Source organism: Methylomonas defluvii (assembly GCF_033949435.1).
Lineage (GTDB): Bacteria > Pseudomonadota > Gammaproteobacteria > Methylococcales > Methylomonadaceae > Methylomonas > Methylomonas defluvii.
On the sequence record NZ_JAXARY010000003.1, the window covers coordinates 173,014 to 230,684 of the forward strand.

Consider the following 57,671-nt stretch of genomic DNA (forward strand, 5'->3'; position numbering starts at 1 on the left):
AATCCGAGTCTTGTGTTCGTATGCTGCGCGACCGCGGCATCGATCAAATTTTTTTATTAGCGCCGAACACCAATGCTGAACGGATCCAGAAAATGGATGCGGTGGGCAGCGGTTACTTGTATTACGTGTCTCTGAAAGGCGTCACGGGTGCCGGCCACCTGGATACCGCCGATGTCGAAGAAAAGTTGCAACTCATTCGCCAGAATACTGAATTGCCGGTTGGGGTTGGGTTTGGTGTTAAAGATGCCGATACGGCGAAAACCATTGCCGCGATTGCCGACGGCGTCGTGGTGGGTAGCGCGCTGATCAGTAAAATAGAAGCGAATCTCGATGATCCTCAGCAAGCCAAGCATGAGATCATCACTTTATTGAAATCCATGCGCGCAGCCATGGATGTTTAAGCTTTCAAGCGGAGACTACACCGAATGAGTTGGTTTGAAAAACTGGTTCCCTCTGCCATCAGAACCGAATCCTCGCAGAAGAAAACCACCGTGCCGGAAGGCTTGTGGAATAAATGTCCGCGTTGCGATGCGATTTTGTTTAACGCCGAGCTGGAGAAAAACTTAAGCGTTTGCCCAAAATGCGATCACCATTTACGCATTTCGGCGCGTAAACGCCTGAATATGTTTTTGGATGAAGACGGCCGTCAAGAAATCGGTGCTGGATTAAAGCCCAGCGATCCTTTGAAATTTAAGGACAGCAAGCGCTATAAAGACCGGATTAGTCAGGCGCAAAAACAAAGCAACGAAAACGATGCGTTGGTGGTGATGAAGGGCACACTTAAAGGTGTCGGTATCGTTGCTGCGGCGTTTGATTTTGGTTTCATGGGCGGCTCGATGGGTTCGGTGGTTGGCGAGCGTTTTGTGCGTGGCGTCAACGAAAGTTTGCGACTGGGTGTGCCGTTCATCGTCTTTACTGCCAGCGGCGGTGCCAGAATGCAGGAGTCTTTGTTCTCGCTGTTTCAAATGACCAAAACCAGCGCGGCCCTAACCAAACTGGCCGAAGCCGGGATTCCGTATATTTCTTTCATGACCGACCCCACCATGGGCGGTGTTTCTGCTAGTCTGGCGATGTTGGGCGATATTAACGTCGCGGAACCAGATGCCTTGATCGGCTTTGCCGGCCCGCGAGTCATCGAGCAAACCGTGCGCGAGAAGCTGCCGGAAGGTTTCCAACGTAGCGAATTTCTGCAGGAACACGGGGCCATAGACATGATCGTTGATCGCCGCGAGATGCGCGATAAAATAGCCAGCATCCTGGCTATTATGTGCGCCGGTAGCAGCAGTGCCGACGTGGTCGGAGTGATTGCCACCAGCGAGCCATTAAGCAATCAGGGTGAGAGCGATAATCTGCAGTCTCAGGAATAAATACGGTCGAAATGACACGTTTTGATTCGCTGCAAGCCTGGTTGGATTGGCAGGAAAAACTACATCCTCGGCCTATCGATTTAGGGTTGGGAAGAGTTGCTGGCGTATATCGGCAGCTTAATCCCGAACAAAAAAAACCGCTAACCATCACCGTTGCCGGTACCAACGGCAAGGGTTCCTGCGTGGCGTTTCTGGAAGCGATCTATCGGGCCGCGGGCTACCGGGTTGGCGCTTACACATCGCCGCATATTTTGCGCTATAACGAACGTATTCGTATTGATGGTGTGCCGGTCGAGGATGCTTTGATTTGCGATGCTTTTACCCGCATTGATGGGGCGCGCGGCGAGACCAGTTTGAGCTATTTCGAGTTTGGCACGTTGGCAGCCTTGGGTATTTTCGCCGAGGCAGATCTGGATATTCAGTTACTGGAAGTCGGTTTAGGCGGCAGACTTGATGCGGTGAATATTATTGACCCCGATGCAGCGATTGTGACGACGATAGCACTTGATCATGTGGATTGGCTGGGGCATACCGAAGAAGCCATCGGTCGGGAAAAAGCCGGCATTTTTAGAGCCGGTGTGGCGGCTATAATCGGCGATGCGCAAGCGCCACGCTCAGTAGTCGAAGTAGCCGAGCAAGTCGGAGCCATTGCGCTGCAAATGGACAGCGAATTCAGTTATCAAAAACAGCGCGATAGCTGGGAATGGCGCTCTGCGGATAAGCAAATAGATCGCTTGCCGGCGCCGGCGTTTAAGGGCGAACACCAATATCGAAATGCTTCCGCGGCGATTATGGCTATAAACACCCTACAGCCTTTATTAGCGGTCAGTGACGATGCAATTCGGCAAGGCTTGGAAAGTGCCCGGCTAGCAGGACGTTTTCAGTTGATTGCCGGCGCGCCGCGCATTTTGCTTGACGTCGGGCACAACCCGCAGGCTGTGCAAACATTAATCAACTATTTGTCTGAATACTTCCCCGAGATCAGAATACATGCAGTTTTTGCGATGATGCGGGATAAAGATATTGCCGGCGTATTGAACATGATGCGCGACAGAGTGACCACGTGGTATTTAGCGCCACTTGCTAATCCTCGCGCTGCAACTCCGGATATGTTAGAAACCATCTTTCAGCAACAAGGCCTGGATAATGTCCGTAGCGGTTTTACCGATTTTACCGAGGCATTTCAAACCGCCCGGCAAAATACCGGACAGGACGACTTGCTTTTGATTTTTGGTTCTTTTTTTCTAGTATCCGAATATTTATCGAAATTTTCTTAGAGGTGATCAGAATGGATCAAGAGTTAAAGCAGCGATTGATTGGTGCGGCGGTCATTACCGCGTTGGCGGCGATTTTCGTGCCGATGTTATTTGACGACCCGATTGACGAAACCGGCAAAAGCATCAATGAATTGAAAATTCCCGAGCTGCCTGCCAAGGCTCAGGACGTGGAAATCATGCCTTTGCCGGAAAAAGTTGAAGAGGTAGCGGAAACTTTGCCGGCCGAGACTGCGCCCAAACAAACGATCAAAGTGCTGGAAGAAGGCGAATCCGAAGCCGAGTTGGAAGCGCCCAAGCCGCAAGTTAAATTGACCGCCAAAGAGACTGCGCCGGCGCCACGGAGTCTGCCGGCCGCCAAACCCGCTACACAGGCGGCAGCCGTCGCGCAAGTCGATGAGGAACCCGCTGAAGCGGAAGACGTGCCGCCGGCAGTCCTCACTAAACCGAGCAAATCGCCGGTGCCTGCTGTCCAGCCTTTACAAGCGGTGAGCCCAACGCCGAAAGTGCTTAAACCGGTTAACAAATTACCTGAACCTAAAACAGAGGTGGCGGCAATTCCGGCTCAGGCACCAGTGGCTACCGCGGCCGGCAAAGCACCGGCTGCCGCTGCCGAGGACAGCAATCGCTGGTATTTGCAGGTGGGTACGTTCAGTCAAAAACCCAACGCAGTCAGTTTGCAGGATAATCTCAAGCAACAAGGTTTCGCCGCATCGGTTAGAGAAGTCGTCAGCGATAAAGGTACTGTGTTTAAAGTACGCATAGGGCCTATCGTTGATAAAGCCAAGGCCCAGGCGGTGAAGGCCAAATTGGCGCAAATTAACGTCAACAGTTTTGTTTCGGCGGACGAATAGCCCTTTGCCAACGTCGTTTTGTTTGATTTAGCCGGCTAGACCATGTTGGATTTTGTACCCTGGGCCAAGTTGCTGTGGGTGGATTACGTCGTCATCTCCATTATCTTGATTTCGGCGATAATGGGCCTACTGCGCGGATTTGTTAAAGAAGCGTTTGCATTGGTGCTTTGGATAGTGGCGGTATGGGTGGCAACGCAGTACTGCCGCGATGTTTCGGTATTGTTGCAATCGACCATCAGCTATCCTTCGGCCAGAATCGCCGCCGCGTTCGCGTTGCTTTTTTTCGCCACCTTAATTTTGGGTAGTTTAATCAGTTTTTTGCTGAGTCAGCTTATCGAGAAGACCGGCTTGACCGGTAGTGATCGTCTGCTGGGTATGTTATTCGGTATTGCCCGGGGGGCGGTACTGGTTTCCTTGTTGGTGATGCTGGCCGGGCTAACGCCGTTGCCGGAAGATCCCTGGTGGAAACAATCCCTTCTCATTCCTCCGTTCCAAGCCTTGGCGATGTGGTTGAAAACCCACATGCCGACCGGTTTGGCGGATTACATCCATTATCGATAACTTGGGTCTGCTATGTGTGGTATTGCCGCTATTGTTTCCAATCAAAGTGTTAATCAGGATTTATACGACGCCCTGACGGTACTTCAGCACCGGGGTCAGGATGCCGCCGGTATTGTCACGTGCGACGGTAGCCGTTTGCATTTGCGCAAGGATAACGGTTTGGCGCGGGATGTATTTTCCAGTAAACAAATGATGAAGCTGAAAGGTAATATGGGCATTGCCCATGTGCGCTATCCGACCGCCGGTTGCACCAGTTCGGCGGAAGCTCAGCCATTTTACGTGAACTCGCCGTTTGGTTTGACCTTGGCGCACAATGGCAATCTGACCAATACCGAAGAACTGAAATACCAGGTGTTCATGGACGATCAACGCCACATCAACACTGATTCGGACTCGGAAGTATTGTTGAATGTATTTGCTCATGAATTAGCGCAATTCGGCAAGCTGAAATTGACCGTCGACGATGTGTTTCAAGCAGTCCGTGCGGTTCACAAACGTATTCGTGGCGCGTATGCGGTGGTGGTGATGATCGCCGGCTTTGGCGTATTGGGCTTCCGTGACCCACACGGTATTCGGCCCATCGTGTTCGGACAACGCAAAACAGAGGATGGCACCGACTACATGATCGCTTCGGAAAGCGTGGCGCTGGATGTGCTGGATTTTGAGTTAGTTCGCGACATCGAGCCGGGCGAGGCCGTGTTTATCGAAGCAGACGGTCAGTTACACACCCAGCAATGCACCGAACTAGTCGATCACTGCCCGTGCATCTTTGAATATGTCTATTTTGCCCGGCCGGATTCGATTATCGACAATATTTCGGTGTACAAAGCCAGAATGCGGATGGGTAGAAAACTGGCCGAAAAAATTCAACGGGAGTGGCCGGATCACGATATCGACGTGGTCATTCCGATTCCGGATACCAGCCGCACCGCCGCCTCGCAGATTGCCCACGACCTGGGTGTGAAGTTTCGCGAAGGCTTTATGAAAAACCGTTATATCGGCCGGACTTTCATCATGCCTGGCCAAAAAATGCGCAAAAAATCGGTCAAGCAAAAGCTCAATGCTATCTCGCTGGAATTTGACGGCAAGAATGTGTTGCTGGTGGACGATTCCATCGTTCGCGGTACTACCTCGGAACAGATTATCCAGATGGCCCGCGATGCCGGCGCCAATAAAGTGTATTTTGCCTCTGCGGCGCCGCCGGTACGTTATCCAAACGTCTATGGTATCGATATGCCGGCTGCGCATGAGCTAATTGCGCACGATCGCACCGAGGATGAGATTTGCCAAGCTTTGGGCGCGGATAAATTAATTTATCAAGATTTGGACGATTTGATTGAAGCAGTCGGTAGAGGTAATCCTGAGATCAAGCATTTCGATACTTCATGCTTCAGCCACGATTACATCACAGGCGATATCGACGATGCTTATCTGGCGCGCATCGAAGCCTTGCGCAACGACAATGCGCAGGAATTGCGCAACAGCAGCAGTTTTATCATAGAGATGCAGGTTGCTAAGTAACAGGACCCGAGATGAGCGAATTTGATTGGCAAGATTATGCCCCGGAAACCTTGGCCATCCGCACCGGGCACAAACGCACTCACGAAGACGAACATAGTATTCCGATTTTCGCTACCTCCAGCTATGTATTCAAATCGGCTGAGGAAGCTGCGCTGCGCTTTACCGGAAAGCAACCCGGCAATATCTACTCGCGGTTTACCAATCCGACCGTCAGAGCGTTTCAGGAGCGTTTAGCTTATTTGGAAAAGGGCGAGCGATGTCTGGCGTTTTCGTCAGGCATGGCGGCGATTATGGCCGTGGGCATGGCGTTGCTGAAAGCCGGTGACCATGTGGTCTGTTCGCGCAGTGTGTTCGGCAACACAGTGCTGACCTTTCAGAATTATTTCGGCAAGTTTGGCGTCGAGACCGATTTCGTCAGTCTGACCGATCCAACTGCTTGGGAAGCGGCGATTAAGCCTAATACCCGGTTTTTGTTTCTGGAAACGCCCTCCAATCCCTTAATCGAAATTGCCGATATTCGCGCGTTGGCGGACATTGCCCATCGGCATGGAGTGTTGTTGGTGGTTGATAACGTGTTTTGCACGCCGATCTTACAGCAACCGTTGACCTTGGGCGCGGATTTGGTGGTGCACTCCACGACTAAATACATCGATGGCCAAGGGCGTTGCGTCGGCGGCGCCGTTGTGGCTAACGAAGAGTTGATCGAAAAATACGTATATCCCTATCTGCGCACCGGCGGCGCGACGATGAGCCCGTTCAATGCCTGGGTGTTTTTGGGCGGACTGGAAACGCTGGCTTTGCGCATGAAAGCACACTGCGACAATGCTTTTGAACTGGCCAAATGGCTGGAGCAGCAACCGGCGGTTGCCAAAGTGCATTATCCGGGCTTGGCCTCGCATGCTCAGCATGATTTGGCCAAACGTCAGCAAAGTCATTTCGGCGGGGTGGTCAGTTTCGAATTGCGAGGTGGCAAGGATCACGCCTGGCGGCTGATCGATTCCACACGCATGTTGTCGATTACCGCGAATCTCGGTGATGTAAAAACTACCATCACCCATCCGGCGACCACTACGCATGGCCGCTTGACCCCGGAAGCGCGCGCCGAGGCTGGAATCAAAGACAGCTTGGTGAGAATTTCGGTGGGTTTGGAAAACATCGATGACATCAAGGCCGATTTGCTTAACGGACTGACAAGTTAATGATGGTGCGGGTCGGTAAAGCCTGCTGTCGCGCCACGCAAATCCAAAATTAAGCTATCTTTGACCGACGTTATAGAGAGATTGCGATCATGTTTCAGGATAGAAAAGAGTACCGAAAAAACTTTAACGCGGAAGGCCAACTGTTTGTGGGTGGCGAAACCTTGCAACTGAATTGCTACGATGTGTCGCTGAAAGGCGCGATGGTCGAAGTCAGTCCTGGCGATTTGCTCACCACTATCCAGGATTTCGAAGCGTTGCTGAACGAAGACCGGCAAGCTGAAATATTTGTCGCCGAATTAATGTTGGCCGGCGAGGTGGATATTGTTTGGGTTAAAAGGGAACGCAACCGCATCATGATGGGCCTGGAGTTTCGGGATGTCGTACATAACGCCCACAAACTTTGGCGCAAGCGGTGCGGTTACCGCAAACTCGAAGCGTTTAAAGCCGAATTGTTTATCGACAAGGAGCGCTTCAACGTGGAAGGTGTGAATCGTTCGGTACAGGGTATGTGCCTGAAATTAACCGGTCATCATTCCTGTATTAAGGTCAACGCTCCGGTTAAGTTGTTGGCTGCTGAACTGGGATTGAGCGCTTTGGGCAAAGTGGTTTGGGTAGAGAGCAACGAGCTGACCACTCGCCTTGGTCTGCAATTGGTCATCGTTAAATAAAGTCAGGTTAACCCTCTTGCGCCGGTTCATTCGCTCTGGGGAGTTTTGGGCCAGACGTTAACGTGCACAATACGAATATGTATATCGCAGTTGGACTCATTTAGTTAGAAACGAGTCCAAAAATTCATGTCAAAACCCGTGCTGACCTGCTTAAGCGTTTAATAGCGGATCCAGTTCGTGGCTCATATCCAGCGCATGCAAATCATCAAACCCCCCAATATGCCGCTCACCGATATAGATTTGCGGTACCGTGCGACGTTTGGTTTTTTCCATCATTTGCTGGCGTAGTCCTGGTTCGGCATCCACATTGATTTCCGTATAGCCGACGCCTTTGCGATCAAAAAGTTTTTTTGCCATGGTGCAATACGGGCAGAGCTTCGCGGTGTAAATGATAATTTCCGGCATGAGAAAAAAATTAATAAATGCTAATGAATGAAGGTATTCTAAAGCGACGGCTGCTTTTGCTCAATAGTCATGGCCTTGGCGAGTTCCTCGATTAATAAGCAGGACGCTGCGGGTAAGGTCGCGCCAAACGCCACAATCCCGTCAGCGTGACCAAGCATGCTGAATAATCCAGTTTGTTGCAGTCTACCTGAGGCAAATAACTCGGCAACGGAGTTGGCCATTTCCGGGGTGCCGTAGGGCACGTCTGCCGCAGTAAAAGCCAGATTCAGCCGGTCGGTCTGCAACCACAACTCCGGGCAGTGCACATGTATCACGGCACCAATCGCCGGGTGTTGACGATAAACGCTGGCGTGGGTGAGTGCTTCCGAGGACGGTTGAGATAAGCCGCGCGACTTGATGGTATTACGCTCCGGCGATGCGCTTTCGATTAGCGCATAGTGTTGCTTGTTAAGAACCGGCAAGTGTCCGGTTTGTGTGCCGGAGATCAAAAACGCCTGACCACCGGGAGCCAAGCGTCGACTGATATTGCCAAATCCCAGCCCAGCGTATTTTTCGGCGATTTGCCCAATCAGCCGCAAGCGATAAAACAGGCTGCGCCAGGCGTTGAGTTCGCTGATATCAATGTCTGCCGAGAACTCGCCATGCTGATGATCAAGGCGATATTTAATAACACCTTCCAGTTCGCTCAATCCGTTTTCCATTCTTATAATGTGTTTTAAGATTTATTTTTATCCAACCAACGCATGAAACCAAATTTTTTAAGACCCGGCTTTACCTTTTGTTTGCTGTTTTTGTTGATCAGTTTAAACCTTGCCCACGCCGCAAATCAAAACCCGGCCAACAAAACGCTGTCGCATACCGATATACAGCAACGTATTCAAGTCATCAAAGATAAGCAGAATCTGCCTGAAGAACAGAAAAACCGGATTTTGGCGGCGTATCACGAAAGTGAAGATAACCTCAACGAATTGGAGGCGCAGGACGCGCAAGCCGAATCCTTCAAGCAGGCTTTAAACAGCCTACCGATAGAAATGAAGCAATTGGCAAGGCAAATAGCTGAGGCCGAGAGCAATTTAAAAAATAGGAAGTCTGAGAAGCTGGTGATTTTTCCGACGGATGAGTTGGAGCAACGCCTGCTTATCGAAAAAACCAAGCTTAGCGATTTAGACGCCGAAATCAGCCGTATCGAAGCGACTTTGGGCGAATTGAACAGTCGGCCGCAATGGATTCGCGAAAAAGTCTCCGAAATCAAGAGCAAACAGACTTCCAGTCAGCAGGAACAGCAGAGTTTGGCATCCAGGGCTGACGACAATCTTTATCAAAAAGAGGCCAGGCAGATACAACTGGATAGCCGGATTCGTCTGTTAAACAGCACGCTGAAAACGCTGGAATTGGAAAATCTTAGTAATCCCTTGCAACTGCAAGCTAACAAGGATCGTGTACATCTGTTGACCCTGCAACGGGAGCAGCAGAGTTTACTAATTGCTGACCTCGATAATTTCTTGCTGGAGCGGCGCCAACAGGAAACTGATAAAGAGCAGGCAGCATTATTGCAGGCCGAAAAGGACGCGGAGGGCAAACATCCGTTGATTCGGGCAGCCACGAAAGAGAACATGCAGTTCAACCGCAGTTTGCAGGAAATCAATAAAAACATGGAGCAGTACTCGCTCCAAAAAAATGAAATAGACGTTCGATATAAGCAGCTGGAGAAAGATTTTCAGAGCGCCGAGCAAAAAATCAGCCTGGCGGGCTTAAGTCCTGCTTTGGGCAATTTACTGCGCGAACAGCGCCGTAACTTGCCGCAACGTAAACAATACGGCACCTTGAGTGAAGAGGTTCAAAACCAGATTGCCTTGACCAGTCTGGAAATGTTCAAGTTGGACGAGGCCAAAAAAAGTCTGGCCGATATTAACCAAGTGTTGCTGACGCGCATTGCCCAATTGCCGGCGGAGACGGACGAGTCGGAAAGGCTACGGGTGCGTACCGAGTTACGCATGTTGTTGAACGACCAGAAAGACCTGGTGGCGAGACTGGCGGGCGGATATAACGACTACGGCCGGCTCTTGGGTGACGTTGATTTCAGTTTGCAGCAAATGTTGAGTATCGCCGATAAATTTAGCGGCTATCTGGATCAGCGTTTATTGTGGGTGCCTAGTGCGCCGGTTATCGACAAACATTATTTTCAGGAAATTTTTTCCTCATTGCTATGGTTCATGAGTCCGAGCAATTGGCTAGGTGTGGCGACGGCTTTTTGGGATGGCATCAACCATTTCCCGCTCCTGGTATTAGTGGGTTTGGGTATCGTAATACTCCATTGGCGTTTCCGGGTTCGAATCAAGCAGCAACTCGCCGTGCTGTTAGCAAAAAAAGCCATCAATCACAATTTTGGCGACATTGTTTCCAGTCTGCTTTATCTGTTATTGATGTCTCTTTACGGGGCCTTGTTGATGGCCTGGATCGGTGGCGTGCTGATATTGAACGCAAGAGCCGATTTTTTCAGTCACTCGTTCGCCGCCGGTTTAATCGCTTCGGCCTTGTCATTGTGCCTGGTGCAATTCTTCTATCGATTGTTTAGGCCGCGAGGTGTCGCGGATACCCTGTTCCATTGGTCGGATCACGCTATTTTGTTGTTGTACACGCAAATGAAGTGGGCCCGATTCATACTGGTGCCCTGCGTGTTTCTTATCTCAATGACCGGTAGTGATCTGTTCTCCGAACACAGTTATGCATTGGGCCGAACTGCGTTGATCTTGATGATGGCAACGATGGCCTATTTGTTTCACCGTCTGATGCACCCGCAGTCGGGATTGGCAAAGAACTGGTATTTGCAATCGGAAGGCTGGATTAGCCGCTTGCGCTATGTGTGGTACGCAATTGCGATTTTGGTACCCTTGGTAATCATCGGTTTTGGGGTGACGGGCTATTACCAAAGTGCGCTGGAACTGCAAGGCAAGTTGATAATGAGCTTGCGTTTGATCTTTCTCACCGTATTGTTCCAAGGCTTGTTATTGCGTTGGTTGCGCAATACCGAACGCAAGCTGGCGTTGAAGAATGCGGAAAAAAAACGCAAGCAGGTCGAGCAAGCCGCCGTTAGCAGCGCCAATCTGGAAGGGGGGTATCCTGTCGAGGAGCAGTTGCTGGATATTTCCAAAATTAATCAGCAAAGCCATAAGTTGTTGACCACGGTGGTCATGGTGATCATGTTGGTCGGTTTCTGGATGATCTGGAGCGATATTTTACCGGCTTTGACGGTATTCGATCAGGTGGTGCTGTGGCAACATATTGAAATGGTGGACGGCAAGGAAATATTAGCGCCTATTACCTTGATCAATCTATTGATTTGTTTAGTGTATAGCGGACTGGCTTTTATATTTGCCAGTAACTTTCCGGCTCTGGTCGATTTGATAACCGCCGGCAAGTTCGCGATGACCGCCGGTAGCCGTTACGCGCTGATTCAATTGGTGCGCTATTCACTGATTACCGTGGCCTTTCTGGCGATTGCCAACGAGCTTGGCGGTAGCTGGTCGCAAGTGCAGTGGCTGGTAGCTGCGCTGTCAGTAGGTTTAGGTTTTGGTTTGCAGGAGATTTTCGCGAACATGGTATCGGGTATTATTTTGCTGTTCGAACGGCCGATTCGGGTCGGAGACACCGTGACCGTCGGCGATGTCACGGGTCGGGTTAGCAAAATACAAATGCGGGCGACGCATATTGTCGATTGGGATAGAAAAGAGTTGGTAGTGCCGAATAAAACCTTTATTACCGATCAATTGATCAACTGGACATTGTCGGATACCGTCACCCGAGTGGTGGTGCCGGTCAGCGTAGCCTACGGCACCAGCGTGGCGATGGTGGAGGAAATTCTGGCGGATGCGGTAAAAAGCGTAGAGCAAGTGCTGAGCGATCCGGAACCGGTGGTAATCTTTATTGGTTTTGGTGATAGCGCCCTGCAGTTCAAAATTAACGTATTCGTCCGCGAACTCAGCGATAGGACGGTGGTTACCCATCGCCTGCACACGAAAATTTACGAAGCCTTGCTGGCCCACCATATCGAGATACCTTTTCCGCAGCGCGATGTGCACATCCGCTCGGTCGCAAAAGGGGTATTGAACGAATGAGGCGCGGTTTATTAGCCGATTTCAATATAAAGCCATTCTGTAATAAAATGGCCGCCCTTTGAACCTGGCTTTGGCTCTTTAACTATGCGTTGTCCGTTTTGCTCAGCACAAGATACTCGGGTAATCGATACCCGCTTGGCCGACGATGGCGATCAAGTCAAACGCCGCCGGGAATGCGTGGCCTGCAAAGAGCGGTTTACCACCTTTGAAGTGGTGGAATTAACCTTGCCGCGCATCATCAAACGCAACGGCGCCCGGCAGAGCTTTGACGAAGCCAAACTGCGGGCTGGTATGCAGCGAGCCCTGGAAAAACGCCCGGTCCAAGTAGACGCCGTCGAGGCCGCACTGAGCCGGATCAAGAAAGCCCTGACGGCAAAAGGCGAGCGCGAGATTCCGGCTCGCGAATTGGGTGAATTGGTGATGCAAGAATTGCAAACACTCGATCATGTCGCTTTCGTGCGTTTCGCCTCCGTGTATCGCAGCTTCCAGGATGTCTCCGAATTCACCGCGATGATCGAAAATCTGCAAAAGCATGACGCCTAGCCAAGACGCGGCCTATATGGCGCGAGCCGTCAAATTGGCGCAGAACGGTAAATACACGACTGACCCCAATCCGCATGTGGGCTGCGTGTTGGTCAAGGACGAAAAGGTGATTGCCGAGGGTTGGACACAACGCGCCGGGTTTGCCCATGCCGAAGTCGATGCGCTGGCCAAAACAGACAACGCACGAGGCTCGACAGCTTATGTGACGTTGGAGCCTTGCAGCCATCATGGTAAAACCGGCCCGTGCAGCGAGGCATTAATCGCTGCCGGCATCCGTCGAGTCGTCGTGGCGATGCAGGATCCTAATCCCTTGGTGGCCGGACGCGGATTGCAGAAACTCCGCGAAGCCGGCATTGAGGTGCTGGTCGGCGTCTTGCAGCAAGAAGCGGAAACGCTAAACCAAGGCTTTTTTAAACGCATGCGGCAGGGTTTGCCGTGGATACGCAGCAAGCTGGCCATGAGCCTGGACGGCCGCACGGCGCTGGCATCCGGCGAGAGCCAATGGATTACGTCCGTCCACGCCAGGCAAGATGTGCAGATCTGGCGGGCGGCCAGCAGCGCGATTGTCACCGGCATCGATACGGTGCTGTACGACGATCCCCGACTGAGTGCGCGTGTGGATTTCGATGCGTTGCAGCCGGTCAAAGTGGTGCTGGATTCGCAATTACGCATGCCTTTGTCCGCCAAGCTGTTGGACAATGCGGTAGACGTCTGGATTATGACCTGTAGCGACGATGCGCTTAAACAGCAAAAATTACGCGATGTGGGCTGCAAAGTCTTTCAAGTCGATGCGCGGAATGGTCGCGTAGACTTAGCGCAGGTTTTTAAGTTGCTGGCCGAGTTACAAATCAATACGGTTTGGGTGGAGGCAGGTGCCACGCTGAACGGTGCGCTGCTAGATAGTGGGCTGATCGATGAATGGTTGATTTACATGGCGCCCTGTGTATTGGGCGATCAAGCGCGCGGCCTGTTCACTCTGTCGGGCATATTGACCATGCAGGATAAAAAATGCCTGCGCCTGCTAGAAGCCCGGCAAATTGGACCGGATTTGAGATTGCGTTATCAAGCAAAAACTGATTGAAACGATGAAAAGTATTGTTGTAATGACATTGTTAATTAGCCTGCTGCCTGCTTGGGCGACGGCGGATGAGGACGATAAACCGGAAACCAGCACCTTGCAGATTCAAGGCGGCAAAGTGATCGGCGAAAAGCACGAAATCGAAGTCTACGATTATCATAGCGGCACCTATCAAACCTTTGATGTTTATCGTAAGCCGGCCAAATCGCTAAAGAAAGACCCAGACCCCCAAACGCCAAATCAAACCACCGAGCCCGCGTCGCGCTAATCGTAACGGACATTTTTACCTTTTTTGAGTGATAACCATGTTTACCGGGATAATTTTAGCCATCGGCAAAATCAAGGCCATTCAGCCTAAAGGTGGCGATTGTCGCTTGATTATCGATACCGGCAAGTTATCGCTGCGCGAATGCGCGTTGGGCGACAGCATTGCGGTGAACGGTGTTTGCCTAACCGCTGTGGAGTTGGGCGAACATTATTTTTGCGCCGACGTTTCCAATGAGACCTTGTCGCGTACCACTTTAAAGACCGCAAGTACCGGTACGCCGGTGAATCTGGAGTTGGCGATGACACCTTCCAGTCGGTTGGGCGGGCATATTGTCAGTGGTCATGTCGATGGTATTGGTAAAGTGGTCGAGAAACAGGCCGATGGCCGCTCGATTCGCTTCAAATTCAAGGCGCCGGATTCCCTGGCCAAATACATCGCCGGAAAAGGCTCGATTTGCATTAACGGCATCAGCCTGACTGTCAACACAGTTGATGGCGCTTATTTTTCCGTGAATATCGTGCCGCATACCTTACAAGAAACCACCTTGGGTCAAACCGAAGCCGGCAGCGAGGTAAATCTGGAAGTCGATTTGCTGGCCCGCTACTTGGAACGTCTGATGCAAGGGGAAGTCGCTGCTTACAGTCAAGGCGGCGTCACCGAGGCCTTATTACAAAACGCAGGCTTTATTAAATGAATAGCATAGAAGAAATCATAGCCGACCTTCGTCAAGGCAAGATGGTCATCATCATGGACGACGAAGATCGGGAAAACGAAGGCGATTTGTTGATGGCGGCGGCCTTTGCCCGGCCGGAAGATATTAATTTTATGGCTAAATACGGCCGCGGCCTGATTTGTCTGACCTTGACCCGCGAACGCTGTCAACAGTTGCGTTTACCTTTGATGGTCAGCGACAACAATACGCCGTACACCACCAATTTCACGGTGTCGATTGAAGCGGCTACAGGCGTGACCACCGGTATTTCCGCCGCCGACCGCGCGTTGACCGTGCAGGCGGCGGTAGCAAAAAACGCCCAGCCGAGTGATCTGGTGCAACCGGGGCATATTTTCCCGTTGATGGCACAAGCCGGCGGCGTGTTGAACCGGGCTGGCCATACGGAAGCGGGCTGCGATCTGGCCCGGTTAGCCGGTGTTGAGCCGGCGGCAGTGATTGTGGAAATTCTGAACGACGACGGTTCGATGGCACGGCGGCCGGATTTGGAAGTCTTCGCCGAACAGCACAATCTGAAAATCGGCACCATCGCCGATTTGATCCACTACCGCATCAAACACGAAAACACCCTGGAGCGGATCAGCGAATGCGTCTATCCGACCGAATTCGGTGACTTTAGGTTATATGCTTACCAGGATTGCAACGACGATAATGTGCATCTGGCCTTGGTGATGGGCAATGTCGCTGGCGACGAACCGGTGCTGGTGCGGGTTCATGCTCGCAACCTGATCGACGATTTATTGTTTTCCAAACGCAGCGATTGCAGTTTGCCGGTGCGGGAAGCCTTGAAAAATATCGCCGAAGCCGGGCGCGGGGTTTTGGTGATCATTCGCCAAAAAGAAAACAACAAGGATTTGGTGGAACTAATCCACACCTATCAAATGCAGGATCATGGCGTCAAAAACAGTCAGGATTTAAGTGCCGATTCGGATTGGCGCACCACGGGAGCCGGCTCACGCATCTTGTCGGATTTGGGTGTGCGGCGCCTGAAGGTGATGGGGGCTCAGAAAAAATACATCGGTCTGTCCGGCTTCGATTTGGAAGTCGTCGAACATATCGATTCAACGCATTAAGGCAGGGTCGATTCATTCGACACGTTTTACAGCATTTTAATCATTCAACAACAGGTAAACACATGGCAGCAGTCACTACTCTGGAAGGCAACTTTTCCGCGCAAGGCGGCAAGTTTTGCCTCGTTTCTTCACGCTTCAACAGCTTTATCGTCGAACAATTGGAAGGTGGTGCGATCGATGCCTTGGTGCGCCATGGCGCGGATAAAAACGACATCACTCTGGTGAAGGCGCCGGGTGCTTTCGAGTTGCCGATGGTGGTGCAACGTATTGCGGCCACCAAAAAATACGATGCGATTATCGCTTTGGGTGCAGTCATTCGCGGTGGTACACCGCATTTTGAATATGTAGCCGGCGAATGCGTGAAAGGTATTGCTCAGGTGGCTTTGCAATACGACGTACCGGTGGCTTTTGGCGTGTTGACCGTGGACAGCATCGAACAAGCTATCGAACGTGCCGGCACCAAAGCCGGTAACAAAGGCGCGGAAGCAGCCTTGTCGGCGATCGAAATGGTCAGTCTGTTCAACAACCTGGGTCGTTAATGAGTCAAGCAAAAACCAATGCCAGAAAGTGCGCGGTACAGGCGCTGTATCAATGGCAAATGTCCGGCGAGAGCCTGATCCGTATCGAAACGTATTTTCTGGAAGAAGAGCATCTGAAAGGCGCGCAAAAAACCTATTTCAGCGAATTGTTTCATGGCGTACCGAAACAATTGGCTGTGATCGACGCGGCCCTGGCCGAATTTGTCGATAGGCCGGTGGAAAAAATCGATCCGGTGGAGCGGGCGATTCTGCGCATCGGCGCGTACGAACTGATGAACCGCTTGGAAACGCCGTATAAAGTCATCATCAACGAAGGCGTCAATCTGGCTAAGGATTTCGGCGCCGACGGCAGTCATAAATATGTCAACGGCATTCTAGATAAAGTCGCACAGAAACAGCGTGCCGTCGAGATTGCCGCCAAGCAGGCGAAATCTCAAAACTGATGGCAGTCGCCGAATTCGATTTGATCCGCCGCTATTTTGCGGTGCATGCTCCTAGGCATCCGTTCAATCAATTGGGTATAGGCGATGACTGCGCGTTACTGAACCTGCCGGCCGGCCATCAATTGGCGGTCACCGCCGATACGATGGTCGAGAATGTGCATTTCTTTGCCGATGCCGATCCTGAATTGCTGGGGCATAAATTACTGGCGGTGAATCTTAGTGACTTGGCGGCCATGGGTGCCGAGCCATTCGCGGTTACCTTGGCTTTGACTTTGCCTAAAGTCGATGAAACCTGGCTGGAAGCGTTCTCACGAGGTTTTATCAATCTGGCTCGTCAGCACAATGTCGATCTGATTGGCGGCGACACCACGTCCGGACCGTTGACTTTGACGGTACAGGCGATGGGCGCGGTGCCGCAGGGTAGGGCGCTATTGCGTTCCGGGTCCCAGGTTGGCGATTTGATATACGTTACCGGTCAGCTCGGTAACGCCGGCTTGGGTTTAAAAATTAAACAGGGTTATGTCTGCGCAGATCCGGAGTTGGCTTTGCGTTGCTTTAACCAGCCAAAACCGCGAGTCTCGGAAGGTTTGGCGCTGCGTAGCATCGCTAATGCCTGTATCGATATTTCTGACGGATTAGCTGCCGATTTGGGACACATTTTGCAGCAAAGCGGCGTCGGTGCGTGTTTGCAATGGGACAACTTGCCGCTATCCGCTTCAGTGGCAGAGTTCATCAATCACAGCGGCGATTGGCGTATGCCCTTGATTGCCGGAGACGATTACGAATTGTGTTTTACGGTGCCGGCAGATTGTTCTCATGCATTACCGGCGGCTACTTGCGTGGGGATTATCGAAGCCGAGCCGGGTTTGCGGATGCGTAAGGCTGGGCGCGTGGAGGCATTCGAGGTGAAGGGTTTTGAGCATTTTTCTTAGAGAGCATTACGGCAACGCACGTTTGACTGCGTTACAAATCGTCAAAGATCCCACCTTGTTTTTGGCGTTTGGTTTCGGCTCCGGTTTGGCTAAGAAAATGCCCGGTACGATGGGCACGCTCGCCGCGATACCGCTATACCTTGCTTTACTGCAAACCAATGAGTGGATTTATCTGTCGGTCACGCTGATCAGCGTTTGCATCGGCATCTGGATTTGTGGTCAAGCCGCTAAAAAATTGGAAGTCCATGACTTCGGCGGTATTGTTTGGGATGAAGTCGCCGGATTTTTGATTACGATGACCGGCGTAACCTATTCCTGGCAGAGTCTATTGGCCGGTTTTGTGCTGTTCCGCTTGTTCGACATCGTCAAGCCTTGGCCGATCAAATGGCTTGATAAACACGTGCATGGTGGTTTCGGCATTATGCTGGACGACGTGGTGGCAGGGGTTTTTGCCGGCTTGATTATGCACTTCTGGTTTGATTTTCCGGCGAACTGAGTGAGCGTTGTTTTCGTTCAACAAGCCAGTGGTTTTGGGGCATTGTTCTCATTTGACCCATGATAATTCATGCGACTAAAATCCATGCCGGTTTGGGGGATTAGTTGCGTGCAGCGAATGCCGCAAATATTAAGCTTCAAACCTAATAACTATACAAACACTTAGGAGGACTTTTTATGAATACAAGATGGCTATTCGCTGCTTCACTTGTGATGCTGACCAGCGCTGGCGCGGCAATCGCAGATAAAGATAGCAATAAAGGAGTGGGGCAAGCCTGTAGGGGCTTGCCTAATCACGCCACATTGAAAGCAGCACTTGACGATGCAGTGAGTGCGGAGGAAAGCGGGCTTAATTTGCATATGTGGGCCACTTTAGTCAACCGTGACGGCGTGGTTTGTGCCGTAGCGTTTTCCGGAACCAATCGGGGTGCACAGTGGCCGGCCAGTCGAGTTATCTCGGCGCAAAAAGCCAATACCGCCAATTCGCTGAGTCTTGATTTTTCCTCAGATTCCGCGGGTTCCGGCAAACCCAATGGTTTGGCGTTATCGACAGCGAATTTATATTCAGCCGTGCAACCTGGTGGTAGTTTGTTCGGACTTCAAGAGAGCAATCCCGTTGAAACGGGCGCTGCTTACGGCGGAAACCCAGGCTTAAACGGTACTCCTCAAGATCCTATGGTAGGGTCGAAAATTGGTGGTGTTAATGTATTCGGTGGTGGCCTGGGCTTGTACTCAGTCGGAAAAACGCTGGTCGGTGGCGTTGGTTTAAGCGGCGACACCTCTTGTGCCGATCATAATATCGCTTGGAGAGTCAGACATAATCTGGGGCTTGACCACATTGTCGGCGTCGGGGGAGTGAGTGGCGATCCACAGCGTCCTGATAATATCATTTTCGACATTGCCGCCAATCCGAACGGTGGTACCGGAATTAGCGCAGGAGGTTTCGGTCATCCCACCTGTTTGAATACCGATCTGAATACAGCGGATTTGCCTGCCGGCCAACCTTAATCATCCGCTTTAAAAGCAACGGCAAGCAGATAAGGAACTTATCTGGTGACATTATTTAACAAATAGCATGTTTATTGCTTGCTAAATAATTTAAGGTCTGTATAATAAGCCAAATCAATCGCGGGGTGGAGCAGCTTGGTAGCTCGTCGGGCTCATAACCCGAAGGTCGTAGGTTCAAATCCTGCCCCCGCTACCAGACAAATCAAAGGCTTAGGTTTAACGACCTAGGCCTTTTTTGTTGCCTGTAAGTTTCTGGTAAGCAGATAGTAAGCGAATTTATGGAATACAAATCAGCGCCATTTGCTTTTCCCCACGCCTAACATCGAGAGACTGCATGAGCGAATTTGAAGGCGGCTGCATGTGCGGAGCGGTTCAATACGCAGTGAAATCCGAGCCGCGTCTGTCTTTTTATGCCAATGCAGGCAGTGTCAACGAATCACCGGCACAGGCCATTCGGCCGAATTTGTTGCATCGGCACAAGACTCAATACGAATGGGTGAGGCGAAATTTAGCCATCCTGATCAACAAACCCAGCGCGTTTTTTTCGGTCAATCTGACGGCGTGAATGCCTGATAAAAATCGACCGGAAACCAATCCTTACATCAGGAAGTTTCTGAAAAAATCCGCTTGGCAGCCTTTGCCGGAAAAATTGACTATGCAAGTTGTCGTTTCTTAGATAGACATATCATCCGTTGCATTATGTGGATGACTAACGGGCCTACCAATCCCAATCTCGTGATTGAGTTTACCGATTGGGAGAGCGTGAATGCATTCGCAAAACGTATCTGTGATATGTAGGTGGTTCCATTGTTCGCAATCCATTATCTCGTTGGCTGACATGACATTCGTTTTATCGCGGCGTTTGCGCTACTTGAGCTTTGGCTTGGCGATTGTCTGCCTCACCGCGCTGATGGGAGTCGTTTATCAAGCCAAAAGAACCGCAGCCGACCAGGCCGCATTCCCGCCGCCAGGACGCATGATTTCAGCGAAAGGCGTGAATCTCCATCTTTACTGCATGGGCTCCGGTTCGCCAACGTTGGTTCTCGAAGCGGGCCTAGGCGAAAACGTGTTGAGCTGGTATCCGGTTCACGCCAAGCTTGCCCAGACCATGCGCGTTTGCGCCTACGACCGCCCAGGCTTGGGCTGGAGCGATCCCATAGCCGCTGCTATCCAGCCGGAAGAAGTGGCTGAAAACCTGCAGGCCTTATTGCACAACGCCGGCATTGCCCCGCCGTTTGTGCTGGTCGGCCATTCGCGGGGCGGAATTTACGTGCGTGCTTTCTATCACCGGTTTCCCGAACAGACACAGGGTATCGTTCTGGTCGATTCGACGCATGAACAAGGCCCCATGCACCAGTATCCCTACGCTGCCCGGGATTATCGGAAACAAGCCTTGCAAATCGCAATTGCCGAACCGTTATCGCGGCTCGGTGTGGTCAGGCTGCTGGGCATCGCCGATGCCGACCGCCGGCCATCTCCGCTACCGGCTGAAATCCTGGCTGCGAAAACCGCGATACAAAACCGCACCGATACCGCTCATGCGGTAGTCAATGAAATCGCCGTGATGCGCCAAGGACTTGATCCGACGACACCGCCGCCACGCAGCTTAGGTAATCTTCCGTTATTGGTGCTAACCGCCGGCAATCTGGTGGATTTGGCTATAGTCGCGCGCAAAGCGGAGGGAGCGGGTAAAGATGTCGAAGCGGAAAAGGCGCTTGCCGAAATTCAACAGGCCGAACAGGATGATCTGGCCCGTCTGTCCCGCCGTTCGCGGCATATCGTGGTCGGCAACAGCGGCCATTTCATCATGCACGATCAGGCCGATGCATTCGTCACCGCAGTGCGCGAATTTGTTTTAGATATGCCTCTGGTCGATTGAGCACGTTGAGTCAGGCGAGATGATTCTGCGCTTGTTACAGTAGCGCTCGATTGAGGAGGTATGAAAGTGGATGATAAAACGGCCAGCGCGGCCTATGCCATGCGCTTCGATAGGATTTTCGATTACATTGACAAGCATCTGTTCGAGCCGGTGTCGGTCAATGAACTGAGCAAACAGGCCAATTTTTCCCGGTTTCACTTTCAACGGCAATTCTCCGCTTACACCGGGCTGAGCACGACGCGCTACATTCAGTTATTGCGTTTACGCAAAGCGTCTTACCAACTAGTGTTTCAGGAGCAGCGCAGCATTACCGATATTAGCTTGGACGCCGGTTTCTTAAATGCGGAATCGTTCTCCCGCGCATTCAAAAAGTGCTTCGGACAAACGCCTACTCAATTTCGAAAGCACCCAGCATGGCAGCCTTGGAATGAGCGCATGCTATTACCCAAACGCATAAGGAGTCCCCAAATGAACGTCAACATCGTCGAATTTTCAGAAACCACAATAGCCGTCTTGGAGCACCGTGGCCCGCCCAGCCTGATAATGGAGTCGGTCAGAGGCTTCATAGACTGGCGCAAACAGAGCGGCTTGTCGCCGATCGCCAGCAGTCGGACGTTTGGTATCGCGTATGACGACCCGGCTGTCACGCCCGCAGAGTCATTCCGATTCGATGTATGCGGTGAGGTCAAGCAACCCGTGCCGGAAAACTCGCAAGGGGTGATCAACAAATTGATTCCGGGAGGACGTTGCGCCGTGGTGCGCCATATCGGTTCAACCGACCGTATCAGCGACAGTGTTTATTACCTTTACCGGGAGTGGTTGCCGGATAGCGGAGAGGAATTGCGGGAATTTCCACTGTTTTTTCATTACATCAAACGGGTGCCTGAAACGCCCGAACACGAACAGATTACGGATGTATATCTGCCTTTGGTGTAAACGAAAGCGGTCGAATAGTTGATCCATGGTAAAACTCAGCCGCGCAGGGCGCATTAGCTTTAGAGTAGTGCGCCGAAACGTTAATGACCAACATGCGGCGCAATACGGCTACACCTATTAACGCCCTACGATTGCGCCTTACGGCCTTGGGCGAAGTGCGAACCGGTGACGGTATCAATCATCCGGCGGATCGGTAGGGTGATAAAGTTCTATCGTCATGGAGTTTTTAAATGCCGAACAGTCGCCGGCATACGGTCAACCGCCATAACGGCTATCGAATGTTTCGGAGAGTCAATCTTGTTGTTAAGTACCGATTTTGATACGCTGCATCAATGATTCCAATCCTTTCCGTTAGATTTTGCAACGGCTGCCCGCAGCGAGCCCGTTAGAGAATGGTTGAAAGGATTATCCGCTCAAGACAGAAAAACGATAGGCGAAGATATTAAAACCGTGCAATTCGGCTGGCCTCTCGGTATGCAGTTAATCGATCATCTCGAAGGCGACATTTGGGAAGTCAGAATTAAGCTGGACAACCGAATAGCCCGCGTTCTGTTTGTCATCGATAAACAGACGATGATTTTGCTGCATGGTTTTATCAAGAAAAGTCAAAAAGCACCGAAAGCGGAAATCGATTTGGCAAAACAAAGATTGAAAACAATACGAGGTAAGCAATGAACACTAACCAAGAAGAAAACCCTCATATCGGTAGCAGCTTCGACGACTTCCTAAGTGAGGAAGCTATCCTTGACGAAGTGACAGCGGTAGCGGCCAAGAGGGTCATCGCTTGGCAAATATCGGAAGGCATGTCGGCGCTAAAACTCAGTAAAACGGCAATGGCCAAAAAAATGCACACTAGCAGGGCTTCTCTTAATCGCTTGCTGGACGAAGAAGATACCAGTTTAACCCTGACCACCTTGGTAAGTGCCGCCGCCGCGCTCGGTAAAAAGGTAAAAATAGAGTTGGAATCTGTGTGATCAAGGTGGATAAGGACGTAGTTTTAGGCTCAAATTCGGCCAAAATACGTCAGACGAAACGAAAGTGCCTATGGCAAATGTCCAGCAAAAGCAGGCGTGGTGTGGTGAGTTTACGAACCGCACAAATCGCGAACGATACCCTAAAGGGCACAAGTGCGGTGTACGCTGTTCAGCGCATCCTATGGCCCTCGGCCGTTACACAACGAGACTAAGCGTCTAAAATCACAATAGAGGCAGCAACATGATGACACTCAATATCGACGACGACACGGCGAACTTGCTCCGTCAGGTATCTGAGCAGGAACACGTAAGCCCCGCACAACTAATCAAAAATCTACTCAGTGATTACCTCGAAGACTTGGCCGATGTGGCCGCCGCCGATGCGGCGTTAGCAGAATTGACCAGCGGCAAGGACGATACGATCAGCTTGGCGGAATGGGAGCAGCAACTCAATGCCTTGGAGCATTAGGCTGAAGACTGGCGCCGCCAAAGCCATCAACAAGTTGGACAAACCGGTCCGCGACAAAAACATTAATGACCAACATGCGGCGCAATACGGCTACGCCTATTGGCGCCCCACTGCAATGCGCCTCTTTAAATTCGCGGACAATATTTAACCCAAGGGACTCATGAAAACCAAACTGACTTGGCTACATATTTCGGACATCCATTTTCATCCAAATACAGAGTGGCGTGACAACTCTACACGGGATAATTTAATAACTTATCTCCAAACAATGTTTGTTGACGATCCTTCGTTGCGCCCGGACTTGATTTTTTGTACGGGCGATATTGCTTTCGGAGAAACCCGTTCGTCCCAATTGGCAGATCAATATAATCAGGCTAAGGAATTTTTTAGCAAACTACTCACAGTATGTGGGCAAGAAGGCAAACCATTGCCAGATCGGCGTTTGTTTGTCGTGCCGGGTAATCACGACGTTAACCGCAACAACATCAACAATGATGCTCAGGAAACACTTAATCGTTGGGCGGAGGATGCATCGGCTCATATAAATAAGATCAACCAACGTTTCAATGATTGCTCGCCTGAATTCAAAGACGCCGTTAAACGGCTCGATGAATATGCTCTATTCGTTAAAGAATATTTACCTCACCAAACCGATAACGACGGAAGACATTCTTATAGCCAAATTGTCGATATTGACGATTTGAAAGTCGGTCTCGCCGGATTTAATTCCGCTTGGTCCTGTTCCGGGCCTGAAGACGACCGCGCTATTTGGTTGGCGGCGGAATATCAGTTCAATCAAGCCGATTTGCCGATCAAGAATGCCGATATTCGCATAGGTTTAATCCATCATCCCGTCGATTGGCTCAATACAGCAGATCGCGATATTGCGACTCGTCGTATTTCCACTGATTTTCACTTTTGGTTGCACGGCCATGTACACAATCAATGGCTCGATCCGGGACAAAACCACATTACTTTCGCAGCTGGGGCTGTTGGAGCCGAAGTTAGCGAAGAGTTCGGCATCAATTTGGTTCAAATCGACTTATCGACTGGCAAAGGCGTAACGTATTTACACGAGCACAGGAGAGGCGGAAAAAGTTGGAAAGTTGCAACGATTGAAGAGCATGCACCTTCCGGCAAATGGCCTTTCGATTTGCCAGACAAAATAAAACGGCTAGCAGAACCATTACCTCCCCCAACGACACCGAGCGCGAATACGGGGAGACCGATTCAAACCGAAAACGCCAAGCAGATTTTCAAACTCTATGGTCGGGACAAACTGCTTCAAGAAGCCGTTAATAAACTCAAGCGATTGCCTTTTTTGTTGGTTTACGGTCTGCGAGGCAACGGCAAATCGAAATTCATAGAAGCATTGGGGCAAAAACAACCGTTAGCATCGAAAGAATTGCACCGGTTTTCGGTTTCGCGTTTTACGACGGCCGACGAAGTCTTTCGGCAAATTGCCACGCTATTGGGCGAAACGGCGGAGTTTCCGGAGGCGCCAAAAGGCGATTCAGCCACTATTGCCGCAGAAATAAGTCGTCGCTACGCCAATCCTCGCTCCGCTTGGATATGGATCGAAAATGCCCATCATTTAATCGACCGAGAAGGGTTTCGAGACCATGCAATCGGCCAATTGTTGAGCGGACTGCAAGCCGCACTTGGCGTTCAATGGCATTGGCTATTGGAATTGCGGGAGCGTCCGCCTAAGCATTTTTTTGCAAACATTGCCAATGATTGCGAAATTACCGGTTTGGATAAAACCAGTATACAGGAATGGTTCAAGGATGCTGCGCCACCGGAGGTTGCGGATTCATGGTCTTACAGCGGCGACGAATTAAAACGGATTTATCAATGGTTGGGCGGCGGACACGGCGGCAACGCTCATACCTTGGCGACGCAACTTCTGATCCAAGTCGCTTGCGAACTTGCCGAAACGCCGCTTCAAGTCTTGCAGCGGCACCGCGATCGTTTCGAAGACGGCATCGACAACCTGCTGTTGGACGATCTTTACCACAAGGTCTTAAGCGACGCCGAACGAAAATTAATGCAAACATTTGCCTTGTATCGAAGTGGGATTCCCCACGACCACGTCGAAATGTTGGAGCAAGAGTTAAACATTGCTTATGCGTGGGACGGTTTGGACCGCCGGCTTCTGGTTTCGAGCAATGCCGAGCATTCCGTATATTTTTTGCACAGCTTCATTGCTTCCTGGGTGCGTAATCGTCAACTGGGTTACGTCGATCAAGACGAAGATAATTGCGATGGCGATCTTCAGAATATCGACGAAGTTCATAAGGCCTTGGTGCGTCAACTGCACGCCGCCATCGCAAATTGTTGGTTGGAACAATTGGGCAGGCGAACACGGATAAGCAATCTCAATATTTCCCGGGCGGTGGAGGCCTTTCATCATCTGACTGCCGCAGACTTGACCGATCAAATACAGACTATCGCCGTTGAGCTAATAACTGGCAACTTGGATTGGGCATGGCAGCGCATCCAGCAATTAAACGATTACCTGTACAAAATTAATGCCCCTGTTAAGCAACAGTGTACGGCGCTGGAATATGCATTACGTTTAAAGCCGGATTTTCATAAATATCACCGGTTTCTGGGTGAATGCTGGCTGAAGGAAGAGGGGCCGACGAGTCAGAAGGCTTTGGAATGCTTCCAAGAAGCTTGCCGGCTTAATCCCGGTTTTGCGCCTTATTGGGCCAATTTGGGCAAAGTCATGTCGCATCAGGGCTATCGGGGGGCGAAAGACTTTTTGGAACGTCTCGCCGAAGTTGAAAACAACTATCCTCAAGCCATCAATGATTTCGTGCTTGCTGTTAAGGCGGATTGTCTCGATATAGTAGGGGAAGCCGGTAAAGCCAGCGAATTGCGTTTGGAATGTATCGAAGCCGGCAGCAAGAATGCGGCGTTTTATACCAGTGAAGCCAAGGCGCGTTTAGACGCAGGCGATGTGCAAGGTGCTTTAGACTTTCTGGAAAAGGCCAAGCAAAACCGCTGCGCCAATGACTACACCGATGCGATCTTGGCCGATGCCTTGCAAGCGACCGATCCGGCGCGCGCCAGCCAAATCCGGATGAAACATATCGAAGCCGGCAGTAAGAATGCGGCGTTTTATAACAGTGAAGCCAAGGCGCGTTTAGACGCAGGCGATGTGCAAGGTGCTTTAGACGTTCTGGAAAAGGCCAAGCAAAACCGCTGCGCGGATGACTACACCGATTCGATCATGGCCGATGCCTTGCAAGCGACCGATCCGGCGCGCGCCAGCCAAATCCGGATGAAACATATCGAAGCCGGCAGCAAGAATGCGGCGTTTTATACCAGTGAAGCCAAGGCGCGTTTAGACGCAGGCGATGTGCAAGGTGCTTTAGACGTTCTGGAAAAGGCCAAGCAAAACCGCTGCGCCAATGACTACACCGATGCGATCTTGGCCGATGCCTTGCAAGCGACCGATCCGGAGCGCGCCAGGACCGTAGGCTGGGTTGAATGCAATGAAACCCAGCATTGATGGCAGTTGTGCTGGGTTTTGCTTTCGCTCTTCCCAGCCTACGGCTGTCCGAATCTTCATTGTCGTGATCTGACCGGAAGCAGTGGCCGACAATCAATCGAAACAGGGAGGATCGAACATGCACATTTTCGAAAAACTCGGCGGCCTCGCCATCATCTTGGGATCGCTATTGCTCAGCGCCTATGCGGTCTTGTTCCCGATCTTGTTACCGTTAGGGACGGGAAACTTCGACTATGCCGAGGTGGTGCGCAATTCAGCTTGAGTGCCTTTGGCGCTGGTCGCCTTCGCTGGCGTGTTAGCCTTGCTGGTGGCGTTTTATGCCGTTTATGCCAAGATGCGTGACACGGCCGGCGTGCAGGGCGCCGTGGGTTTTTTATTCGTCGAGGCGGCTTATTTGTTGCAGGCCTGCAACGTGACTTGGGAGCTGTTTCTTTACCCCGTCATCGTCCGCTATCCGGAAACCGCCTTTCTGTTGCGCGACGCCGTCATCAAAAACGATCCGGCGGTGTTGGCGTTTAGAATTTCGGCTTCCGCGGCGATTTTGATCGGTATCGTGCTGTTTTGCCTGGCTATCTACCGTTCGGCGATCTATCCCAAGCCGGCGGCGGCATCGATCTTCGTCGGCGCCGTGGTGTATGCGCTGGGGCCGATGATTTCGCTGTACGTGTCTATCGCCGGGATTTTTACCTTTGCCGTGGGCTGTATGCTGCTCGGGGTGCGCTTGCTGCGCTGACTGCGAACGGCTTTCCGTTCAATCAAACCCCGCATCTTGATTGACGGAAACGCTAGGGCGGTTGTGCTGCCGGTGCTAACCTGCCGCCATCTTGGCTTGCAGGAGTTTTTGTGATGAACGATATTAACGACCCGGTTTACGCGCGTCTGCTCAAGGCGGCGCTGGAGTGTTTCCTTGCCGACGAATACCACAAGGTCACCACCCGCGCCATCGCCGACCAGGCGGGCGTTAATGTCTCGATGATCCGCTACTACTTCGGCAACAAGGAAGGCCTCTACGAAGAAATGATCCGTGAGACGCTCAAGCCCATCCTGGACATGCTCGACAGCGATACGCTGTCCGACGTCGGCGGCTTCACCGAATATCTGCACTTCTATTACGACACCATGTGCAAGCATCCCGAGTTTCCCAAGCTTATTCTCAAGGTGCTTGCCCTCAACCACGGGCCGGGACGGCGTTTCATCCTGCAGTTGCTGGAACGCGGCCGCAGCGGCGGTGCGCGGCGCCTGGAACAGCTGAAGGCAAGCGGGCAGGTCGATATAACGATCAATCCCGACGTGGCGCGCATGGCTTTCGTCAGTCTTGCGATGATGCCGATGCTGTTGAAAGACATTTTCGAGGAACAGATGGGCGGGCAGATGGACGAAGCCTTTCTCGATGAACTCGCCGCGCTCAACGGCAAACTATTGGCGGCCGGCATGGCTGCGGTGCAAGCGGGAGTGTGACATGACATTGCAAAAAAATGCCGGCGCGGTGCGCCGTTTTGCCAAACTCGCTAGGTTCGGCGCCCGGCTGCAAAATCTGCCCAACAAACTCGTGCCGCCGCCGTTCCGCCTGATCCAGATCGGTTCGGCCTTTTGGCAATCGCGGGCGTTGTATGTCGCGGCGCGGCTGGACATCGCCGGCGCGCTGGCTGATGATGAAGCGAGCATCGAAACCCTGGCCGAGCGCGTCGCCGCCGACGCCGATGCGCTCTACCGCTTGCTGCGCATGCTGGCGGCTATCGGCGTGTTCGAGGAAGTCTCGCTGCGTCGCTTCCGCAACAACAAGCTTTCGTCTTGTTTGCGTCAGGATTATCCCAACAGCGTGCGGGCGATGGTGCTGATGCACAACTCGCCGGAAATGAGCCGGCCGTGGTTCGAACAACTGGAACAGGGCGTGCGCAACGGCGGCGTGCCGTTCGAATCGGCGCACGGGCAGGCGTTTTACGCCTATATGGACGACCATCCCGAATTCGATGCGTTGTTCGCGCGGGCGATGGATAGCTTAGAAGCCTTGGCCGGCGACAGCTTTGTTACCGATTTCGATTGGTCGCGCTTCGAGCGCATCGTCGACATCGGCGGCTCCAAGGGTGCAAAATCGCTCGCCATCCTCAAACGCCATCCGCAGCTCAGGGCTCTAGTGGCCGACCGCGAACAGGTCATCCAAGGCGCCGCGCAGTTCTGGACGGAAAAAGGCGAGGGCGCGGCACTGCAACGCATGCGCTTCGAAGCCTGGGACCTACTGCAAGCCGTTCCCAAGGCGCATAGCGACAAGGATATTTACCTGCTGAGCGCGGTGCTGCATGGCTTCGACGACGACACCTGCGTCACCGTGCTGCGCAATGTCGCGGAAGCTAGTGCAGATAGCGGCGCTGCCATCGCCGTGATGGAGATGTTGATGCCGGATAGTCCGACCGACATCGCTGCAGCCTCATTCGACATGCAAATGTTCGTCAACACCAGCGGCCGGGAGCGAACGCTGGCCGAATGGCGGCGACTGTTCGATGCCAGTGGATTGGTACTTCAAGAGGTGGTGAGCTTGCGAACGTTCGGGAAAATATTGGTGCTGCGGGCGGTTCACAGCACCGGCAAGGCCTGATTCCGGAATTTGAATGGCGCGAGTTCGCCTACGGATGAATTTCGGCAGGCTTGGTCATTTCACGGCCGGACGACCAACAGCATGTCCGGCGGATGGTTGTCGTGGACCTTACCGGCAAGTCTGAAGGCAATCGACGCAGGGAAGGAAAACCTGAACCGCAGGTCAAGCGTTTCTGCTTGATAGGGCTTGTTGCCTAAAGGCCTTTTTCCTGATTTTCTTCTTGGGTTTCGGTTACCGTTGGCTCGGGAGCATAGTCTTTGGAATCGACTTCAGTTTGTTCGCATTTACCCTTCAATAATTCGATAGCGCCGGGCCAGCAGGATGCTTCGACGTAAAATTTGGCATACCAAAGAAAGGCGACGCCAGAGCAGTCCTCATGGACAATCTTTGGCTGTACGCTGACATCGTCTTCGTAAACTCTTTGCACTTTGCAAAAGTGAACAGGTTCGGACCAGGCGGTATTCGTTGTTAGAGCTAAAAGAGCTATGGCAGATATTTTTTTAAGAAACGTCATCTTTTTATCCAAAAATGCTAAAGAGTAGTTTCAATATTCGGCTTTACCATGTTCAAAGTCAAAATTTACATCTGATTTTTTCCGCAAAATACCAAAAACTCAGGGAAGGGAGCTTCTAAAAACCAAAGGAAACGCTATGCTCCGAGACAGGCAGAAGGTTAGAGACTTCCGGGAGACAAGGCGATAATTCAGCAGCGATGGCTTTTCGTCGCAACAAACAGGAAATACAAATGTATTCGTCAGATGATGAAATCGGCATTATCACTGCCTTTGTGGAGCAATTGGAAGAACAGTCCATTCCGCGCGCGTTGGCCGTTAAAAAAAGAGTGGAAGAGGGCGATACGCTGAACGAGATTGAAATCATGCATTTTGAACAAATGCTTTCAGAGGCCAGCACTATGATGCCGCTATTGAAGCACCACCCTGAATATCAAAAGTTGATCGCTGAATTAGCCAATTTGTACAACGATATTTCGGAACGCGCTTTGAGTAACCAGTTAAACGGAAAAACCTAAAAAGCCGACGCGCTGAATATAGATAAGCCGCGATTTAGGCGCACAAAAAAGCCGGGCGTACCCGGCTTTATGGAACTGCAACGCTACACGGCTGCTATTCGAAAGAAACTTCTTCCAGGCTGGCTAAGCAGCCTAGGCCTCTGGCAAATTCTTGCAATTCGCTCGCCATATGAAAATTAATGATGGAGTTCGTCTTTAGATCCACAACGGCGTATTCGACAATCGTATCGTTGTTCTGCAACCTCGGCTTGTACTTCAACAACTTCTTCGACTCCTTGGCCAGCTTACGATTTAGCCGAGTGGTTAGCGCGCGAATTGAAACCAATTTTTTCATATCCGATCTCCATACGTTAAAACGGAAATCGCAGTATAAGTGATTTTGACGGTTTTATGACATTGCCCAGCAAAAAGCCTGAGACCCTGAGCACAATGTGTGGAATGTGCAGTTTTCACGATGGCATTAAACAGGCGGGAAAATTAACTGGCTAGCCTGAGCAAAGTCGATAATATAGCGCCATGCTGTTTGTATTGAATCCGGCGGAACCGCTTCCGCATTAACCATGAGGGCTGTCATGTCTGAGCATACCAACGCTTTTCAATCACTATTTTCCGAAAGCGCGGGGCGCGAGCCTATAGAGATTTGGCTGACGACTGCCGACCAGCAAGCCTTGTTACAACCACAGACCAGTGGTTTTGGTTTTAACAACCCTCTCGGCGATGTGCCGGTAATAGCGGTCGATACCGGCGATGTTTATCAAACCGTGGAAGCTTTTGGCTTCTCCTTGACCGGCGGCAGCGCCATGCTGATTGCGGCACTGCCCAACGTCGAACGGCAAGCTTTGTTGCAGGAACTATTTTTGCCAGATGGTGACGGGATCGGCGTCAGCTGTTTGCGGCTTAGTATCGGCGCTTCCGATTTAAGCGAGCGTTGCTTTAGCTATGACGACATGCCCGATGGTCAGACTGACATGGAACTGGCGCATTTTGATTTGAATGCCGGCGATATCGAGGTTATTCCGCTACTCCAAGATATTCTGGCGCTCAATCCAACTATTCGAATTATCGCCACCGCGTGGTCGGCACCGCGTTGGATGAAGACTAACCAAGCGTTTATCGGCGGCAAACTTAAGCCCGAATGCTATGCCGTCTACGCGGCGTATTTGGTGAAATATCTGCAAGCGATGCGCGAACGCGGCATCGTGATTCATGGTATCACGCCGCAGAACGAGCCGCTCAATCAAAAAAACGAGCCCAGCATGGCGATGGAAGCGCCGGAGCAGGCTGCATTTATCAAACATCATTTGGGACCGGCCTTGCGCGAGGCGGGATTAGCTGATGTGGAAGTGTTTTGCTGGGATCACAATTGCGATGTCAAAGAGTACCCGTTGACGGTCTTCGCCGACGCCGACGCTCGCCAGTATCTCAGCGGCTCCGCTTGGCATCTGTATGGCGGTGATATTTCGGTATTATCGGAAGTGCATCAAGCTTACCCCGACATGAAACTGTATTTCACCGAACAATGGGTGGGTTCGGACGGCGAGTTTGGTGGCGATTTAATGTGGCACGCCCGCCACGTGTTGATCGGTTCGTTGCGGCACTGGAGCAGGGCGGTGTTGGAATGGAATTTGGCCTCCGATCCGTTTTGCGGGCCGCACACGCCGGGCGGCGAAGCCCGCTGCGTGGGCGCGTTGACAATAGACGGCGATCAGGTCACTCGCAATGTCGCGTATTACGTGATTGCCCACGCGGCCAAGTTTGTCCGGCCCGGTTCCGTGCGGATTGCTTCCGGCGTGCAAAACGACTATTTGCCTAACGTGGCCTTCCGCACGCCGGCGGGTTTTATCGTATTGATCGTGTTAAACGACGCAGTCGAGCCTCAAGCCTTTGCTATCCACTATCAAGGCAAAAACGCGCTTGTTGAGATACCGGGCAGAGCAGTGGCTACCTATGTGTGGGCAGCCTAGCGGCATTTAGCCCAGTAGTACATCGACCCGGCGAAATTGCCCTAAACGTAACGCTTCTGCTACCGGGCCTGAGACACTGGCTGCGGTTAGGGTTTGTGTCGTGCCGTCTCGACCATACAACCGGTACTCAATCGGTTTGACTGCCTCCGGGCCAAACGTATCGCGGCGTTGCGGATTGCTGTAAACCAGTAGCGTCGAACCGAAGAGCGTGCAGGTCGCACTAGCGGCCGGCAAGGTTTCAGGCTCGACAAACGGCGTGGCAATTTGTGCTTCAGCGGAAAAAAACGCGGCAGCCAACAGCGGTGTCGGTTTAAATGCCAAGATGCCGGCTTCCCATGTAAACGGTGCCGGCCCCAGGAACAGGTGCGTCCACAAATGCAAAAACTCCACGGTCGCGCCGGATAATCGGGCCACGCAGCCGCGGCCGTGCTGGCGGGCATCGATTGTAAAACCGCTACTGACCAAAAAGCTGGAGTTTTCGATGGGATTGCGTTTGTATTCGCCCGGGTCGTGAAAAGGCACCAATAGTGATTCGATGTGGGCGTAAAACTCATCGACCAAGCCGGCACGCACCATCTCCAGTACAAACTTGTAATGCATGTGTAAAAAGATCGAGCCGTTCTCCAGCCAGCCGTAGTTAAAAACCCCGATACGTCCCAAGTCCAGCGCCCGGTCACCCAAGGGTTCGTTGACCCGGTACATGCCCAGTTTGGCATCGTATAAATCCGAATTGCGCACAGCTTGATACAGGGTCTGCGCCTGCATCGGGTCGGCGATCCGTAAGGCGTGCACAAAACCTTCCAGGAATAACGGCAGCGGTTTTTGCTGAAAGCGGGTGACGGCGATGCCCCCGGTTTCCAACTCATGATATTGCTCTGCCTCGTACGCAAAATAGGTAACTATGCCTTGGGGCGTGCGGGCTTTGTCGATTGCGGCGTCCAGGTAGTGGGCTACCAAGCGCAGGAAGGCTTGAATGTCAGACAGTGCCAGAGCCTGTTCGGCACCGGAAAAGCCCATGAATACCTGTTGCCGATAGACTTCTTTCAACGCGCCGCTTTCCTGCCAGAACAGTTCCGGCGTCAAATCATCGCGAGTTAACAACTTATGCAACGCCGTCACAAAGTCCGCCAATTCGACGGGTACGGCGCACGCTTCCTTCAATTGGATCAGCGCGCTGAAGGTAAAATCCACCAGGCGCTTCAACTCGATGGTTTCGTTGACCGACGAGCCTAAAATGCCGGGCAGGCCGTTTAAGGCATCACACCAGCCAGGCCGGTCCGCCTCCATTTCAATGCCCACGCCGGCGGGGTCGAGCGTCGCCAGCTTATTGGCGACCAGGGTCAGAATCTTCCCCAATAAACTGGTGTAGACAATCTCGCCGTGGCCGGCTTGCGAACGTACTTGGTAACGGCGCTGCTGTCGCGCATCGATCAATGCCTTTTTCTCCGGGCAATAGCGCACGGCATTGTATTGGCGCACGCCGTTTGCCGTGACCACATATTTTTGTGTGCGCGCCGCGACCTTATGAGTAGGGTCGAAAAAGCTGTAGGTTTTGTCCTGAAATAAACCGGCCAAACGATCCGGAAAAATCGCCGCGTAACTAAGCAATAAGTCCACCAGATAGGTCCAGTGATCCGACCAATAACCGCGGTCGAATTCAGCATCTTCCAATTCTTGGGCGTGGGACAAAACAGTAGTCAGGATGTTTTCCGCATCGTCCGCGGCTCCCACGATTTCCACCAGTTCCGCATACTTAAATTCTTTGTGTAGCAAGGGCTCCAGTTCTGGAAAACGCCCGTAGAAGTGCGCAAAATTTGCCGGTGCATCCACGACAAACCGCGAGTTGCGCAAAGCACAAGGGTTATAGCCATCCGGCTGAATCAGATTGAAAAAATAGCGAATGTTCTTGGCATCCAAGGCCGGGTCGAAGAACAAATCCATGCGCCGATTTTGCAACACATCGCGAAAATCGCCGTTACCTTCGGAATAGGGCGTGTCCTGCAATAAAAAATCGTTGTAATCGCGTTCCAGATCGCCGTGCTTGCGACCAAACAAATACAAATGCGCGCCGCCCGGCACCGGCATGGAAAAGCCGCCGCGCAAACCGTTGTCCAGATAACATTGGCGGGCGTGAGCATCGAATAGCGGCTGGGCGGTGGCGGTGAACGCGCGTTGCCTGATGTTATTAACCAAGCTACGATTGATCTCGCGCTTTGCCTCGAAATAGCCTGGTTGCAGAGCTTCAAGCAGAAATTGATCGAAAATTCCACGGGAGCCGGCGTGACCGTACACGCCGTAAAACACCCGGCTTTCACCGGGCTGCAAAGACAGCTTAAGATGTTGAAACGCCGCCGGCGTTTGATTGCCGCAGACTTGCTCGGCAAAGTCCAAGGGCTGGTCTGAAAAAAATCGCTCCGCTTGCGAAAAATCGCCGGCCAAACCAAAAATCCGCTCCGGATCGACAATAGCTTGATTGTGCTGACCATCCAAAAAGCCGACGAAGAAATTGCCGGCAATCACCGGCTCCACCTGCGGGCTGTCGGTGGGCCAGACTTTCAAGCGATAAAACGGCCGATTTTCCGCCGCGCCCTCCACCCGCATAAAGGCCTCGGACGTGCGGCTCATGAATTTGAGGATCCATTGATTCATCGCATAAGGCAGCACTTGCGGCAAGCCATCGACGATCTCGAGGTGTAGGGCTTTATCCATGGTGTTGGCAATCTCTACCCGCCGCAGCAACCCGGCAACCGGCGCTTCGGCTAGCGTGAACACGTCGGCGCGCAAGCGTAAACCCAGTGGGGGATTGACTTCCTCCACGCCTACTTCATGCGGAGTCACGTAAAGACGTTGCTTCACCTCCAGCCCAGCACCACGTTGAAACGGCTCGTATGGGCGAGTATGCTGGCCGTCGTCAATTTTCAAAAACGTGCGAAACCCGCGCGACGGCGTCAGTTGGTAGGCCTTGTCCGCCGGGAAAAACTCTAAAAATGCCCCGTCCTTATTCCGCACCCCAAAACTGGCAATCGCCTGGCCGCGATTCACATAAAACGCCCAGGCCGGACGTCCATGCATGCCGGCAATCCCCGGCAGAAAGCTGGCGAAGGGGGCGCAGTCGTTATACCGTTCGATGACAAAGCATTGGTCACCGGCGAAGAAATAGCGGGGCTGATTCATGGGGATACCGTTGTTTTCGGGATTGAAAGTACTACAACTCTAGCAAGCGTTTTGCTAAGTGCCAGCATGGTTCCTACGCCGCGACAGTTCGCTTTGAAAAAGAAGGCCAATGTGTGCAGACTGCATGCTTTAACAACCGGCAGAGCGCTTAAACAATTAAACTGCGTCATATGCCATAAACCAATTCGGTCAAATCCCGCCAAAGCTGTCTTTTCTTCGCTCATGTATCAAGGAAAATCGTTGAGCCACAGTTAACACCGCGGAAAGTCCCCCTGTAAGCCGTTGAAATAAAATAATAAGCCAATAGACGACGCACAGGGGCGGTGCAAAATCCTAATATTCGGCCCTAAATTTGCTTTATTTATAGGTTTTTCTAAGAAATAGCGCGTCTGAATTGGCCCTTACCCCGATTGTGGCAACCTCCATGAGCACACAACACACTGTCCGCCCCTGTTTATTCTTCATTGGATTTACACTCATTTTGCACGCTGAAGGACATAAATCATGACAGCCACAATAATGCCCGACAAAGGGTTGGCTGAGTTCTACCAAGAGCATCATTCCTGGCTGCTCGGTTGGCTAAACCGCCGCGTTCAATGCCGCTTGCAGGCCGAAGACCACGCGCACGACACCTTCATGCGCGTCCTCACCGCACAAGACATGCAAGCCATTCGCGAGCCGCGCGCCTATCTGACGACGATTGCCAAAGGCTTGTTGATCAATCAGTGGCGCCGTTCTGCTATCGAACAAGCCTACTGGGATTCCGTGGCGGCGTATCCGGAGCCCTTGGCGCCATCGCCCGAAGAGCATGCCATCATCCTCGCCACCCTACAGGAAATCGATGCCTTGCTGGACGAACTACCCGCCAAAGTCCGTAGCGCATTCTTGCTGTCGCAACTGGATGGCTTAACTTATGTACAGATAGGGCAACGCTTGGGGGTTTCCGATAGGATGGTGAAAAAATACATGGCCCGAGCGATGTTGCATTGCCTGACCGCCACACTATAAACAATCATGGCCAAACGACATCATCCAGACATTCACCCCCGCATCCTGGCAGAGGCAGCGGAATGGTTTGCGGTATTGGAATCAGGCGCTACCAGTCAAACTGAACAGCAACAATGGCAGGCTTGGCTGGCGTCGCATCCTGCGCATCGGGCGGCTTGGTCTCGGGTGGAATTTTTTACCCATAAATTCGATGGCCTGCCCACGCAAACCGCAGCGGCGGCCTTAGGCTCGCCGGATATGCAGCGCCGTCAGGCTCTTAAAAACTTGGTGATTTTGGCTGCGGTAGGCTTGTCCGGCTTTGAGTTGTGGCGGTCCGATTATCTGAGAGGGTGGCGAGCTGATTACCGAACCGGCATAGGCGCCACGCGCAGCCTTAGCTTGGCGGATGGCAGCCGCATCGAGATGGATGCGGCCAGTGCTATCGACGTTGACTTTTCAACTGACTTGCGCAGAATCCGCCTGCTAAGCGGCGAAATTTATATTGAAACCGCACCGGACAGCAACGGCCAGCATCGCCCGTTCGTCGTAGATAGTGCGGAAGGTCGGGTTAGGGCAATTGGTACCCGCTTCAGTGTTCACCAACAACATGAAGAAAGCCAAACCAGTGTCTACGCCGGTGCCGTGGAGATCACCCCAAGCGGCCCCGGCGCCAGTCGCCAGACCTTAAGCGCCGGACAGCAAGCCCAGTTTAACGCCCAAGCCATCGCCCCCATTCAACCCACCGAACTCGATCAACCGGCCTGGACCCAAGGCTTTTTGTTGGCGGACAATCAGCCACTCGGCGAATTTGTGGTGCAACTCAATCGCTATCGCCATGGCTACATCACCTGTGCGCCGGAGATTGCCGAACTGCGCATCGTTGGTGCCTACCCCATTCACGACACCGACCGGATTCTAGCCGAGCTGGAAAAAACCTTGCCGGTCAAAGTCTCGCAAGTGTCGCCGTTGTGGGTGAGGATTGAGCGGCGTTGAGTTTTGCGCTGGCGGCCCATGGCAGGCTCAAATAACCTGCAAGCCCAAAAGCTGTTGGAATGGCAGAAAATCCTTATCCGAATGCAACAATGGCATCTGCTTTTCAATACAGAAAGTAGCAATCAGGGTGTCGATGGTTTTGCGAATGGTGATACCTTGCTTGCGTAGACTTCTAAAATTTTCCGCACTCTTTAAACTAATCTCCCTACCGAGCATTGTGTGTATGGGCAAAGCACATAACATCGCTTTTGCGGTTTGGTAATCCTGATCGTTGCGAAAACCCTGCAACACTTCCATCAAAATCAAATCACCCGTGCAGACAGGCTTTGCACCTAGCAAACCGTCCAGTTTTTGGGTAGCGATGGTTTCCGTGCCGTTGAAATAATCGATCCAAACACTGGAATCGACCAAAATCACCGCTCAGCCCGCATTTGATCTAAATCGCCTTCCCACTTTAATTGACCTTTCATTTTTTTGATGGCTTCCTGCTGCTTTAGCATCAATAAAGTTTTTAAGCCCTGTTCGACCGCTTCGCGCTTGGTTTTAATGCCTGTCACGCTTAAAACATCGGCCATTAGCGCTTCATCAATCATGATATTGGTCCGCATCGGAATCTCCGTGTGTATGATTTTTGAAAATCATACATCACAACTAGCGATTTGTCTCCGCCCATAATATTTACCAGGCAAACCGCGCAGTTGAACAATGATGCACGGAGAAGCCTATAAAAAGCATAGGTTCCTAACAGTTTGATTATTAACAACATAAAAAAATAATTGCAAATAATCGAAAAAAATTCACTTTTGCGGTTCCCTTTTTTCCGTTTCGATTGGCAAGTGAATTGAAACCTAAACAAACCAAGGGAGTGACCCCATGTCCAAGCGAAAACCCAAGCACCACATCGACAAAACCAGCAGCAGCGTGCAACAGACCATAACCGGTTTGGTGCTGGCAACCTCGCTGGTGGCCATGCCCGCGCTTGCCGCCGAACCCGCCGGTGCCGAGCGCAGCTATCACATCAGCAGTGGTACCTTGAGCCATGCGCTAAGCCAGTTCGCCGGCAACGCCGGGATTATGCTTTCGGCGGATGCCCGATTGACCGACGGCAAAACCAGCCAGGGGCTGGAGGGCGAATTTACCGTAGAGCAAGGTTTACAGAAGTTGTTGGTGGGAACTGGTTTGACCTACACGTTTACGGCGGGTGATGCGGTGGCGATTAAAGTGGCGGAATCGTCTGCTGACGTATCGACATTGCCGGCCGTGAGGGTGGAGGGGAAGGCGGTTTATAATGAGGCTGATCCTTATAACCCGGATTACAATCGGAGAAACGCTTCAACTGCAACTAAAATCGACACGGCACTGATGGAAACTCCGATGTCCGTACAGGTGATTCCGCAAGCAGTTATTCGCGATCAACAAGCCTTTCGTTTGCAGGATGCCTTGAAAAACGTTAGCGGCGTGCAGCAAAAGTCTTCGAATGGCGGCACCACCGGTGGTGCCGATGCGTACGTGGTGCGCGGCTTTGAATTGGGCTTTAGAAGCAACTACTATCGCAACGGCATCCGCATGCAAAAAAGCAGCGCCGACTTTGCCAACCTTGACCGGGTTGAAGTCGTCAAAGGTCCGGCTTCCGGCTTGTACGGTCGTATCGAAGCCGGCGGTTTGATCAACTTGGTGACCAAAAAGCCCTTGGCCGACCCTTACTATTCGATCGAACAACGCTTTGGTTCCTACGATTATTACCGCACCGAAGCTACCGCGACCGGCCCGGTCACTGACGACAAATCGCTGGCCTACCGCTTGGACATGTCGTATCTCGATAGCAATTCGTTTCGGGACAACGTCTTTAATGACCGGATATTTTTCGCCCCCAGTCTGAGCTGGAAGCCTACGGATCGCACCGAGCTGAATCTTTCGGTGGAATACCTGGACGACGAAAAAACGTACGACTCGGGACTGCCGGTGACCGGCAACCGGGTCGCGCCGGCGCTGATTTCTCGAACCTTCGCCCAGCAAGGGCTGGCGGACAAGGACTCCTACTGGTTGGTCGATTTCAATTGGTCGCACAGCTTCAACGATAACTGGAAGATCAGAAACGGTATGGTCATTGTCGAAGGTGACGCCAATTTGCAAGAAACCTATGCCGACGGTAAGGCGGCGGTAAACGGCGATACGCCGCGCGGCGCCTGGTTTGGCGGTTTGGGGTACGATACTCAAACCGTGTATCTGGATTTGACCGGCAAATTCAATACCTTTGGCATAGACCACAACATGCTGATCGGTGGCGATTATTACCATCAGCGCACGCGCGACCAAGCGACGGCGCGTGCTCTGGATACGGTCAACATTTTCCAGAGCATGCCCTTGTTTGATGTACAAGCCGCCATGCAGCCACCATTTGGTTATAGCGCTATCGAAGACAATGAGTGGTTTGGGGTTTATGGTCAGGACGAGATCACGTTGTGGGATAAACTCCATGTCATGGGCGGTTTGCGTTACGACATCTCGACTTACGGCTACGGCTATTCCGATCAGAATTTGGCGCTGGCCAGTGCGGCATACGACGATATTGAGGAAAACAATTTAAGCCCGCGCGTCGGTATTCTCTACGAGGCGAGCGACTGGTTGTCGTTGTACGGCCATTATGTCGAGTCCTTCGGTGCTAACAACGGCCGGCAGGCGTCCGGCAAGCCGTTTGCGCCGCAGACTTCCGCGGAATTCGAGGGCGGTATCAAGACCTCGTTCTTCGACGGCAAGTTAACCAGCACTCTGGCTTACTACCATTTGACCAAGCAAAACGTGCTGACGCCCGACCCGGTGACGCCAAACCTCAGCGTTGCCATCGGCGAAGCGCGCAGCCAGGGCTTGGAATGGGATGTCAGCGGCCAGTTGACGAATGCACTGAGCATGATCGGGACCTATGCCTATACCGATACCGAAATAACCAAGGACAACTCCGGCGTCCAAGGCAACCGATTACCCTACGCGCCATTGCATTCCGGCAGTTTGTGGATGAAGTACGATTTTCAACAGGACTTCCTAAAGGGCTTCAGCGTCGGCGCCGGCATTTATGCCGCCGGTTTGCGCTATGGCGACCGGGACAACAGCTTTTATGACGACGCATATGCCCGCCTGGATTTAATGGCGGCTTATCGTATGAATATCGGCAAGACCCGCCTGACTGCCCAGGTTAACATCAACAACGTGTCTTCGACCCAGTATTACATCCAACGCGCAACTTGGTCGAATAACCCGGCGGAACCGTTGATGGCTTTTGGTTCGATTCGTTTGGAATATTGAGACGGGGCAGGGGATGGGCAACGCTGAACCGGTACTTTCCCACTCCGCCCGGCGCTTAACTGAGCTAAAACGCCGCCGCAAGCTCTGGCTGCAAATTCATTTGTGGCTGGGCTTGCTGGCCGGGTCGGTTTTATTGATCGCCGGCCTGACCGGTAGCATCATTACCTTCTGGCAGGAGCTGGATGCGGTGTTGAACCCGGCCTTGCATCAGGTTTCGGCGGCGGCAGAGGGCGTAGCGTCTTACCGGCCGCTGGACGAAATCATAGCCGCCGCTGATAGTGCCATGCCGACCGACGCCAAGCGTGGTTATATTTATTACCCGCGCCACGCCGAACAAGCCTTCTGGCTGTTTTACGAGCTGCCGGCCGGCGGCGAGGCGCGTCAGCATACCTGGAACGCCTTCGTCGACCCTTACACGGCCCGAGTCACGGGCATCCGCTTGTGGGAGCATGCGGACGATTTATTAGCCGGCAGCCTGATCGGTTTTGTATTCAAGCTGCATTATGCCTTACTGCTGGATTGGGACGACGGCAGCTGGATCGTCGGTACCGTCGCCATTTTGAGTGCCATTTCAGTACTGACCGGTTTGATTTTGTGGTGGCCGCTGACCGGACGCTGGCGCAGCGCGTTGACAATCAAACCGCGGGCCAGTGTCGAGCGCTTCAACCACGATCTGCACAAAACCCTGGGTTTTTACAGCGGCTTGATTCTGTTCGGGGTGATGCTGTCCGGGGTGTATTTTAATTTCGGCGAGCCATTTCGCTGGCTGGTCGATTGCTTCTCGCCAACCAAGCCGCTGGAACAGTTCCATTCCGTCGCTCGCCCTGGCCCTAAGCCCCTCTCGGCAGATCGAGCCTTGATGCTGGCCGACCAAGCCACGCCGGCCGGCCAGTGGTATTGGCTGAAACTGCCCGATGCCGCCGATGGGACGTTCATTTTTACCAAACACGTTGATTTCGGCGGTGTGTTTCGCGGCCGTTGGCAAATAGTCTTAGACCAATCCGACGGGAAAATTCTGCATGTTGCCACGCCCTTGTCCGGCGGGGCCGGCAACGTGTTTTTACAGTGGCAGTGGCCGTTGCATTCCGGCCAGTTCCTGCGCCTACCGGGCCGTGTGCTGGTATTGGCCAGCGGGCTGGTTTGCGCGGCGCTGTTCGTCACCGGTTTGATTCGCTGGCTACAAAAGCGAAGGGCTGCAAAACAAGTGCGTATTCGAAAGCCTAACTAAACTTGTCGCAGGGCCGTAGGGGTGAGGCAAGAACCCCAACATGATGGCCTATCCCAATATTGATGGTCTAAAAGTGATCAATCACTTTATTGTTGCGTTGCTGATGGTTTGCGGGTGGTTTTATGGTTGTCGTGTTGCGGTTGGTGCCTCACTCCAACGATAAACTCAGGGCGAACGGTTTTTGATACGGATCAGCGCTAATTGGCATGCGTAGGTTTGGACAGCGTTACACAAAGGAGCCGGCTAATTGCTTAGTCTCTCGTATTTGGATTGGCTCGGCGGGTGGGGGCGGGATAAAAAAACGCCCCTGCCAACAAACTTGGTAGAGGCGGCGCGACAATCGCTAGAGGGTTAACTATTGTAATCTTAGAAACCTATTGGATAAGACTTGTCTCCAGCTTACCCGCTGGGGCGGATGACTCCGCCCAACCGCCGCCCAAAGCCTTGTAAACAGCGGTCAAGGCGGTAGCCATGACGGTTTCGCTTTGCGCCAGCTGGCTTTGATCCTGCAACAAGCGAAGTTCGCTATCCAACACGGTCAGAAAATCCGCTATACCTTCCTGATAGCGCAGATGCGCCAGTGCCGCGGCTTTTTCGCTGGCCTGCGCCGCAGCCAGTAAGGAGCTGCGGCGGGCGCGTTCTTGCCTGTAGCTGACCAGGGCGTTTTCGGTTTCTTCCAAGGCATTTAGTACGGTTTGTTCATACTGAGCCAGGCTGGCTTCGGCGCGGGCGTCGGCAGCTTTGATGCGGGCGTAAACCCGGCCTAAATCAAATGCTGCCCAGCTGATTTTCGGGCCAACTGAATAGGTTTCCGAGCCCGGAGCGACCAAGCCGGACAGGGTGCTGGCTTCCAACGACAGACTCCCAACAAACGTCACGCGCGGGAATAAGTCGGCCGTGGCCACGCCGATGCGGGCAGTGGCGGCGGCCAAGGTGCGTTCGGCAACCCGAATATCCGGCCGGCGGCGCAGGAGTTGCTCCGGGTTGCCGATTTGGATACTGTCCGGTGCTTTGGGTAACGGTGCGGACTGCACCAAACTACTGGTCAGCGTGTCGGGCATTTGCCCGGTCAATACGCTGAGTCTATGGATGGCTTGGGCGATGGCACTTTCCAGGCGCGGTATGCCGGCTTTGGTGCTTTCCAATTGCGCCAGCGCTCTGGACGTGTCCAGCTCGGTGCCGCGGCCGTTTTCCAGTTTGACTTGGGTTAGCTCCAGGGTTTGCGCCTGGTTGTCGGCATTTTTGCGGGCGACCGCTAATTGGTTTTGCAGACCGCGCAATTCAAAATAATTCCGGGCCGCTTCGGCGATCAGACTGACGCCGATGTCGCGCAGACTGGCTTCTTGGGCTTCGACTTCGTCGTTACTGGCCTCGACATTGCGCCGCACCCGGCCGAAGAAATCAATTTCCCAAGAGGCGTCAAAACCGGTGTTGTACAGCTTCAATTCGCGTGGAAAAACGCCGGTGCGGTTATTGAATGAACCGGTACTGCGTTTTTGCTCGGTGTAATTGGCATGCGAGGTCACGGTCGGTAACAGGTTCAGGCCGGTTTCCAGATATAAAGCGCGCGCTTCCGCCAGATTGGCGCGAGCGGCTTTTAGTTCATAGTTGTGGCTGATAGTGTTATCGATCAAGGCGCTCAATTGGGGATCGTTGAACAGCTGCCACCACTGCTCTTCGATGCCGCGATCAGAAAACTCTTGGGCGTTAGCAAAACTGGCGGGTAAATCCGCAGTGGCCGGCAATTCATAATCCGGTCCGACCGCGCAGCCGCCGAGCAGCAAGCCGAGCAGGCCGGCAGCACTCAGGGCCTGATGCCGGCGTTTGGAGGGGCGCAGACTCATTTGTGGGCCTCGATTGCAGGTTGATGAGTGGTTAAGTCGGTGGCTGTGGGCCGCAGGCGTTGGGCGATGGCTTGTACTACGACATAAAACACCGGAGTGAGTAACAAGCCGAACACCGTGACGCCGATCATGCCGCTGAACACCGCGGTGCCCAGCAGACGCCGGGATTCGGCGCCGGCACCTTGGGCAATTACCAAAGGAAATACGCCCATGATGAAGGCAAAAGAGGTCATCAGAATGGGCCGTAAGCGGATGCGCGAGGCTTCCACCGCCGCTTCGAAGCGGTTAAGGCCGCTTTCCTGGCGCTGTTTGGCAAACTCGACGATCAAAATCGCATTCTTACTCGCCAGCCCCACCAGTACGATGAAGCCGATTTGCGTGAAGATGTTGTTATCCATATGGCTCAACCACACCCCGGTCATCGACGACAAAATACACATGGGTACAATCAAAATCACCGCAAACGGCAGCGACCAGCTTTCGTATTGTGCGGCCAGGGCCAGGAAGACGAAGATCACGCTGAGCGGAAACACCAGCATCGCCACATTACCAGCCAAGACTTGCTGCAAGCTCAGTTCGGTCCATTCGAAATCAAAGCCGGGCGGCAACTCGGCGGACAGCAGTTTGCTCATGGTGTCGATGGCCTGGCCGGAGCTGATGCCGGGCAGGGTGCCGCCGTTGATTTCCGCCGCCGGATACATGTTGTAACGGGTGATTTTGTCCGGGCCGGCGATTTCTTTGACCTCGCTGACCGCACCCAAGGGCACCATGCCGCCTTGGCGGTTTTTGGTTTTTAATTGGTCAATATCACCCGGCAACATCCTGAATGGGGCGTCGGATTGTGCGGTGACTTGATAAGTGCGGCCGAAGGCATTGAAGTCGTTGACGTATAAGGAGCCCAGATAAATTTGCAAGGTGTCGAACACGTCTTTCAAAGGTACGTCCATCGCCTTCACCCGGGTTCTATCCACGTCCACAAACAATTGCGGCACGCCGGACCTAAACGTGCTGAACAATCCCACCAAACCGGGCTGTTGATTGCCCTTGCCCAACATTTCATTGGTGACGCGCTGCAATTCGTCCACGCCGGCGTTGTTTCTGTCCTCAATTTGCAGCTTAAAACCGCCGACCGAACTCATGCCGCGAATCGGCGGCGGCGCGAACACGGCGATGCGGGCGTTGGGAATCACGCTCAGGCGCTGGGTAAGGCTTTTGACGATCTCGTCGGCATGCAATTCGGGGTGACCGGCCCGGTCGGTAAATTCGCCTAAGCGGGCAAACATGGTGGCTACATTGGACTGATTCGCCCCGCTTAGCACCGACCAGCCGGCGTAGGCGTTGACGTGTTGTACGCCTTGGGTATCCAGAATGATCTTGCTGGCCTGCTGCACCACGTCCTGGGTGCGGGCCAGGGACGCAGCGTCGGGCAATTGCGCGTACAACACCAGATAGCCTTGGTCTTGCTGCGGAATAAAACCGGTCGGTACTTTTTCAAATGCCAGAAAGTTCAAGCCGTTCAAGCCGACATACAGCACCAGAACGACAGCGGTCACGCGGATCAACCGGCCAACCAGGCGCGAATAGCCCAGGCTGAAACGCTCGAAAAACCGGTTAAACGCGCCGAAAAACCAGCCGAATAGCTTGTCGAATACTTTGGTGAAAGCGTCTTTATTGTCGTGCGCGCGGTCCAGCAGCAAAGCGCACAAGGCCGGGCTCAGTGTCAGCGAGTTAAACGCCGAAATCACGGTAGACACCGCAATAGTCAAGGCAAACTGCTTGTAAAACGCGCCCGATACGCCGGTAATAAAGGCGGTGGGCACGAATACCGCCACCAACACCAATGCCGTGGCGACCACCGGTCCCACTACCTCGGACATGGCCAGGCGCGTGGCTTCCCGAGCATGCAGGCCTTCGGCGATATGCCGTTCAACGTTTTCCACCACCACGATGGCGTCGTCTACGACGATGCCGATAGCCAGCACCAAGCCGAATAGCGACAGGGTGTTTAAGGAAATCCCCAAAGCTGACATCACCGCAAAGGTGCCGATCAAGGACACCGGCACCGCCAGCAACGGAATCACCGCTGCTCGCCAGTTTTGCAGGAACACGATCACCACCAAGACCACCAACAGCAAGGCTTCGAAAAGGGTCTCGACTACCGCGTCTATCGATTGCTCGACGAACACCACGGTATCGTAAACCAGTTTGTAATCCAGGCCTTCCGGGAAACGGGTCTTCAGCTTTTCCATCGCCGCCATTACCGCGTTTTTGGTATCGATGGCGTTAGAGCCGGGCAGTTGGAAAATCGCCAGACCGACCGTTTCGTCGCCGTCCAGATACAAGCCGGAATTGTAATCCTTGGCGCCCAGTTCGATGCGCGCCACGTCTTTCAAACGAGTGACTTGGCCGTTGTCGCCTTGCTTGATGACAATCTCGCCAAATTGCTCGGGGGTGCTGAGGCGGCCCAGGGTGCTGACGGTGTATTGGTATTCCGCGCTGTTCGGCGAGGGTTGCTGACCGACTACGCCGGCCGCCACTTGCACGTTTTGTTCGCGTACCGCATTCACTACCTCGGCGGCGGTCAGGTTGCGGGCGGCGATGGTTTGCGGATTCAGCCACAGGCGCATGCTGTAATCGCGGGCGCCGAACAACAGAATGTCGCCCACGCCGGGCAAGCGCGCCAAGGTGTCGCGGATTTGCAGCAGCGCGTAGTTACTCATATAAACGCTGTCGTAGCGTTTATCCGGCGAAACCAGGTTAACCACCAGACTTAAATCCGGGCTGCGCTTTTTCACGCTCAAACCTTGGCGGCGCACTTCTTCCGGCAACTTTGGTTCGGCCAGCGCCACCCGGTTTTGCACCAAAACCTGGGCTTTATCCAGATTGGCGCCGGGTTTGAAAGTGACGGTTAAAGACATCGCGCCGCTATTGGTGGACTGCGAAGACATATACAACATGTCTTCCACGCCGTTCACTTCCTGCTCGATTGGCGTTGCCACCGTTTCCGCGACGACTTTGGCATTGGCGCCGGGATAGTTGGTGCTAACCACGACCGTGGGCGGAGCAATTTCCGGATATTGGGCAATCGGCAGACCGATCAGCGCCAAACCGCCGATCAACAGGATGACAATCGACAACACCGCCGCAAAGATCGGCCGGTCGATAAAAAAATGACTGAATTTATCCATAGCTTATTGCGCTCCCGGCGCGGCCAAATCGATGCGTTCCGGATTGACTTTGGCGCCGGGTTTTAGCTTTTGCACGCCTTCTACTACCACCCAATCACCGGCTTGCAAGCCGCTGCGGATCACCCGCAACTCGCCGATGCGCGAGCCGGGGGTAATTTGCCGGTATTCGGCTTGGTTGTCTTGATTGATGACCCAGACAAACTGCTGCGCCTGATCGGTCGCGACGGCGCGGTCGGGCAGTAACAGGGCAGGGTAGGATGCCGAGGCCTGCACCCGTAAGCGCGCAAAAAAGCCTGGGCTGAGCAATTCGTCCGGATTGGCGAACACGCCGCGCAAGCTCAGGGTGCCGGTGGCGGCATCCTCGCGCGGGGCAATGTAGTCCAGCTTGCCTTGATGCGGAAAATCGGTTTCGTCGGCCACCGCCAGTTGTACCGGCGTACCTTTTAGATCGGCGGCGCTTTGGCCGTGTTGCTGGGCATGTCGGCGGTAACGCAACACCGATTGTTCGTCGGCATCGACGTAAACGTATACCGGATCGGTGGACACAATGTTGGTCAGCACGGTGTCGTCGGCTTTGACCAGGTTGCCGGCGGTGATCATCTCGCGGCCGACCCGACCGCTGATGGGCGCGCGGATTTCGGTGTATTCCAGGTTTAACTTTGCGGTGTAGACGTTGGCTTCCGCCGATTCGACCGCCGCCGCCGCTTCGCGCAAGCCTTTGGTGCGCATGTCGTATTCTTCGGCGGAAATGGCTTTGGCTTTGAACAGGTTTTCGGCGCGGGTCAAATCGTTTTTCGCTAGCTCGCGTTTGGTTTTGGCGCGCTCCAGTTCGGCTTGCGCGTAATTAAGCTGGGCTTTTAGCGGTTTAGGGTCGATTTGAAACAGCAAGTCGCCTTTTTTGACCTTGGCGCCGGCAGTGAAATTAACGGTATCCAAATAACCGCCGACCCGGGCGCGGATGTCCACCGAGTTGATCGCTTCGATCCGGCCGGTGTATTCGTCCCATTCCGTCGTTTCGCGGTTTAAGGGCTGCGCGATTTTTACATTGGGCGGCGGTGGCGCGGCTGTTGCGCCGGCAGGGGCTCCGGCATCGCCACAGCCAGCCAAAGTCAGTTGCAGGGCGATGCCGACCACGCCGAGCTTTACCACATGTCGCTGTGCTTGGCGATGGGTTTGCCCTGCAAAATCAGTCGCTAGCGGCGATGAAGGGGTCTGTTGGTCTGCAAGCGTCATGCGCGGGTTTTTTGCCATTGCCGTGTACTGCCTTAGTCGTCGTTTAACTAAAAATGGTAATATCTATTACCGTTTAGTCTAGGTTATCATCTTTATCCAAGTCAATTCATTTCGCGAATCACACAGCATGGTTAAATGTGGACGTCCCTGTAAGGGCGATGAACAGCAAAGTCGGGATCGATTACTCGATGCAGCCTTACAGCTTTTTCTTGAAAACGGTTACGGAAACCTGAGTATGGAAACCATCGCCCGCGATGCGCGGGTATCGCTGCGGACGATCTATAGCCAATTCGGCGGCAAAGCCGGCTTGTTCGGCGCGTTGATCCGGCGTTGCAGTGATCAATTTATCGGTAGCCTGTCCGACGATTGCGCATTGGAAGAGGCGTTGACCAATTTTGCCCGGCAGTTTTTGTATCGGATTACCCGTCCGGATGTATTGCGGATGCGGGCGATATTGATCGGCGAATCACCTCGTTTCCCTGATCTGGCGACACAATTTTACGAGCAAGGACCGCGCCGGACGCTGGGATTGTTAGCGCAGTTTTTTATCCGCCAGCAACAGGCCGGCTTAATGATAGATTTGGACCCGTATTTCCTTGCCGACCAATTCATCAGTGCGGTGCGTGGCGAACGCTTACAGCGCTTACAACTGGGTTTGGAGCCGACGCCCGACGAAGCGGAGATAGACGTTTGGGTGCGTCAGTCTGTCAGCTTGTTTTTGCAAGGGTGTCTGGTAACCCGTTAAGGCATTTCATGTGCCGGGCCGGCGGCATCCGTCAGACCTCGCAGTTAATCCATTCCGGTAACGGGGTTCCGGATTTCGCGGCGGTGACGATCATCAAGGTCCGGTTGTAGTGGGCAACTTTTTTCGGACACCGAGATAGGTCGTTGGGCTGCTATTTTCATTTCCTAGCCACAGGGCGGCAGGTAAGCCCATGGCTAATGACAAGCGCCGCATATTAGAGAAGTTCACAATATATAGTCGGTCACAGCGCGAAAAGCCGCGGTTTGCTCAAACTAGAAACCTAATTAACGCGCTTGAATTAAAGTTAGGCAAATTTTTGCGTTCGACTCATTTTAAATCGACTATATTATTTCCATACCGTTCTTGTGGTCTGTCGGAAACTATCCTTTGCGGCAACTGAGCTGAACGGTTATGATCGGGCCGCTATTTTGTCTGAGCACGCTAATCCGCATCGAGTAATCACCAGACGGGCCGCGTTAGTCATAACTGACCTAGCGGCCTTAAGACAAAAAGCGGACAGGCGACCATTTCCATTCATGTCAGCAATTGGAATCGTATGCAACCGACCCTTCGAAATCGCAAACTCATCCGGATTCGGCTTAGCGCCGCTGCCTTAGCTTTCCTAATCAGTTGTCCGGCTCCCGGTCAAGCGGCTGAAGTGGTTCCCGAGGCGGGGTCGATTCTACGAAATATCAAACCCGAACCGATTTTGCCGGGTGATTCGAACGTCCCGTTCGAAATCACGGAGCAACCGGCGCCTGCCGGTGAAGGCGACGTCCGTATTCAAGTTAAGGGATGGAAAATCAGCGGCGCCGAGTTGATCGGCGAAGCCGAACTACAGGCGTTTCTGAAAGACCACATCGGCAAGGACTTAAGCTTGGCTGAACTGCGCAAGATCACTCGCGATATAGCTGAGTATTACCAGCAACGTGGCTTTTTTGCCCGCGCGGTATTGCCCGCTCAGCAAATTCGCGACGGCATCGTCGAAATCCTGATCCGCGAAGCGAAATTAGGCAAAGTCGAGGTCGACGATCCGGCCGCCGTCTACCGAAACGATATTCCCCGACAAACCATGTTGGCGGCTCAGCCCGCAGGGGAGGCTTTGCGATTGGCCGATATGCAACGCGGCATCCTGCTGTTGAACGATCTGACCGGCGGCACGGTTTCTTCCACTCTGAAGGCCGGCGCTAGAGCCGGCGAATCCGACCTGCTGCTGAAAATCGATCCCAGCAACTTAATCAGCGGCTCCGTGGATTACAGCAATACCGGCGTGCGCTCAGTCGGCATGAACCAATTCGGCGGATCGCTAAATCTGAATAATCCGTTGCGCCTCGGCGATCTGGCCTCGTTACGGGTTCAAGGCGGCAGCGGTAACGTTTACGGCAGAATTGCCTATTCGCTGCCGGTAGGCTACTCCGGGCTGCGGATTGGTCTGGCCTCGTCCGCGCTGGACTACACCCTGGGTGAACCCTTTCAGTCGTTGGACGCTCAAGGTTCGGCCTGGACCGGCGGTACCTTCGCCACCTATCCCTTGCTTCGCGGGGTGAGCACGAATCTTTACGTGGCCAGCGGTTTCGATGATCGCCACTATTACAACACCAGCCTCGGGAGCGTGGTCAGCGATAAAGAGGTACAAAGCGGCTACATTGGTCTGAGCGGCGATCATCAGGACGACTTGCTAGGCGGCGCGGTCACGCTATTCGGCGCAACAATGGTGGCGGGCAACCTGGATTTGTCGGGAAGCTTGGCCGACCAGACTCAAAACCGGGCCACGGCCCGCGCCGGCGGGGCCTATCAAAAGTTCTCACTTAACGCCTCCCGTCTACAAAGCCTGACCGACAAATTGCGCTTCTATGCCGGCGTCAGTGGACAACTGGCCACCAAAAATCTGGATTCTTCCGAAAAATTCAGTCTGGGCGGGCCTTTCGGCATCAGAGCTTATCCAGTCAACGAAGCCCTGGGCGACGAAGGCTATCTGATGAATTTTGAACTACGCTACGAAGTTTATGAGCATGTCGAGTTGGTCGGCTTCATCGACCACGGCGGCATCACGCTGCACAACGACCTCTGGCCGAATGCCACCGAAGGCGGGCCTAACCATTACACGCTCAGCGGCGGCGGCTTCGGAATCAACTGGGTGGTACCCGGTAATTTCGTCATCCGCGGCAGCGTTGCCCAACGCATAGGCGCCAACCCAGCCCGTTCGGCAGACGGCAACGATTCGGACGGCACTTACAAAACGCCTCATTTTTGGGTCAGCCTGAGCAAAGCGTTTTAAAAGTCTTTTGACGCCATTTTTCCACCCACTCAACCGGCGATACCACTGTGGATAACCAATTGCTGTTTTATAAACGCATCGTCAGTTTGAACCCCGCCGCTCACGGCCGGTTGCATATCGCGCCGTCCGAAGACGTCAGTTACGCGCGCGTCAGTAACTCGGTTCCGCTGATTGGTCCCGAATTCAGCGAAGCCGGCAAGGAATACCCGATCGCCTTCGCCAAAGCCGGCGACGGCCACTTCGTTCCGGTGGTAGTGCTGGGCTTGAACGACGGCGAAAACCTGTTCGTCAACGCTGTTGGCCGTTGGACCGGACATTACATACCAGCCTTCGTCCGCCGATACCCATTCGTACCGGCCGAGCAGGCCGAAGACAAGCAATTGGTCGTCTGTTTTGACGACACTTGCCCGCGTTTTAACGAAACGGCCGGCGAGCCATTGCTGGTCGACGGCGCACCGTCAGCTTACCTGCAACAAATCATCGCCTTTTTGCGGGAGTTCCACGCCGAATCGCAGCTGACCGCGCAATTCGCCGCCACCTTACACGAATTGGACCTCTTAACCGAACGCCGGGCCGATGCGGTATCACCGAGCGGCGAGCGTTACTCTTTATCCGGCCTTTGGATCGTGGACGAGGCGCGCTTCCAAAAAATCGGCCGCGATGCGTTGGACAGCCTGTTCCAAGCCGGCTGGTTAGGATTGATCTATCTGCACTTGGCGTCGTTGAGCAATTTTGCCCGCCTATTGGAGCGTAAAGCCGCCGTAAGCACCGAATAACCGCACTGATTCGAGAGGACAGTCTTATGAACCGATATGCTAACCAAAGTCGCACGCCGCACTTCAACCGTCATCCGCTGGTGCTGGCGATACAGATCGCCTTGGCTGGTGCTTGGCAGCCGGCCTTGGCCGAATTGGCCGGCAATGCGCTGCCTAGCGGCGGCCAGGTGGCGTCGGGACAGGCCCAAATCCACCAAGACGGCGCACGGATGGATGTCGTCCAAGGCAGTGAGAAAGCCATCATCAACTGGCAGAGCTACAACATCGGTGCCAATGCCCACGTGGATTATCAACAGCCCAACGCCAGCGCGATCGCGCTGAACCGCGTAGCAGCCGGCGAAGCATCGGTCATTGCCGGCCGATTGACCGCCAACGGTCAGGTGTTTCTGGTGAATCCCAACGGCGTGCTGTTTGCCAAGGGCGCTCAAGTCGATGTTGGCGCGATGGCGGCGTCGACGATGAACATCAGCGATGCGGATTTCCGTGCCGGCAACTACCATTTCAAGCGCGAGGGCAGCGACGCCGGCGTCGTCAATCAGGGCGACATCCGTGCCAAGGACGGCGGATACGTGGCCTTGCTGGCCCCCAACGTCAGCAACGAAGGTGTGGTCCAGGCCCGTTTGGGCACGGTGGCGCTGGCCGGCGGCGATGGCGTAAAACTGGAATTAGACGAAGGTAAACTGGTCAACGTTCAAGTCGATCCAGCCACCGTCAATTCGCTGATCGAGAACAAACAGTTGATCCGCGCCGATGGCGGCCGGGTCATCATGACTGCCAGCGCCGCCGACCAATTGCGCGGCGCCGCGATTAACAACAGCGGCGTGATTGAAGCCAAATCCCTGGTTAATCGCGGCGGTTCGATAGAACTGATCGGCGACGAAGTGCGTAACAGCGGCACACTGGACGTGTCCGCCGCCGAGAATACTCAAGGCGGCAATGTCGTCGAGCACGGCCGGCTGGTCGTCGACACCGGCACCGTCCGCGCCGACGGTGATAGCGGCGGGGATATTCGCCTGACCGGCGACCGCGTGCTGCAAACCGGAACGCTCAGTGCCGAAGGTACCGTCTCCGACGGCGGCCGAATTACGATTGCCGCCGATAGTCGAGTCATCCAGACTGTATCCGCCAAACTGTCTACTAAGGGAAGTCAAAACGGCGGCGACATCGCCGTGACCGCCGGGAGCCAAGGTGGCGTATTCAGTTCCGCCACCCTGGATGCCGGCGGCGTTGCCGGACGCGGCGGCAATATCACCATCACCGGCGGCAAAGACGTCACGTTGGCTGCTGCGACGATCACCGCCAACGGTGCCAAGGGTGGCGGCAAAATCAGTATCGGCGGCGGTTTTCACGGCAATGACACGGCGGTTCGCAATGCCGCGATAACCCGAATCAATCCCTTCACCCAACTGCAAGCCGACGCCATTGATATAGGCAACGGCGGCGAGGTCGTGGTTTGGTCGGATCAGCAAACCGATTTTTACGGCACGATCTCCGCCAAGGGTGGTTCGGCGGGCGGCGACGGCGGTACCGTGGAAGTCTCGTCTCACGAGGCCCTGCTGTTTGGCGGAACTGTTACCACCTTGGCCAGTCAGGGTCGCAACGGCAGTCTATTACTCGACCCGCGCAACATCACCATCGACAGCAGCGGCCAGTACCCGCAATTCGATTTCGAAGACCCCAATCCGACCAACACACTGGGCGTCACATCCGGCTTCGGCACCGGCACGTCGGTACTGTGGAGCACCAACGTGGCGGTCACGAATCCCTATGACGACTTCGGCGGCCAGGATGCCGGCGCGGTTTATTTGTACAACGGCTGGTCCGGGGCGCTGATCGCGACCGTCACCGGTAGCCACGCCGATGATCGCCTCGGCAGTGGTGGGATCACCCAGCTGGTTAGCCAAAACACCAATACCAACGTCAACGTCTCGTTCAGTTCGCTGGGCAACTTTTTAATTTCCAGTCCGCATTGGGACGGCGGCAAGGGGGCGGTGACCTGGTCAAGCGGTACCACGGGATTAAGCGGCACCGTATCGTCAGCCAACAGTTTGGTCGGCAGCTCGGCAAGCGATGCCGTGGGCAGCGGCAGTATCGTGTTGGTCGATAATTATTACGGCGCGACCGGTCACACTTGGAGCAACGACAACGGCTACCTGAAATATTTAGTCTTGAACCCGCAATGGAATGGCAATACCGGTGCGGTCACGATGGGTAGTGCGTTGAGCGGAATATCCGGTGTCATTTCATCCACCAACAGCCTGGTCGGTGCGGCGTCTGGAGACCGAATCGGCAGCAGCGGCATTACGCAATTCGTCACCGAGTTTCATGACTACAACAGTAGCGGCGCGTTGATTACTGCCACCGAGTATTACCGCAATTATTTCGCGATAGCCAGCCCGCACTGGCAGAACGGCGCCAGCGCGGACGCCGGTGCGGTCACGTGGGCCAGCGGTTTGGCCGCATTGACCGGCACCGTTTCTTCGGCGAATAGTTTGGTCGGCAGCAATGCCAACGACCAGATCGGTAGCGGCGACATCAAAGTGCTTTATTACAGCAACAGTACCAACTACACCAGTCAACCCAGCGATACCCCGCCGCACGGCCACGTCAACACTTACCGTACCGACGCCGCGTATGTAGTCGCCAGCCCGCATTGGGACGGCGATAAAGGTGCGGTCACCTGGCTCAATGCCGCAACCGGTTATGCGTCCGGTGGGGCGACGCCCGGTTTCGCGGTATCGTCGGCCAACAGTCTGGTCGGCGCCACCGCCGGCGATTTGGTCGGCAGTGGCGGCATCCAGTTACTCAGCCACTACACCAGCCGCAGCCCGGATACCGGCTATACTTCAACCCATCCGTATTACTTGATACTCAGTCCCCATTTCAACAATGGCGGCTCAACCGCCGACGCCGGTGCGATCACCTGGGGCGACGGCCGCACCATCACCTACGGCACTGTCACGACGACGGACTTATTCGGAAACACGCTAACGAATATCCCGACCGAAACCAGCACCAACAACGGCGGCGTATCCGGTGTCATCGGCAGCGGCAACAGCTTGGTCGGCAGCCATGCCGGCGATCAGGTCGGCAGCGGCGGCGCCAGTTACCTAGGGCAAGATCCGGGTTACATGGTACTCAGCCCGTTATGGAATGGCAGCGCCGGTGCGGTGACCTTCTGGAACGCCACAGCCACCAAGACCGGCACCTTGGGCTCGGCCAACAGTCTGGTCGGTACGACCGCCAACGATCATGTCGGAGGGGGCGGAATTTTGATGAAGGACGGTTACTATTTGGTGTTGAGTCCTGACTGGGACAACGGCGGAGCCACTGATGCCGGGGCGGTCACCTGGGGTAGCAAAACGAGCGGCGTCAGCGGCGCGGTCGGCGCGGGAAACAGCTTGGTCGGCAGTACAGCCAACGACGGTGTCGGCAGCGACGTCAACAATATCGTCGATGTGGGCGTGGCCGATTACGTGGTCCTAACCCCCACCTGGGATAACGGCGGTAATGCCGATGCGGGCGCCGCGAGTTGGGGTAGTGTCGGCAGCGGCGTCAGTGGCGCTATCAGTAGCAGCAACAGCTTGATTGGAAGTCATACCAACGACCGAGTAGGTAGCGGCGGCGTCGTAACGGCTTTTAACGGTGTGGAGACCGCAAACAACTGGACTTACACCTATTTTTACGGCGTGATCAGCCCGCATTGGGACAGTGATCGCGGGGCTGTCACATTCGGCGCCGAAGCCAGCGGTATCCAAGGAACCGTTGGCTCTGGTAACAGCCTCGTCGGCGACACCGCAGCTGATCAGGTTGGCAGCGGCGGTGTCAAAGCCGGGCAATATACCGAATTGACTTACAACGGAAGCACTTGGTCAGGCACCCGCACTGCTTATTATTTGGTTATTAGCCCCAATTGGAGCGACGGCGGCAACGCGAACGTTGGGGCCGTTACCAAAACCGCGGCGGCCACAGGCATAACCGGAAGTATTAGCTCGGCAAACAGCTTGATCGGCGGTACCGCAGGCGATCAAATCGGCAGCGGCGGCGTCACGCTGTTGCCGTACGACTGGACCACGGGTAGCGGAGTAGGTCAGAAACAGTACCATCTGGATTATTACTCGATTGCGAGTCCTTATTGGGACAACGGCGCGACGGCCGATGCCGGCGCGGTGACCTGGGGCAGCGTCACCACGACGGCCGGCGCGGCGTCGCCGTTGACCGGCAATGCCAGCGCGGCCAACAGTTTGGTCGGTACTCACGCCAACGACCGCGTCGGCAGTGGCGGCGTGGTCGCACTGCCGGCTGAATATAACAACGCGACGCGGGTGGGCTATGTTGTGATCAGCCCGAACTGGGGTAACGGCACCAACACCCAGTTGGGTGCGGTGACATGGGGCAGCCGCCTGACCGGCGCTTTAGGGGCGGTGAGCAGCAGCAACAGCCTGATAGGCGCCACCTCCGGCGATCAGGTCGGCAGCGGCGGCGTCACGGTTTTGACGAACGGTTACGATCCTATCAACGGCGTCTCGAGTTATAACTATCTGGTGTTAAGTCCGCATTGGCACAGCGGCGCCAACGCCGATGCCGGCGCGGTGACCTGGGTCGCGGAAAAAACCGGTTTCGCTTACGGCGAGAGCAGCCAAGGCGCGGTGGTCGGGATCGGTAACAGCTTGGTCGGCAGCCAGGCTGGCGACCAGGTCGGCAGCGACGGGATCATAGACTTGGGCGTATCTTATTTAGTCGGTAGCCGGCACTGGCATAACGGTTCCGCTGCGGATGCCGGGGCGTTATCCTGGGCGCGCGCCAGCATCGGCGTCGCCGGCGCGGTGTCGGCCAGCAACAGCTTGATCGGTAGTTACAGCAATCAGGACGTCGGCCTGAACCAAGTTAGATTAACCGTTAACTACAATACCTATTACTACGACTATCTGGTCATCGATACCGATTGGCGCAACGGCGCATTGGCGAACGCCGGCGCCGTGACCTACGGCGATGCCTTCTACGGTATTTTCGGCGAGGTTTCGGACGCGAACAGCGTTGTCGGCACCACGGCGAACAGCGGCATCAGCTTCGATACCGGCGGCCCTTGGGTGGATTACTATCAATATGCCGGCACCAACTATTTCAGCCTGCTGCCAGGCTTTGCTTATGACCACGGCGATACCTTCGTGGTCAGCTTCGCCAACGAAAATAGCGGCCGGGTAACCTCGGGCGCCACCGATCCGAGTCGCATTACTTATGGAATGGCGGTCGGCAAAGACATGGCCATAGCCCCGGACGTTTTGACCAATCTACTCGGCTGGGGTACCAACGTCACGCTACAAGCCAGCAACGACATCACCGTTAACAGTGCGCTCAATGTCGCCGGGCTTTTTAGTTCGTCAGCGACCCTGAAGTTGGAGGCGGGACGCAGCATTTACCTCAATGCCGACATCACCACCGACGGCGGCAATTTGGTCTTGCATGCCAACGATTTGGCCGCCAACGG

52 protein-coding genes and 1 tRNA gene (2 of these 53 only partly in view) are annotated in these 57,671 nt (G+C 53.8%); 43 read left to right on the forward strand and 10 right to left on the reverse strand.

Annotated features, from left to right (window positions below; all coding sequences use genetic code 11):
• From trpA to QLH52_RS05155, 8 genes are all read left to right on the forward strand, one after another.
• Positions 1-401 carry the final stretch of a tryptophan synthase subunit alpha gene (gene trpA / locus QLH52_RS05120; RefSeq protein WP_319960776.1) on the forward strand. 403 nt of this gene lie to the left of the window's left edge, so the window shows 401 of its 804 coding nt (coding positions 404-804); its start codon lies beyond the left edge, outside the window; the stop codon is at positions 399-401.
• A gap of 24 nt (positions 402-425) precedes the next feature.
• Positions 426-1,367: an acetyl-CoA carboxylase, carboxyltransferase subunit beta gene (gene accD / locus QLH52_RS05125; protein WP_341850217.1), complete on the forward strand. Its 942-nt coding sequence runs from the start codon at positions 426-428 to the stop codon at positions 1,365-1,367.
• A gap of 11 nt (positions 1,368-1,378) precedes the next feature.
• A complete protein-coding gene (gene folC, locus QLH52_RS05130; protein ID WP_319960777.1) occupies positions 1,379-2,644 on the forward strand; it encodes a bifunctional tetrahydrofolate synthase/dihydrofolate synthase in 1,266 nt (421 codons plus the stop codon).
• Between the two features lie 11 nt (positions 2,645-2,655).
• Positions 2,656-3,495, forward strand: coding sequence for an SPOR domain-containing protein (locus tag QLH52_RS05135; protein WP_319960778.1), 840 nt, complete (start codon positions 2,656-2,658; stop codon positions 3,493-3,495).
• A gap of 42 nt (positions 3,496-3,537) precedes the next feature.
• A complete protein-coding gene (locus QLH52_RS05140) occupies positions 3,538-4,056 on the forward strand; it encodes a CvpA family protein (protein ID WP_171695309.1) in 519 nt (172 codons plus the stop codon).
• Positions 4,057-4,068: 12 nt separating this feature from the next.
• A complete protein-coding gene (gene purF, locus QLH52_RS05145) occupies positions 4,069-5,577 on the forward strand; it encodes an amidophosphoribosyltransferase (protein ID WP_319960779.1) in 1,509 nt (502 codons plus the stop codon).
• An 11-nt stretch (positions 5,578-5,588) separates the two neighbouring features.
• Complete coding sequence (locus QLH52_RS05150) at positions 5,589-6,776, forward strand: O-succinylhomoserine sulfhydrylase (RefSeq protein WP_319960780.1); 1,188 nt, start codon at positions 5,589-5,591, stop codon at positions 6,774-6,776.
• Positions 6,777-6,865: 89 nt separating this feature from the next.
• Positions 6,866-7,444 carry a PilZ domain-containing protein gene (locus tag QLH52_RS05155; protein WP_319960781.1) on the forward strand — a complete coding sequence of 193 codons (579 nt, stop codon included), beginning with the start codon at positions 6,866-6,868 and terminating at the stop codon, positions 7,442-7,444.
• A 150-nt stretch (positions 7,445-7,594) separates the two neighbouring features.
• Here the strand turns inward: QLH52_RS05155 and grxC are convergent, their stop codons facing one another.
• Positions 7,595-7,849, reverse strand: coding sequence for a glutaredoxin 3 (grxC, locus tag QLH52_RS05160; protein WP_033158647.1), 255 nt, complete (start codon positions 7,847-7,849; stop codon positions 7,595-7,597).
• A 38-nt stretch (positions 7,850-7,887) separates the two neighbouring features.
• Positions 7,888-8,538 carry a class II aldolase/adducin family protein gene (locus QLH52_RS05165; RefSeq protein WP_319960782.1) on the reverse strand — a complete coding sequence of 217 codons (651 nt, stop codon included), beginning with the start codon at positions 8,536-8,538 and terminating at the stop codon, positions 7,888-7,890.
• A 54-nt stretch (positions 8,539-8,592) separates the two neighbouring features.
• Between QLH52_RS05165 and QLH52_RS05170 the strand changes: the two genes are divergently transcribed.
• The 25 genes from QLH52_RS05170 to QLH52_RS05285 all read left to right on the forward strand — a co-directional run bounded on the left by QLH52_RS05170 (position 8,593) and on the right by QLH52_RS05285 (position 29,444).
• Positions 8,593-11,964: a mechanosensitive ion channel domain-containing protein gene (locus tag QLH52_RS05170; RefSeq protein ID WP_319960783.1), complete on the forward strand. Its 3,372-nt coding sequence runs from the start codon at positions 8,593-8,595 to the stop codon at positions 11,962-11,964.
• A gap of 84 nt (positions 11,965-12,048) precedes the next feature.
• Complete coding sequence (nrdR, locus tag QLH52_RS05175) at positions 12,049-12,507, forward strand: transcriptional regulator NrdR (RefSeq protein ID WP_064037024.1); 459 nt, start codon at positions 12,049-12,051, stop codon at positions 12,505-12,507.
• Positions 12,497-13,588, forward strand: coding sequence for a bifunctional diaminohydroxyphosphoribosylaminopyrimidine deaminase/5-amino-6-(5-phosphoribosylamino)uracil reductase RibD (ribD, locus tag QLH52_RS05180; protein WP_319960784.1), 1,092 nt, complete (start codon positions 12,497-12,499; stop codon positions 13,586-13,588). The genes nrdR and ribD overlap by 11 nt, the downstream gene beginning before the upstream one ends.
• A gap of 22 nt (positions 13,589-13,610) precedes the next feature.
• Positions 13,611-13,853: a hypothetical protein gene (locus tag QLH52_RS05185; protein WP_319960785.1), complete on the forward strand. Its 243-nt coding sequence runs from the start codon at positions 13,611-13,613 to the stop codon at positions 13,851-13,853.
• A gap of 37 nt (positions 13,854-13,890) precedes the next feature.
• Complete coding sequence (locus tag QLH52_RS05190; protein ID WP_319960786.1) at positions 13,891-14,547, forward strand: riboflavin synthase; 657 nt, start codon at positions 13,891-13,893, stop codon at positions 14,545-14,547.
• The gene (gene ribBA / locus QLH52_RS05195; protein WP_319960787.1) at positions 14,544-15,656 is read left to right on the forward strand and encodes a bifunctional 3,4-dihydroxy-2-butanone-4-phosphate synthase/GTP cyclohydrolase II; all 1,113 of its coding nucleotides are present in this window, start codon (positions 14,544-14,546) and stop codon (positions 15,654-15,656) included. Before QLH52_RS05190 ends, ribBA begins: the two co-directional genes overlap by 4 nt.
• Before the next feature lie 62 nt (positions 15,657-15,718).
• The gene (gene ribH / locus QLH52_RS05200; protein ID WP_033158641.1) at positions 15,719-16,195 is read left to right on the forward strand and encodes a 6,7-dimethyl-8-ribityllumazine synthase; all 477 of its coding nucleotides are present in this window, start codon (positions 15,719-15,721) and stop codon (positions 16,193-16,195) included.
• Positions 16,195-16,638: a transcription antitermination factor NusB gene (gene nusB / locus QLH52_RS05205; RefSeq protein ID WP_033158640.1), complete on the forward strand. Its 444-nt coding sequence runs from the start codon at positions 16,195-16,197 to the stop codon at positions 16,636-16,638. The genes ribH and nusB overlap by 1 nt, the downstream gene beginning before the upstream one ends.
• The gene (thiL, locus tag QLH52_RS05210) at positions 16,638-17,570 is read left to right on the forward strand and encodes a thiamine-phosphate kinase (protein WP_319960788.1); all 933 of its coding nucleotides are present in this window, start codon (positions 16,638-16,640) and stop codon (positions 17,568-17,570) included. Before nusB ends, thiL begins: the two co-directional genes overlap by 1 nt.
• A complete protein-coding gene (locus QLH52_RS05215; protein ID WP_205454293.1) occupies positions 17,554-18,066 on the forward strand; it encodes a phosphatidylglycerophosphatase A family protein in 513 nt (170 codons plus the stop codon). The genes thiL and QLH52_RS05215 overlap by 17 nt, the downstream gene beginning before the upstream one ends.
• 176 nt (positions 18,067-18,242) lie before the next feature.
• Complete coding sequence (locus QLH52_RS05220; RefSeq protein ID WP_319960789.1) at positions 18,243-19,073, forward strand: heme-binding protein; 831 nt, start codon at positions 18,243-18,245, stop codon at positions 19,071-19,073.
• A 119-nt stretch (positions 19,074-19,192) separates the two neighbouring features.
• A tRNA-Met gene (locus QLH52_RS05225) sits at positions 19,193-19,269 on the forward strand.
• Between the two features lie 164 nt (positions 19,270-19,433).
• Entirely contained in the window at positions 19,434-19,646 is a 213-nt protein-coding gene (locus QLH52_RS05230) for a GFA family protein (RefSeq protein WP_482194185.1), read from the forward strand.
• A gap of 54 nt (positions 19,647-19,700) precedes the next feature.
• A complete protein-coding gene (locus QLH52_RS24575) occupies positions 19,701-19,871 on the forward strand; it encodes a flavodoxin domain-containing protein (protein WP_425257064.1) in 171 nt (56 codons plus the stop codon).
• A gap of 40 nt (positions 19,872-19,911) precedes the next feature.
• Positions 19,912-20,952, forward strand: a complete 1,041-nt coding sequence (locus QLH52_RS05235) for an alpha/beta fold hydrolase (protein ID WP_319960791.1) — start codon at positions 19,912-19,914, stop codon at positions 20,950-20,952.
• Between the two features lie 66 nt (positions 20,953-21,018).
• A complete protein-coding gene (locus tag QLH52_RS05240; protein ID WP_319960792.1) occupies positions 21,019-21,888 on the forward strand; it encodes an AraC family transcriptional regulator in 870 nt (289 codons plus the stop codon).
• A gap of 396 nt (positions 21,889-22,284) precedes the next feature.
• The gene (locus QLH52_RS05245; RefSeq protein WP_319960793.1) at positions 22,285-22,563 is read left to right on the forward strand and encodes a type II toxin-antitoxin system RelE/ParE family toxin; all 279 of its coding nucleotides are present in this window, start codon (positions 22,285-22,287) and stop codon (positions 22,561-22,563) included.
• Positions 22,560-22,862 (forward strand): XRE family transcriptional regulator, encoded by a 303-nt coding sequence (locus QLH52_RS05250; protein ID WP_319960794.1) that lies wholly within the window; start codon positions 22,560-22,562, stop codon positions 22,860-22,862. The genes QLH52_RS05245 and QLH52_RS05250 overlap by 4 nt, the downstream gene beginning before the upstream one ends.
• 241 nt (positions 22,863-23,103) lie before the next feature.
• Positions 23,104-23,331, forward strand: coding sequence for a DUF6290 family protein (locus QLH52_RS05255; RefSeq protein WP_319960795.1), 228 nt, complete (start codon positions 23,104-23,106; stop codon positions 23,329-23,331).
• Complete coding sequence (locus QLH52_RS05260) at positions 23,315-23,479, forward strand: hypothetical protein (protein ID WP_319960796.1); 165 nt, start codon at positions 23,315-23,317, stop codon at positions 23,477-23,479. The genes QLH52_RS05255 and QLH52_RS05260 overlap by 17 nt, the downstream gene beginning before the upstream one ends.
• 12 nt (positions 23,480-23,491) lie before the next feature.
• The gene (locus tag QLH52_RS05265; protein WP_319960797.1) at positions 23,492-26,851 is read left to right on the forward strand and encodes a metallophosphoesterase; all 3,360 of its coding nucleotides are present in this window, start codon (positions 23,492-23,494) and stop codon (positions 26,849-26,851) included.
• 118 nt (positions 26,852-26,969) lie between these two features.
• Positions 26,970-27,113, forward strand: coding sequence for a hypothetical protein (locus QLH52_RS05270; protein ID WP_319960798.1), 144 nt, complete (start codon positions 26,970-26,972; stop codon positions 27,111-27,113).
• 6 nt (positions 27,114-27,119) lie between these two features.
• Entirely contained in the window at positions 27,120-27,584 is a 465-nt protein-coding gene (locus QLH52_RS05275; protein ID WP_319960799.1) for a hypothetical protein, read from the forward strand.
• A gap of 113 nt (positions 27,585-27,697) precedes the next feature.
• A complete protein-coding gene (locus QLH52_RS05280; RefSeq protein ID WP_319960800.1) occupies positions 27,698-28,309 on the forward strand; it encodes a TetR/AcrR family transcriptional regulator in 612 nt (203 codons plus the stop codon).
• A gap of 1 nt (position 28,310) precedes the next feature.
• Entirely contained in the window at positions 28,311-29,444 is a 1,134-nt protein-coding gene (locus QLH52_RS05285; RefSeq protein WP_319960801.1) for a methyltransferase, read from the forward strand.
• A gap of 193 nt (positions 29,445-29,637) precedes the next feature.
• On the opposite strand, the gene QLH52_RS05290 is transcribed toward QLH52_RS05285, so the two are convergent.
• The gene (locus tag QLH52_RS05290; RefSeq protein WP_319960802.1) at positions 29,638-29,958 is read right to left on the reverse strand and encodes a hypothetical protein; all 321 of its coding nucleotides are present in this window, start codon (positions 29,956-29,958) and stop codon (positions 29,638-29,640) included.
• A 230-nt stretch (positions 29,959-30,188) separates the two neighbouring features.
• Between QLH52_RS05290 and QLH52_RS05295 the strand changes: the two genes are divergently transcribed.
• Complete coding sequence (locus tag QLH52_RS05295) at positions 30,189-30,473, forward strand: hypothetical protein (protein ID WP_133120677.1); 285 nt, start codon at positions 30,189-30,191, stop codon at positions 30,471-30,473.
• A gap of 94 nt (positions 30,474-30,567) precedes the next feature.
• Here QLH52_RS05295 and QLH52_RS05300 read toward each other — a convergent pair whose 3' ends face one another.
• Positions 30,568-30,807 carry a hypothetical protein gene (locus QLH52_RS05300; protein ID WP_033156179.1) on the reverse strand — a complete coding sequence of 80 codons (240 nt, stop codon included), beginning with the start codon at positions 30,805-30,807 and terminating at the stop codon, positions 30,568-30,570.
• 238 nt (positions 30,808-31,045) lie between these two features.
• Between QLH52_RS05300 and QLH52_RS05305 the strand changes: the two genes are divergently transcribed.
• Positions 31,046-32,437: a glycoside hydrolase family 30 protein gene (locus tag QLH52_RS05305; protein WP_033156180.1), complete on the forward strand. Its 1,392-nt coding sequence runs from the start codon at positions 31,046-31,048 to the stop codon at positions 32,435-32,437.
• 6 nt (positions 32,438-32,443) lie between these two features.
• On the opposite strand, the gene QLH52_RS05310 is transcribed toward QLH52_RS05305, so the two are convergent.
• Positions 32,444-35,611 (reverse strand): hypothetical protein, encoded by a 3,168-nt coding sequence (locus QLH52_RS05310; RefSeq protein ID WP_101053122.1) that lies wholly within the window; start codon positions 35,609-35,611, stop codon positions 32,444-32,446.
• Between the two features lie 504 nt (positions 35,612-36,115).
• Here QLH52_RS05310 and QLH52_RS05315 point away from each other — a divergent pair.
• Both QLH52_RS05315 and QLH52_RS05320 read left to right on the forward strand, forming a co-directional pair.
• The gene (locus QLH52_RS05315; RefSeq protein WP_319960803.1) at positions 36,116-36,619 is read left to right on the forward strand and encodes a sigma-70 family RNA polymerase sigma factor; all 504 of its coding nucleotides are present in this window, start codon (positions 36,116-36,118) and stop codon (positions 36,617-36,619) included.
• A gap of 6 nt (positions 36,620-36,625) precedes the next feature.
• Positions 36,626-37,591, forward strand: coding sequence for a FecR domain-containing protein (locus QLH52_RS05320; protein WP_319960804.1), 966 nt, complete (start codon positions 36,626-36,628; stop codon positions 37,589-37,591).
• 27 nt (positions 37,592-37,618) lie between these two features.
• Here the strand turns inward: QLH52_RS05320 and vapC are convergent, their stop codons facing one another.
• On the reverse strand, positions 37,619-38,008 hold the full coding sequence (vapC, locus tag QLH52_RS05325; protein WP_319960805.1) for a type II toxin-antitoxin system VapC family toxin: 390 nt from the start codon (positions 38,006-38,008) through the stop codon (positions 37,619-37,621).
• Complete coding sequence (locus QLH52_RS05330) at positions 38,005-38,199, reverse strand: type II toxin-antitoxin system VapB family antitoxin (RefSeq protein ID WP_033156185.1); 195 nt, start codon at positions 38,197-38,199, stop codon at positions 38,005-38,007. The genes vapC and QLH52_RS05330 overlap by 4 nt, the downstream gene beginning before the upstream one ends.
• A gap of 265 nt (positions 38,200-38,464) precedes the next feature.
• Here QLH52_RS05330 and QLH52_RS05335 point away from each other — a divergent pair, with 265 nt between their 5' ends.
• On the forward strand, positions 38,465-40,891 hold the full coding sequence (locus QLH52_RS05335) for a TonB-dependent siderophore receptor (protein ID WP_319960806.1): 2,427 nt from the start codon (positions 38,465-38,467) through the stop codon (positions 40,889-40,891).
• 13 nt (positions 40,892-40,904) lie between these two features.
• The gene (locus QLH52_RS05340; protein ID WP_319960807.1) at positions 40,905-42,119 is read left to right on the forward strand and encodes a PepSY-associated TM helix domain-containing protein; all 1,215 of its coding nucleotides are present in this window, start codon (positions 40,905-40,907) and stop codon (positions 42,117-42,119) included.
• A gap of 374 nt (positions 42,120-42,493) precedes the next feature.
• On the opposite strand, the gene QLH52_RS05345 is transcribed toward QLH52_RS05340, so the two are convergent.
• From QLH52_RS05345 to QLH52_RS05355, 3 genes are read right to left on the reverse strand one after another with little or no spacing between them, the layout of a single operon-like run.
• The gene (locus tag QLH52_RS05345; protein WP_101053108.1) at positions 42,494-43,963 is read right to left on the reverse strand and encodes an efflux transporter outer membrane subunit; all 1,470 of its coding nucleotides are present in this window, start codon (positions 43,961-43,963) and stop codon (positions 42,494-42,496) included.
• Positions 43,960-47,151 carry an efflux RND transporter permease subunit gene (locus QLH52_RS05350; RefSeq protein WP_319960808.1) on the reverse strand — a complete coding sequence of 1,064 codons (3,192 nt, stop codon included), beginning with the start codon at positions 47,149-47,151 and terminating at the stop codon, positions 43,960-43,962. The genes QLH52_RS05345 and QLH52_RS05350 overlap by 4 nt, the downstream gene beginning before the upstream one ends.
• A gap of 3 nt (positions 47,152-47,154) precedes the next feature.
• On the reverse strand, positions 47,155-48,402 hold the full coding sequence (locus tag QLH52_RS05355; RefSeq protein ID WP_319960809.1) for an efflux RND transporter periplasmic adaptor subunit: 1,248 nt from the start codon (positions 48,400-48,402) through the stop codon (positions 47,155-47,157).
• Positions 48,403-48,511: 109 nt separating this feature from the next.
• Here QLH52_RS05355 and QLH52_RS05360 point away from each other — a divergent pair, with 109 nt between their 5' ends.
• The 4 genes from QLH52_RS05360 to QLH52_RS05375 all read left to right on the forward strand — a co-directional run.
• Complete coding sequence (locus QLH52_RS05360) at positions 48,512-49,129, forward strand: TetR/AcrR family transcriptional regulator (protein WP_319960810.1); 618 nt, start codon at positions 48,512-48,514, stop codon at positions 49,127-49,129.
• 556 nt (positions 49,130-49,685) lie between these two features.
• On the forward strand, positions 49,686-51,407 hold the full coding sequence (locus tag QLH52_RS05365; RefSeq protein ID WP_319960811.1) for a ShlB/FhaC/HecB family hemolysin secretion/activation protein: 1,722 nt from the start codon (positions 49,686-49,688) through the stop codon (positions 51,405-51,407).
• 47 nt (positions 51,408-51,454) lie between these two features.
• Positions 51,455-52,183, forward strand: a complete 729-nt coding sequence (locus tag QLH52_RS05370) for a SapC family protein (protein WP_319960812.1) — start codon at positions 51,455-51,457, stop codon at positions 52,181-52,183.
• A 26-nt stretch (positions 52,184-52,209) separates the two neighbouring features.
• Positions 52,210-57,671: the 5' portion of a YDG domain-containing protein gene (locus QLH52_RS05375; RefSeq protein WP_319960813.1), read on the forward strand. Its footprint extends 4,948 nt past the window's final position; 5,462 of the gene's 10,410 nt are visible here — the first part of the coding sequence; it begins with the start codon at positions 52,210-52,212; the stop codon falls past the right edge of the window.

What these genes read in the sequence shown, in the direction of transcription:
- QLH52_RS05255 (WP_319960795.1), top strand. Translation starts at nt 23,104, where the DNA reads ATGATGACACTCAATATCGACGACGACACGGCGAACTTGCTCCGTCAG.
- QLH52_RS05285 (WP_319960801.1), top strand. Translation starts at nt 28,311, where the DNA reads ATGACATTGCAAAAAAATGCCGGCGCGGTGCGCCGTTTTGCCAAACTC.
- thiL (WP_319960788.1), top strand. Translation starts at nt 16,638, where the DNA reads ATGGCAGTCGCCGAATTCGATTTGATCCGCCGCTATTTTGCGGTGCAT.
- QLH52_RS05315 (WP_319960803.1), top strand. Translation starts at nt 36,116, where the DNA reads ATGACAGCCACAATAATGCCCGACAAAGGGTTGGCTGAGTTCTACCAA.
- QLH52_RS05270 (WP_319960798.1), top strand. Translation starts at nt 26,970, where the DNA reads ATGCACATTTTCGAAAAACTCGGCGGCCTCGCCATCATCTTGGGATCG.
- QLH52_RS05330 (WP_033156185.1), bottom strand. Translation starts at nt 38,199, where the DNA reads ATGCGGACCAATATCATGATTGATGAAGCGCTAATGGCCGATGTTTTA.
- QLH52_RS05305 (WP_033156180.1), top strand. Translation starts at nt 31,046, where the DNA reads ATGTCTGAGCATACCAACGCTTTTCAATCACTATTTTCCGAAAGCGCG.
- folC (WP_319960777.1), top strand. Translation starts at nt 1,379, where the DNA reads ATGACACGTTTTGATTCGCTGCAAGCCTGGTTGGATTGGCAGGAAAAA.
- accD (WP_341850217.1), top strand. Translation starts at nt 426, where the DNA reads ATGAGTTGGTTTGAAAAACTGGTTCCCTCTGCCATCAGAACCGAATCC.
- grxC (WP_033158647.1), bottom strand. Translation starts at nt 7,849, where the DNA reads ATGCCGGAAATTATCATTTACACCGCGAAGCTCTGCCCGTATTGCACC.
- QLH52_RS05190 (WP_319960786.1), top strand. Translation starts at nt 13,891, where the DNA reads ATGTTTACCGGGATAATTTTAGCCATCGGCAAAATCAAGGCCATTCAG.
- QLH52_RS05340 (WP_319960807.1), top strand. Translation starts at nt 40,905, where the DNA reads ATGGGCAACGCTGAACCGGTACTTTCCCACTCCGCCCGGCGCTTAACT.
- QLH52_RS05185 (WP_319960785.1), top strand. Translation starts at nt 13,611, where the DNA reads ATGACATTGTTAATTAGCCTGCTGCCTGCTTGGGCGACGGCGGATGAG.
- ribD (WP_319960784.1), top strand. Translation starts at nt 12,497, where the DNA reads ATGACGCCTAGCCAAGACGCGGCCTATATGGCGCGAGCCGTCAAATTG.
- QLH52_RS05345 (WP_101053108.1), bottom strand. Translation starts at nt 43,963, where the DNA reads ATGAGTCTGCGCCCCTCCAAACGCCGGCATCAGGCCCTGAGTGCTGCC.
- QLH52_RS05235 (WP_319960791.1), top strand. Translation starts at nt 19,912, where the DNA reads ATGACATTCGTTTTATCGCGGCGTTTGCGCTACTTGAGCTTTGGCTTG.
- QLH52_RS05300 (WP_033156179.1), bottom strand. Translation starts at nt 30,807, where the DNA reads ATGAAAAAATTGGTTTCAATTCGCGCGCTAACCACTCGGCTAAATCGT.
- QLH52_RS05220 (WP_319960789.1), top strand. Translation starts at nt 18,243, where the DNA reads ATGAATACAAGATGGCTATTCGCTGCTTCACTTGTGATGCTGACCAGC.
- QLH52_RS05135 (WP_319960778.1), top strand. Translation starts at nt 2,656, where the DNA reads ATGGATCAAGAGTTAAAGCAGCGATTGATTGGTGCGGCGGTCATTACC.
- QLH52_RS05320 (WP_319960804.1), top strand. Translation starts at nt 36,626, where the DNA reads ATGGCCAAACGACATCATCCAGACATTCACCCCCGCATCCTGGCAGAG.
- QLH52_RS05260 (WP_319960796.1), top strand. Translation starts at nt 23,315, where the DNA reads ATGCCTTGGAGCATTAGGCTGAAGACTGGCGCCGCCAAAGCCATCAAC.
- nrdR (WP_064037024.1), top strand. Translation starts at nt 12,049, where the DNA reads ATGCGTTGTCCGTTTTGCTCAGCACAAGATACTCGGGTAATCGATACC.
- QLH52_RS05310 (WP_101053122.1), bottom strand. Translation starts at nt 35,611, where the DNA reads ATGAATCAGCCCCGCTATTTCTTCGCCGGTGACCAATGCTTTGTCATC.
- purF (WP_319960779.1), top strand. Translation starts at nt 4,069, where the DNA reads ATGTGTGGTATTGCCGCTATTGTTTCCAATCAAAGTGTTAATCAGGAT.
- QLH52_RS05350 (WP_319960808.1), bottom strand. Translation starts at nt 47,151, where the DNA reads ATGGATAAATTCAGTCATTTTTTTATCGACCGGCCGATCTTTGCGGCG.
- QLH52_RS05295 (WP_133120677.1), top strand. Translation starts at nt 30,189, where the DNA reads ATGTATTCGTCAGATGATGAAATCGGCATTATCACTGCCTTTGTGGAG.
- nusB (WP_033158640.1), top strand. Translation starts at nt 16,195, where the DNA reads ATGAGTCAAGCAAAAACCAATGCCAGAAAGTGCGCGGTACAGGCGCTG.
- QLH52_RS05140 (WP_171695309.1), top strand. Translation starts at nt 3,538, where the DNA reads ATGTTGGATTTTGTACCCTGGGCCAAGTTGCTGTGGGTGGATTACGTC.
- QLH52_RS05280 (WP_319960800.1), top strand. Translation starts at nt 27,698, where the DNA reads ATGAACGATATTAACGACCCGGTTTACGCGCGTCTGCTCAAGGCGGCG.
- QLH52_RS05155 (WP_319960781.1), top strand. Translation starts at nt 6,866, where the DNA reads ATGTTTCAGGATAGAAAAGAGTACCGAAAAAACTTTAACGCGGAAGGC.
- QLH52_RS05365 (WP_319960811.1), top strand. Translation starts at nt 49,686, where the DNA reads ATGCAACCGACCCTTCGAAATCGCAAACTCATCCGGATTCGGCTTAGC.
- QLH52_RS05250 (WP_319960794.1), top strand. Translation starts at nt 22,560, where the DNA reads ATGAACACTAACCAAGAAGAAAACCCTCATATCGGTAGCAGCTTCGAC.
- QLH52_RS05360 (WP_319960810.1), top strand. Translation starts at nt 48,512, where the DNA reads ATGGTTAAATGTGGACGTCCCTGTAAGGGCGATGAACAGCAAAGTCGG.
- QLH52_RS05290 (WP_319960802.1), bottom strand. Translation starts at nt 29,958, where the DNA reads ATGACGTTTCTTAAAAAAATATCTGCCATAGCTCTTTTAGCTCTAACA.
- QLH52_RS05170 (WP_319960783.1), top strand. Translation starts at nt 8,593, where the DNA reads ATGAAACCAAATTTTTTAAGACCCGGCTTTACCTTTTGTTTGCTGTTT.
- QLH52_RS05150 (WP_319960780.1), top strand. Translation starts at nt 5,589, where the DNA reads ATGAGCGAATTTGATTGGCAAGATTATGCCCCGGAAACCTTGGCCATC.
- QLH52_RS05265 (WP_319960797.1), top strand. Translation starts at nt 23,492, where the DNA reads ATGAAAACCAAACTGACTTGGCTACATATTTCGGACATCCATTTTCAT.
- QLH52_RS05335 (WP_319960806.1), top strand. Translation starts at nt 38,465, where the DNA reads ATGTCCAAGCGAAAACCCAAGCACCACATCGACAAAACCAGCAGCAGC.
- ribBA (WP_319960787.1), top strand. Translation starts at nt 14,544, where the DNA reads ATGAATAGCATAGAAGAAATCATAGCCGACCTTCGTCAAGGCAAGATG.
- QLH52_RS05355 (WP_319960809.1), bottom strand. Translation starts at nt 48,402, where the DNA reads ATGGCAAAAAACCCGCGCATGACGCTTGCAGACCAACAGACCCCTTCA.
- ribH (WP_033158641.1), top strand. Translation starts at nt 15,719, where the DNA reads ATGGCAGCAGTCACTACTCTGGAAGGCAACTTTTCCGCGCAAGGCGGC.